General features: G+C 61.1%; 55 protein-coding genes (2 of these 55 running past the window's edge). 23 read left to right on the top strand and 32 right to left on the bottom strand.

What is annotated here, in order from left to right; all coding sequences use genetic code 11:
- The 5 genes from BM229_RS16440 to BM229_RS16420 all read right to left on the bottom strand — a co-directional run.
- Positions 1 to 1247 carry the 5' portion of a TRAP transporter large permease gene (locus tag BM229_RS16440; RefSeq protein ID WP_093928732.1) on the bottom strand. Its footprint begins 145 nt before the window's first position, so only the first 1247 of its 1392 coding nucleotides appear in the window; the start codon lies at positions 1245 to 1247; the stop codon falls past the left edge of the window.
- The gene (locus BM229_RS16435; RefSeq protein ID WP_093928731.1) at positions 1247 to 1825 is read right to left on the bottom strand and encodes a TRAP transporter small permease subunit; all 579 of its coding nucleotides are present in this window, start codon (positions 1823 to 1825) and stop codon (positions 1247 to 1249) included. Before BM229_RS16435 ends, BM229_RS16440 begins: the two co-directional genes overlap by 1 nt.
- A gap of 130 nt (positions 1826 to 1955) precedes the next feature.
- A complete protein-coding gene (locus BM229_RS16430) occupies positions 1956 to 2876 on the bottom strand; it encodes an isoaspartyl peptidase/L-asparaginase family protein (RefSeq protein WP_093928730.1) in 921 nt (306 codons plus the stop codon).
- A gap of 10 nt (positions 2877 to 2886) precedes the next feature.
- Positions 2887 to 5271: a transketolase-like TK C-terminal-containing protein gene (locus BM229_RS16425; protein ID WP_093928729.1), complete on the bottom strand. Its 2385-nt coding sequence runs from the start codon at positions 5269 to 5271 to the stop codon at positions 2887 to 2889.
- A gap of 78 nt (positions 5272 to 5349) precedes the next feature.
- Complete coding sequence (locus BM229_RS16420) at positions 5350 to 6552, bottom strand: methionine gamma-lyase (protein ID WP_093928728.1); 1203 nt, start codon at positions 6550 to 6552, stop codon at positions 5350 to 5352.
- Positions 6553 to 6647: 95 nt separating this feature from the next.
- On the opposite strand from BM229_RS16420, the gene BM229_RS16415 reads away from it, so the two are divergent.
- The 3 genes from BM229_RS16415 (at position 6648) to BM229_RS16405 (ending at position 9460) form a co-directional block, all read left to right on the top strand.
- Positions 6648 to 7127 carry an Lrp/AsnC family transcriptional regulator gene (locus BM229_RS16415; protein WP_093928727.1) on the top strand — a complete coding sequence of 160 codons (480 nt, stop codon included), beginning with the start codon at positions 6648 to 6650 and terminating at the stop codon, positions 7125 to 7127.
- Between the two features lie 79 nt (positions 7128 to 7206).
- Entirely contained in the window at positions 7207 to 8289 is a 1083-nt protein-coding gene (locus tag BM229_RS16410; RefSeq protein ID WP_093928726.1) for a serine hydrolase domain-containing protein, read from the top strand.
- Between the two features lie 19 nt (positions 8290 to 8308).
- Positions 8309 to 9460, top strand: coding sequence for an aminotransferase (locus BM229_RS16405; RefSeq protein WP_093928725.1), 1152 nt, complete (start codon positions 8309 to 8311; stop codon positions 9458 to 9460).
- Here the strand turns inward: BM229_RS16405 and argE are convergent.
- Both argE and BM229_RS16395 read right to left on the bottom strand, forming a co-directional pair.
- A complete protein-coding gene (argE, locus tag BM229_RS16400; protein WP_093928724.1) occupies positions 9434 to 10585 on the bottom strand; it encodes an acetylornithine deacetylase in 1152 nt (383 codons plus the stop codon). The genes BM229_RS16405 and argE overlap by 27 nt on opposite strands.
- A complete protein-coding gene (locus BM229_RS16395) occupies positions 10582 to 11202 on the bottom strand; it encodes a helix-turn-helix transcriptional regulator (protein WP_093928723.1) in 621 nt (206 codons plus the stop codon). Before BM229_RS16395 ends, argE begins: the two co-directional genes overlap by 4 nt.
- A 99-nt stretch (positions 11203 to 11301) precedes the next feature.
- On the opposite strand from BM229_RS16395, the gene BM229_RS16390 reads away from it, so the two are divergent.
- Both BM229_RS16390 and BM229_RS16385 read left to right on the top strand, forming a co-directional pair.
- Positions 11302 to 12261, top strand: coding sequence for a Rossmann-fold NAD(P)-binding domain-containing protein (locus BM229_RS16390; protein WP_167360282.1), 960 nt, complete (start codon positions 11302 to 11304; stop codon positions 12259 to 12261).
- A gap of 16 nt (positions 12262 to 12277) precedes the next feature.
- Positions 12278 to 13240, top strand: coding sequence for a pyridoxal-phosphate dependent enzyme (locus BM229_RS16385; RefSeq protein ID WP_093928721.1), 963 nt, complete (start codon positions 12278 to 12280; stop codon positions 13238 to 13240).
- Positions 13241 to 13285: 45 nt separating this feature from the next.
- Here the strand turns inward: BM229_RS16385 and BM229_RS16380 are convergent, their stop codons facing one another.
- A complete protein-coding gene (locus tag BM229_RS16380) occupies positions 13286 to 14626 on the bottom strand; it encodes a DUF2793 domain-containing protein (RefSeq protein ID WP_093928720.1) in 1341 nt (446 codons plus the stop codon).
- Between the two features lie 244 nt (positions 14627 to 14870).
- On the opposite strand from BM229_RS16380, the gene BM229_RS16370 reads away from it, so the two are divergent.
- Entirely contained in the window at positions 14871 to 16046 is a 1176-nt protein-coding gene (locus BM229_RS16370; protein ID WP_093928839.1) for a nucleotide sugar dehydrogenase, read from the top strand.
- Positions 16047 to 16138: 92 nt separating this feature from the next.
- On the opposite strand, the gene ureG is transcribed toward BM229_RS16370, so the two are convergent.
- The 10 genes from ureG to BM229_RS16320 form a co-directional block, all read right to left on the bottom strand.
- On the bottom strand, positions 16139 to 16783 hold the full coding sequence (gene ureG, locus BM229_RS16365; RefSeq protein ID WP_093928718.1) for an urease accessory protein UreG: 645 nt from the start codon (positions 16781 to 16783) through the stop codon (positions 16139 to 16141).
- Positions 16780 to 17445 carry an urease accessory protein UreF gene (locus BM229_RS16360; RefSeq protein ID WP_244152247.1) on the bottom strand — a complete coding sequence of 222 codons (666 nt, stop codon included), beginning with the start codon at positions 17443 to 17445 and terminating at the stop codon, positions 16780 to 16782. The genes ureG and BM229_RS16360 overlap by 4 nt, the downstream gene beginning before the upstream one ends.
- Complete coding sequence (gene ureE, locus BM229_RS16355; RefSeq protein ID WP_093928717.1) at positions 17420 to 17914, bottom strand: urease accessory protein UreE; 495 nt, start codon at positions 17912 to 17914, stop codon at positions 17420 to 17422. Before ureE ends, BM229_RS16360 begins: the two co-directional genes overlap by 26 nt.
- Before the next feature lie 9 nt (positions 17915 to 17923).
- Positions 17924 to 19660, bottom strand: a complete 1737-nt coding sequence (gene ureC / locus BM229_RS16350; RefSeq protein WP_093928716.1) for an urease subunit alpha — start codon at positions 19658 to 19660, stop codon at positions 17924 to 17926.
- Positions 19660 to 19965: an urease subunit beta gene (locus tag BM229_RS16345; protein WP_093928715.1), complete on the bottom strand. Its 306-nt coding sequence runs from the start codon at positions 19963 to 19965 to the stop codon at positions 19660 to 19662. Before BM229_RS16345 ends, ureC begins: the two co-directional genes overlap by 1 nt.
- Positions 19962 to 20159, bottom strand: a complete 198-nt coding sequence (locus BM229_RS16340; protein ID WP_093928714.1) for a hypothetical protein — start codon at positions 20157 to 20159, stop codon at positions 19962 to 19964. The genes BM229_RS16345 and BM229_RS16340 overlap by 4 nt, the downstream gene beginning before the upstream one ends.
- A gap of 9 nt (positions 20160 to 20168) precedes the next feature.
- A complete protein-coding gene (locus BM229_RS16335; protein ID WP_093928713.1) occupies positions 20169 to 20471 on the bottom strand; it encodes an urease subunit gamma in 303 nt (100 codons plus the stop codon).
- Position 20472: 1 nt separating this feature from the next.
- Complete coding sequence (locus BM229_RS16330; RefSeq protein WP_093928837.1) at positions 20473 to 21243, bottom strand: urease accessory protein UreD; 771 nt, start codon at positions 21241 to 21243, stop codon at positions 20473 to 20475.
- Positions 21244 to 21534: 291 nt separating this feature from the next.
- Positions 21535 to 22515 (bottom strand): zinc-binding dehydrogenase, encoded by a 981-nt coding sequence (locus tag BM229_RS16325; RefSeq protein ID WP_093928712.1) that lies wholly within the window; start codon positions 22513 to 22515, stop codon positions 21535 to 21537.
- An 11-nt stretch (positions 22516 to 22526) separates the two neighbouring features.
- Positions 22527 to 23138 carry a TetR/AcrR family transcriptional regulator gene (locus BM229_RS16320; RefSeq protein WP_093928711.1) on the bottom strand — a complete coding sequence of 204 codons (612 nt, stop codon included), beginning with the start codon at positions 23136 to 23138 and terminating at the stop codon, positions 22527 to 22529.
- 168 nt (positions 23139 to 23306) lie between these two features.
- On the opposite strand from BM229_RS16320, the gene BM229_RS16315 reads away from it, so the two are divergent.
- A complete protein-coding gene (locus tag BM229_RS16315; protein ID WP_093928710.1) occupies positions 23307 to 24053 on the top strand; it encodes an SDR family oxidoreductase in 747 nt (248 codons plus the stop codon).
- A 4-nt stretch (positions 24054 to 24057) separates the two neighbouring features.
- On the opposite strand, the gene BM229_RS16310 is transcribed toward BM229_RS16315, so the two are convergent.
- The 4 genes from BM229_RS16310 to BM229_RS16295 all read right to left on the bottom strand — a co-directional run bounded on the left by BM229_RS16310 (position 24058) and on the right by BM229_RS16295 (position 30225).
- Positions 24058 to 25506 carry an FAD-binding oxidoreductase gene (locus BM229_RS16310; protein WP_093928709.1) on the bottom strand — a complete coding sequence of 483 codons (1449 nt, stop codon included), beginning with the start codon at positions 25504 to 25506 and terminating at the stop codon, positions 24058 to 24060.
- Positions 25507 to 25518: 12 nt separating this feature from the next.
- The gene (locus BM229_RS16305) at positions 25519 to 27225 is read right to left on the bottom strand and encodes a thiamine pyrophosphate-binding protein (RefSeq protein WP_093928708.1); all 1707 of its coding nucleotides are present in this window, start codon (positions 27223 to 27225) and stop codon (positions 25519 to 25521) included.
- Between the two features lie 31 nt (positions 27226 to 27256).
- Positions 27257 to 29131, bottom strand: coding sequence for a TRAP transporter permease (locus tag BM229_RS16300; protein WP_093928707.1), 1875 nt, complete (start codon positions 29129 to 29131; stop codon positions 27257 to 27259).
- A gap of 134 nt (positions 29132 to 29265) precedes the next feature.
- Positions 29266 to 30225 carry a TAXI family TRAP transporter solute-binding subunit gene (locus BM229_RS16295; protein WP_244152246.1) on the bottom strand — a complete coding sequence of 320 codons (960 nt, stop codon included), beginning with the start codon at positions 30223 to 30225 and terminating at the stop codon, positions 29266 to 29268.
- A 254-nt stretch (positions 30226 to 30479) separates the two neighbouring features.
- On the opposite strand from BM229_RS16295, the gene BM229_RS16290 reads away from it, so the two are divergent.
- The 5 genes from BM229_RS16290 to BM229_RS16270 are packed head-to-tail and all read left to right on the top strand — an operon-like array spanning position 30480 to position 33765.
- Positions 30480 to 31235 (top strand): FadR/GntR family transcriptional regulator, encoded by a 756-nt coding sequence (locus tag BM229_RS16290; protein WP_093928706.1) that lies wholly within the window; start codon positions 30480 to 30482, stop codon positions 31233 to 31235.
- Positions 31232 to 32017 carry an ATP-dependent sacrificial sulfur transferase LarE gene (larE, locus tag BM229_RS16285; protein ID WP_093928705.1) on the top strand — a complete coding sequence of 262 codons (786 nt, stop codon included), beginning with the start codon at positions 31232 to 31234 and terminating at the stop codon, positions 32015 to 32017. The genes BM229_RS16290 and larE overlap by 4 nt, the downstream gene beginning before the upstream one ends.
- Positions 32004 to 32705 carry a nickel pincer cofactor biosynthesis protein LarB gene (gene larB / locus BM229_RS16280; RefSeq protein ID WP_208604108.1) on the top strand — a complete coding sequence of 234 codons (702 nt, stop codon included), beginning with the start codon at positions 32004 to 32006 and terminating at the stop codon, positions 32703 to 32705. Before larE ends, larB begins: the two co-directional genes overlap by 14 nt.
- 3 nt (positions 32706 to 32708) lie before the next feature.
- Positions 32709 to 33425, top strand: coding sequence for a FadR/GntR family transcriptional regulator (locus BM229_RS16275; protein ID WP_093928704.1), 717 nt, complete (start codon positions 32709 to 32711; stop codon positions 33423 to 33425).
- Between the two features lie 25 nt (positions 33426 to 33450).
- The gene (locus tag BM229_RS16270; protein WP_093928703.1) at positions 33451 to 33765 is read left to right on the top strand and encodes an NIPSNAP family protein; all 315 of its coding nucleotides are present in this window, start codon (positions 33451 to 33453) and stop codon (positions 33763 to 33765) included.
- Between the two features lie 39 nt (positions 33766 to 33804).
- Here the strand turns inward: BM229_RS16270 and BM229_RS16265 are convergent, their stop codons facing one another.
- From BM229_RS16265 to BM229_RS16255, 3 genes are read right to left on the bottom strand one after another with little or no spacing between them, the layout of a single operon-like run.
- Complete coding sequence (locus BM229_RS16265; protein WP_093928702.1) at positions 33805 to 34767, bottom strand: 2-hydroxyacid dehydrogenase; 963 nt, start codon at positions 34765 to 34767, stop codon at positions 33805 to 33807.
- Positions 34764 to 36305, bottom strand: a complete 1542-nt coding sequence (locus tag BM229_RS16260; RefSeq protein ID WP_093928701.1) for an aldehyde dehydrogenase (NADP(+)) — start codon at positions 36303 to 36305, stop codon at positions 34764 to 34766. The genes BM229_RS16265 and BM229_RS16260 overlap by 4 nt, the downstream gene beginning before the upstream one ends.
- Before the next feature lie 2 nt (positions 36306 to 36307).
- The gene (locus BM229_RS16255) at positions 36308 to 37108 is read right to left on the bottom strand and encodes an HpcH/HpaI aldolase family protein (protein WP_093928700.1); all 801 of its coding nucleotides are present in this window, start codon (positions 37106 to 37108) and stop codon (positions 36308 to 36310) included.
- Between the two features lie 117 nt (positions 37109 to 37225).
- On the opposite strand from BM229_RS16255, the gene araD reads away from it, so the two are divergent.
- Genes araD through BM229_RS16240 form a run of 3 tightly spaced genes read left to right on the top strand, consistent with a single transcriptional unit; the run spans position 37226 to position 40599 of the window.
- Positions 37226 to 38968 carry an L-arabinonate dehydratase gene (gene araD, locus BM229_RS16250; protein WP_093928699.1) on the top strand — a complete coding sequence of 581 codons (1743 nt, stop codon included), beginning with the start codon at positions 37226 to 37228 and terminating at the stop codon, positions 38966 to 38968.
- Positions 38969 to 38980: 12 nt separating this feature from the next.
- Entirely contained in the window at positions 38981 to 39892 is a 912-nt protein-coding gene (locus BM229_RS16245; RefSeq protein ID WP_093928698.1) for a dihydrodipicolinate synthase family protein, read from the top strand.
- The gene (locus BM229_RS16240) at positions 39889 to 40599 is read left to right on the top strand and encodes a ribonuclease activity regulator RraA (RefSeq protein ID WP_093928697.1); all 711 of its coding nucleotides are present in this window, start codon (positions 39889 to 39891) and stop codon (positions 40597 to 40599) included. Before BM229_RS16245 ends, BM229_RS16240 begins: the two co-directional genes overlap by 4 nt.
- Position 40600: 1 nt before the next feature.
- Here the strand turns inward: BM229_RS16240 and BM229_RS16235 are convergent, their stop codons facing one another.
- Positions 40601 to 41377 carry a GntR family transcriptional regulator gene (locus tag BM229_RS16235; protein ID WP_093928696.1) on the bottom strand — a complete coding sequence of 259 codons (777 nt, stop codon included), beginning with the start codon at positions 41375 to 41377 and terminating at the stop codon, positions 40601 to 40603.
- A 90-nt stretch (positions 41378 to 41467) separates the two neighbouring features.
- Between BM229_RS16235 and BM229_RS16230 the strand changes: the two genes are divergently transcribed.
- The 4 genes from BM229_RS16230 (at position 41468) to BM229_RS16215 (ending at position 46521) form a co-directional block, all read left to right on the top strand.
- Positions 41468 to 43015: a UxaA family hydrolase gene (locus BM229_RS16230; RefSeq protein WP_244152245.1), complete on the top strand. Its 1548-nt coding sequence runs from the start codon at positions 41468 to 41470 to the stop codon at positions 43013 to 43015.
- Positions 43016 to 43039: 24 nt separating this feature from the next.
- On the top strand, positions 43040 to 44353 hold the full coding sequence (locus tag BM229_RS16225; RefSeq protein ID WP_244152243.1) for a nickel pincer cofactor-dependent isomerase, group 22: 1314 nt from the start codon (positions 43040 to 43042) through the stop codon (positions 44351 to 44353).
- Positions 44353 to 45534 (top strand): nickel pincer cofactor biosynthesis protein LarC, encoded by a 1182-nt coding sequence (larC, locus tag BM229_RS16220; protein ID WP_093928694.1) that lies wholly within the window; start codon positions 44353 to 44355, stop codon positions 45532 to 45534. The genes BM229_RS16225 and larC overlap by 1 nt, the downstream gene beginning before the upstream one ends.
- Before the next feature lie 78 nt (positions 45535 to 45612).
- Complete coding sequence (locus tag BM229_RS16215) at positions 45613 to 46521, top strand: LysR substrate-binding domain-containing protein (RefSeq protein WP_093928693.1); 909 nt, start codon at positions 45613 to 45615, stop codon at positions 46519 to 46521.
- On the opposite strand, the gene BM229_RS16210 is transcribed toward BM229_RS16215, so the two are convergent.
- Positions 46522 to 47256, bottom strand: coding sequence for an SDR family NAD(P)-dependent oxidoreductase (locus tag BM229_RS16210; protein ID WP_167360281.1), 735 nt, complete (start codon positions 47254 to 47256; stop codon positions 46522 to 46524).
- Positions 47257 to 47330: 74 nt separating this feature from the next.
- Here BM229_RS16210 and BM229_RS16205 point away from each other — a divergent pair, with 74 nt between their 5' ends.
- The 4 genes from BM229_RS16205 (at position 47331) to BM229_RS16190 (ending at position 50249) form a co-directional block, all read left to right on the top strand.
- The gene (locus tag BM229_RS16205) at positions 47331 to 48194 is read left to right on the top strand and encodes a 3-hydroxyacyl-CoA dehydrogenase NAD-binding domain-containing protein (protein WP_093928691.1); all 864 of its coding nucleotides are present in this window, start codon (positions 47331 to 47333) and stop codon (positions 48192 to 48194) included.
- Positions 48195 to 48221: 27 nt separating this feature from the next.
- Positions 48222 to 49049, top strand: coding sequence for a 3-oxoadipate:acetyl-CoA acetyltransferase (locus tag BM229_RS16200; protein ID WP_093928690.1), 828 nt, complete (start codon positions 48222 to 48224; stop codon positions 49047 to 49049).
- 38 nt (positions 49050 to 49087) lie between these two features.
- Positions 49088 to 49246, top strand: coding sequence for a peptidase M23 (locus BM229_RS16195; protein ID WP_093928689.1), 159 nt, complete (start codon positions 49088 to 49090; stop codon positions 49244 to 49246).
- 97 nt (positions 49247 to 49343) lie between these two features.
- Positions 49344 to 50249, top strand: coding sequence for a bestrophin family protein (locus tag BM229_RS16190; RefSeq protein ID WP_093928688.1), 906 nt, complete (start codon positions 49344 to 49346; stop codon positions 50247 to 50249).
- A gap of 6 nt (positions 50250 to 50255) precedes the next feature.
- Here the strand turns inward: BM229_RS16190 and BM229_RS16185 are convergent, their stop codons facing one another.
- From BM229_RS16185 to BM229_RS16165, 5 genes are all read right to left on the bottom strand, one after another.
- Positions 50256 to 50834 carry a DUF1190 domain-containing protein gene (locus tag BM229_RS16185; RefSeq protein ID WP_093928687.1) on the bottom strand — a complete coding sequence of 193 codons (579 nt, stop codon included), beginning with the start codon at positions 50832 to 50834 and terminating at the stop codon, positions 50256 to 50258.
- Between the two features lie 39 nt (positions 50835 to 50873).
- Complete coding sequence (locus BM229_RS16180) at positions 50874 to 52100, bottom strand: glutathionylspermidine synthase family protein (RefSeq protein ID WP_093928686.1); 1227 nt, start codon at positions 52098 to 52100, stop codon at positions 50874 to 50876.
- Between the two features lie 192 nt (positions 52101 to 52292).
- Positions 52293 to 55397: an ABC transporter transmembrane domain-containing protein gene (locus tag BM229_RS16175; RefSeq protein WP_093928685.1), complete on the bottom strand. Its 3105-nt coding sequence runs from the start codon at positions 55395 to 55397 to the stop codon at positions 52293 to 52295.
- A 105-nt stretch (positions 55398 to 55502) separates the two neighbouring features.
- The gene (locus BM229_RS16170) at positions 55503 to 56261 is read right to left on the bottom strand and encodes a polysaccharide deacetylase family protein (protein WP_093928684.1); all 759 of its coding nucleotides are present in this window, start codon (positions 56259 to 56261) and stop codon (positions 55503 to 55505) included.
- Positions 56258 to 56463, bottom strand: partial view of a glycosyltransferase family protein gene (locus BM229_RS16165; RefSeq protein WP_093928683.1) — the 3' end only. 931 nt of this gene lie beyond the right edge of the window; the window shows 206 of its 1137 coding nt (coding positions 932–1137); its start codon lies off the right edge, out of view; the stop codon is at positions 56258 to 56260. Before BM229_RS16165 ends, BM229_RS16170 begins: the two co-directional genes overlap by 4 nt.

Below are 56463 nucleotides of genomic sequence, written 5' to 3'. Positions count from 1 at the left end.
AGATAGAACAGCGCAAAGCCAAAGGGCGGCGTGAGGAAGGACGTTTGCAGGTTTACCCCGACCAATACACCAAGCCAGATCGGATCAATATCCAGCATCAAGAGCACAGGCGCGGTGATGGGGATCACGATGAAGATGATCTCGAATGTGTCAAGGATGAACCCAAGGAAGAACATGATAACCATGACCACCGCCACAGCTGCCAAGGGGCCGCCGGGCAGGTTGCTTAGGAATTCATGAACCAGATTGTCGCCGCCCATCATGCGGAACACGATGGAAAAGACCGACGCGCCCAGCAGGATGATAAAGACCATGCTGGTGATCGTTGCCGTTGCAATCATCGTCTCACGCAGGATGCGGAAGGACAGACGCCAGCGCAACGTAGCTAGAATCATCGCGCCGACTGCACCGACTGAAGCGGCCTCTGTCGGGGTGGCGATGCCACCGAGGATCGAGCCCAGCACAGCGAGGATCAGCAACAGCGGCGGTACCAATGCCACAAAGAAATCACGCAGCAATTCGCCCTTTTCATCGGCGGGTACAGGGGTTGCGGGGCAAGATTCAGGCGCGGTCACAGCTTTGAACAGCACATAGCCCAGGTAGAGCGACACCAACAAGATGCCCGGCAAAAGCGCCCCAGCAAAAAGGTCACCGACCGACACGGGCGAAGGCGCAAAGTTGCCCTTGGCCATCTGCACCTGAGAGTTGATGCCCGCCAGCATATCGCCCATGAAAATCAACACGGTCGACGGCGGAATGATCTGCCCCAATGTTCCGCTTGCACAGATTACCCCTGTCGCAAGCTTTGGATCATAGCCGGCCCGCAACATCGCAGGCAAAGAAATCAGCCCCATGGTCACAACCGTCGCGCCAACCACACCGGTCGACGCAGCAAGCATCGCGCCCACGATCACGACGGAAAAGCCAAGGCCCCCGCGCATATTGCCGAAAAGTTTGCCCATGGTCATCAGCAGTTGCTCGGCAATCTGGCTGCGTTCCAGCATCACCCCCATAAAGATAAACAGTGGCACGGCAACCAGCACTTCGTTGGTCATAAAGCCGATATAGCGGTTGGGCAGTGAGCCAAAGTTCGACGGATCGAACACACCAAAGCCGATGCCGACCAACCCAAAAAGCAGCGATACACCGGCAAGGGTAAAGGCCACCGGAAAGCCGAGCAGCAAAAAGCCGATCACGCCAAAGAACATAAGCGCGGCGAGCATCTCGCCAATCAAAATCGGATCCATCAAACGGCTCCCTGCGGGTGGTCTGCGGGGATTTGATCCCGGCTATATTGGATGGATTTGGGAACCAACTCGGCATTGCCGCTTAGCACCAGAACGGAGCGGATGATCCACGCGATGCCCTGAAGGGCAATCAGCGCGGCGAAACCGATGATGAACGCCTTAAGGATGTAGAGCCCCGGCATGCCGCCCACATTGGCCGAGGCCTCGTTATAGCCCCACGCCCGCTGCACGAATGGCATGGAATAGGCGTAGACGACCCAGCAAAAGGGCAGCAAAAACACCACCACGCCGATCAGATCAATCAGCGCACGGCGCGCCATTTTGGAGGGGCGGTAAAAGATATCGACACGCACATGGTCATCACGCAGCAGGGCAAAGCCCGCGACCGCAGTGAACATCGCACCATTCAGCCAGATATAGAGATCCTGCATCCAGACAAAGCTAATCGCAAAGACATATCGCTGCACGACGACAGCGAAACAAACAAGCACGATGCCGAGTGACAGCCACGCAAAGACATTGCCGATGATAATATTCACCGCACAGATAAGTTTGGCAATTCCTGCTAGAAAACGCACCCTTGTCCCCTCTCCCGTCAAGTTCGCTTGCACGTCAATCAAAGGGAGGGCGGAAAATGTCAAGATTTAGATGCTCTACGCGGCCCAAGCCTGCCAGCTGTGTTTGTGCGGCGACATGGGGGGCGACCCATCAATAGATACTAGTTTCAGGTGCTAACCCCTTGCGAACCATCCCGCGGTACATGCCCTGAGAATTGAAAGGCATCGCGATATTGCCTGCCGCGTCCACCGCGATGACCCCGCCCGAACCATCGTGATTGGCCAGATCCTGCATCACAACATGATTGGCGGCCGTGGCAAGGTCTTCGCCCGCGTGGCGCATCCGTGCGGCAATCTCTCCGGCTGCGTTCCAGCGGATGAAGATCTCGCCATGCCCCGTGCCAGAGACAGCGCAGGTCGCATTATCCGCAAAGGTGCCCGCCCCGATCATCGGCGTGTCACCCACGCGGCCCGGTGCATTGGCGGTCATCCCCCCGGTCGAGGTTGCCGCCGCGATATTGCCAGCTTCATCACGCGCCACCGCCCCGACGGTGCCATGCCGCCGCGCCGGATCGTCCGACACTTCACCCCGCGCGCGCAGCTCCAGCGTTTTTTGCAGCGCATCCCAACGGGATTGAGTAAAGAAATAGTCGTGATCGCCAAAGGGAAGCTCTGCTTGCCGGGCGATTTCTAATGCGTTGGGGCCAATCAGCGTAACATGTTCCGTCCGCTCCATCACCGCGTGGGCCAGCCGGATGGGGTTCTTTGGGCCAAACACGCCAGCCACCGAACCTGCACGTCGGTCGCGCCCGTCCATCACGGCGGCGTCCATCTCCTGTTTGCCCTCAGAGGTATAGACCGCGCCGCGCCCGGCGTTGAACAGCGGCTCATCCTCCAACGCGCAGACCGAGGCGACAACCGCGTCCATAGCGCTGCCACCATCGCGCAGCACGGCTTCCCCAGCTTCTACCGCGCGGGCCAGTCCGGCGTGATAGGCGGCCTCTTTTTCTGGGGTCATATTCTGTTTCAAAAGGGCTCCGGCACCGCCGTGAATGGCTAGGGAGTAAGTCATTTGCGCCCTTTCACCCTGCCACCCGGTGCAGCATTTGGCGGCCCGGAGTCAGCCCCTGCACCTTCTCAACAATCGACCGCGCGTCGATGCCGAAGTGTTGGTAGAGGTCCGCGATGGTCCCGGTCTGTCCGAAATGCTCGACCCCAAGCGGTACCGTCTGATGTCCGACGACCGAGCCGAGCCACGACAGCGTTGCCGGGTGGCCATCAATCACCGTCACCATTTTGCAACCGCGCGGCAGATCGGCCAGCAGGCTTTCAATGTGGCTTTCCGCTTCTGCATTGCCCCGCGCCCGGGCGCGTTGCGCCGCCGTCCATCCGGCGTTGAGACGATCCGCGGAGGTGACTGCCAGCACGCCCACATCGCGCCTGCCTTCAGCGATCATCCCCGCCGCCTTGATCGCTTCGGGCGCTACGGCCCCCTGATAGGCGATCACCACGTCGCAGTTCGGCCCCGGCTTGCGCAGCCAATAGGCCCCGTCGATGGCGCCTTGGCGGAAGTCCTCGTCGACCCGTTTGCCGGGCTGTTCGATGGGATTGGTGGTGAGCCGCAGATAGACCGAACCGCCGGTCTCATCGCGCAGCCACGTGCGCTCATCCGGGTCGCCTTCGCCATCCTTTTGCAGATAATCGAAGGCCCATTGCATGATCACCGCAAGCTCATCGGCAAAGGCAGGCTCGAAGCTCGCCAACCCGTCTTGGCTCATGCCAATAAGCGGCGTGCCGATGGATTGATGCGCGCCGCCTTCGGGAGCGAGCGTCACGCCCGATGGCGTGCCGACAATCATAAAGCGCGCATCTTGATAGCAGGCATAGTTCAGCGCATCCAAGCCGCGGGCGACGAAGGGGTCGTAAACCGTGCCAATGGGAATGACCCGCTTGCCGAAAAGCGAATGCGAGAGGCCTGCAGCGCCCAGCAAGAGGAAGAGGTTCATCTCGGCGATGCCCAGCTCGATATGCTGGCCCTTGGGCGTAAACTCCCATTTCGCGGTGGAGGGGATTTTCTCGTTAATAAATGTGTCGGCTTGTTCCTCGCGGGCGAAGAGCTTGCGCCGGTTAACCCAAGGCCCAAGGTTCGTCGTGCCGGTCACATCCGGCGACATGGTGACGATCCGCTCGGCCAGATCGCTGTCGCCCTTGGAGAGATCGTCGAGGATCTTACCGAAGGCCATCTGAGTGGAGATCTCTCGGTCACTGGAGAGTTCAATCTGCGGCACCGTCAGGGTTGCGTCTTCGTAGCGGCGGCGGCCCTTTGCGAAGAAGGGCACTTGGTCGAGCGCGGCCTGCAAGGCGTCAGGGTCCGCGACGGTGGCGAATTTCTCCCACTCTTCGCCCTCGGCCACGCCCATATGCTGCTGCCACTCGGCCATCTGGCTTTTGTTCATTAGCCCGCCGTGGTTGTCTTTGTGCCCCGCAATCGGCGTGCCCCAACCTTTGATTGTATAGGCAAGGAAACAGATCGGGCGGTCGTGGTCGATGGCGGCAAAGGTCTCGGCCATGGTCTGCACGCAGTTGCCGCCGAGGTTCTCCATCAGATCGGCCAGTTCGTCATCACTGCGCGCCTCGATCAACGCGGTCACATCGCCCTGATTGCCAAGCGCGTCCATCAGCCGCTGCCGCCAGACCGCACCGCCCATGAAGGTCAGTGCCGAGTAGAGTTGATTGGGGCAGTTGTCGATCCAGTCGCGCAGTTTGTCGCCGCCCGGCTCATCAAACGCGGCGCGTTGCAGGGCGCCGTATTTCACCTTGACCACATCCCAACCGAAGGCGTCGAAAATCTGCTCGATGCGTTTGAACAGCCCTTCGCGCACCACCCCGTCGAGCGACTGACGGTTGTAGTCGATGATCCACCATGTATTGCGCAGGTCGTTCTTCCAGCCTTCTTGCAAAGCTTCGTAGATGTTGCCTTCGTCGAGTTCGGCGTCGCCCACCAGCGCGACCATCCGGCCGAGGGTAACGTCCTCGCCCCATGCCTTCGCGGTGATGTAGTCCTGCACCAGTGAGGCAAAGGAGGTCACGGCGACCCCAAGACCCACGGACCCGGTTGAGAAATCCACATCGTCGATATCCTTGGTCCGGCTGGGATAGCTCTGCACGCCATGGAACCCGCGAAAATTCTCCATCTTCTCACGGGTCTGGTTGCCCATGAGATACTGCATCGCATGAAAGATTGGCGAGGCATGGGGTTTGACCGCAACCCGATCCTCAGGCCGCAGGGCGCTGAAATAAAGCGCCGTCATGATCGACACCATTGAGGCCGAAGACGCCTGATGCCCGCCCACTTTAATCCCGTCCACCTTGGGCCGGATGTGATTGGCGTTGTGGATCATCCAATGCGACAGCCACAGCAGACGTTGTTCGATGGTCTTGAGCTGGGCAGGGGCGAGAGCGGTCATGGCAGGTCTTTCATTCTGAGGATCCCTCGGGCGGTGCCCTCTTCGACACCGCCCGCGACTGGTCCGGTCCGTGCCGGATCAGGCCGCTTGCATGTTATGCGCGCCAAGCGCGGCGTAAAGGTCATCAATGATGTCATCGGCGCTTTCGAGCCCGACCGACAGGCGCACGAGGCCCTCCGCGATGCCATGTTCGGCGCGTTCCTCTTGCGAATAGGTCGAATGGGTCATGCTTGCGGGATGCTGGATTAGGCTCTCCGCGTCGCCGAGGCTCACGGCGCGTTGAATGAGGTTCAGCCGGTTCATAAAGGCGATGCCGCCCGGTTTGCCGCCCTTCACCTCAAAGGGGATCATGCCGCCGAAATTGCCCATCTGTCGCCGCGCAAGATCGGCCTGCGGGAAGCTCTGCAACCCCGGATAGGCGACATGCAGCACCGCGGGATGCGCTTCCAGCGCCTCGGCCACTTTGCGCGCGGTGGCGCAATGGCGCTCCATCCGCAGCTCCAGCGTCTTGATCCCGCGCAGTAGCAGCATGGCGGTCAGGGGCGACATTACGGCACCTGTCATGTCTTTCAGACCCACAAGCCGCACCTGTGTCATGTCCTCCAAACTGCCGACAACGAGACCCGCAACCACATCACCGTGACCGGAGAGGAACTTCGTCGCCGAATGGACGACGATATCCGCGCCATGCTCGATGGGGCGGGTGAGGACCGGCGTGGCATAGGTGTTGTCGACCACCACCTTGGCCCCGGCGCGATGCGCGATGGCCGAGATGGCAGAAATGTCGACCAGACGGTTGTTCGGGTTCGCGGGGGTCTCGAAATAGACGATCTTGGTTTGCGCACTGATCGCCGCTTCGAGGTTCGCAGGCTCGGTCATATCGACCAATGTCACCTTCACCCCAAAGCGCGGCAACCCGTGGGTCATAAAGGCAAAGGTGCAGCCGTAGAGCGTCTTGTCGATGATGATCTCATCCCCCGCCTCAAGGAAAGACCACAGCGTCGAGGTGATCGCCCCCATGCCAGATGCCGTGGCGAGACCGGCTTCGGCCCCTTCAAGGTTGGCAATGCGCTTTTCCAGATGGTCGAGCGTGGGGTTTGAGATGCGGGTGTAGAAATGCCCCTCGCGCTCGCCCGCGAACATGTCGCCGCCTGCCTCAGCCGTCTCGAAGGTGAAAGTCGAGCTCATGTATATCGGCGGGTTCAGCGCACCCTGCTCGCTTTGTGCGTCATAGCCGTGGTGAATGGCGCGTGTGGCAAAGGATTTCTGCGAATTGGTCATGGAGTGCCCCTCAAAGTTGTTGGGGGCATTATCGGATGGTCGCTTTGGCATTAGGTTGCTATTATATCCCTAAAAAGCAGGAGAATTGGCATATTATGCCCCATATACCCCAATTGGACGCCACCGACCGCAAAATCATCCGCGCCCTTCAACGTAATGGGCGGATGACCAACCTCGACCTCGCACAGGAGGTAAACCTTTCGCCATCGCCTTGTTTGCGCCGCCTGCGGGCGTTGGAAAAGAACGGCGCGATTCGGGGTTATAGTGTGGAGGTCGACGCCAAGGCTTACGGCCTACCGGTCACAGTGATGGTGCGCGTCACGCTGGATGGCCATGACGAAGAAACGGTGCAGCGCTTCGAGAGCCAGATCAAAGCGATCCCAGAGGTCTTGGAATGTTTCGTGATGAGCGGGCTATCGGATTATCTGCTGCGCGTCGTGGTGGGCGATCTGGAGGATTACGAACGCTTCGTGCGCACGCGGCTGCATCCAATCGGTGGGATTGGGTCGATCGACACCAGCTTTGTCTATGGCGTGGTAAAGCGGAGCCAAGTTTACCCTGACATCACCGGGTAAACCCTTACATGAAATAGACTTTGCGGTTTACAATTGCCGCCCCCTTGGGAAGAGTTCGCCCAAACCCAAGGAGAGCAGAATGACATTCGCCGCCACCCCCGCTTTGCAAGCTGCCGTCGATCACGCCTTGGCCCATGAGACCGCGTGGCCGCGCGAGATGTACTACCCCGATGGCGCCTATGTCGGCAACCGCGAGTGGGATGAAAGCGGCCCGTGGACCGAGATCGTGGGTCCGGTGAAGCCCCGCGGTGGCCCGGCGGGTGTGATCCTGCACCGGGGGCAGCGCGTGGCCGACTGGGGCGATACGACGCGCACCGACATGACCTTTTCCATCGCCAAGAGTTACCTCTCGGTGCTGGCGGGGCTGGCGGTGAAGGACGGGTTGATTGCGGACCTCGACGCCCCCGTGGGCGACAGCGTGCCGGGGCCGCATTTTTCGGGCGATCACAACGGGCGCATCACGTGGCGGCATATGTTGCAGATGAACAGCGAATGGCGCGGTGAGATTTTTGGCAAAGACGATCAGGTGGATCACTATCGCCAGATTGGCGTTGGCGCGGACAACAGCCGCAAGGGGCAGTTGCGCGAGGTCAGCGCGCCAGGGAGCCATTACGAATACAACGATGTGCGGGTGAACGCGCTGGCCTATGCGCTGCTGTGCCGATTTGGTCGCCCCTTGCCAGAAGTGCTGCGCGAACGGATCATGGACCCGATTGGCGCTTCCGCCGATTGGCGGTGGGAAGGCTATTCGACCTCTTGGGTCGAGGTCGACGGCACGCGCGTTCAGTCGGTCACCGGTGGCGGACACTGGGGCGGTGGGCTTTTCATCGGGGCCGAGGATCATGCGAAATTCGGTCAGTTCATCTGTCAGAATGGCCAGTGGGACGGCGTGCAAATCTTACCTGAAGACTGGATGCGGCAGTCGCTGACGCCCACGCCGACCCTCGACAAGTACGGTTTCCTGTGGTGGTTGAACCGGGGGCAGGACGCCAACTCGGCACTGCCCGAGACCGCCTTTAGCGCACAGGGTGCGGGCGGCCATATGATCTGGATCGCACCGGAGCAGGAGATTGTGGCCGTGATGCGCTGGCTCGCCCCACCGCAGGCGCCCAAGTTTCTGGAACTGCTGATGGCGGCGTTAACCGGCCCGGCCCGCAGCTGATAATCAAGAGGATTGCACCATGGATATCAAAACCTTCGGCGTTGAAATGTGGATGAACGAATTCGAGAACCACTGCCGCTATAACCTTGCCGAAACCTGCGTGGATTCGATCACTCTAGGCGATTTGATCGACATGGCTGGGGTCGACAACAGCGTCTTAGGCGAACTGCGCGAGATGCGGATGGGATACGGCGCGATTGAGGGGTCCGACCGGCTGCGCGACGCGGTGGCGGGGCTGTACGAGGGTCAGTCCCGTGACAATGTGCTGACGACCCACGGCACCATTGGCGCGAATTCACTGGTACATCAGACGCTTGTTAGCCGTGGTGACCACGTCATCGCCATCGTGCCGACCTATCAGCAGCATTACTCCATCCCAGAAAGCATCGGCGCCGATGTTGAGCTGCTGCACCTGCGCGAAGAGAACGGCTTTCTGCCCGATCTCAACGCATTGCGCGCCATGATGCGCCCCGATACGCGGATGATCGCAACAAATAACCCCAACAACCCCACCGGCGCTTTGATGGACCGCGAGATGCTGACCCAAATCGCGGAGATTGCGCGCGGCAGCGATGCTTGGGTGCTCTGCGATGAGGTCTACCGCGGGACCGATCAGGCGGGCGACGGCTATACCGCGTCGATCTGCGATCTCTACGACAAGGGCATCAGCACGGCGGGCATGTCCAAAGCCTATTCACTTGCCGGGCTGCGCGTCGGTTGGGTCGCAGGCCCGCGCGATTTGCTAGAACGGATTATGATCCACCGCGACTATAACACCATTTCTGTCGGTCGGATTGATGAGTATTTCTCGGCCCTCGCGCTGGAGAACCGTGGGAAAATCCTTGAGCGTGCTCATCGCATCACCCGTGAGAACCTCGCGATCCTGTCTGACTGGGTTGAGGGCGAGCCGCTGATTTCTTGGGTGAGGCCGAAGTCCGGCACCACGGCGCTGGTAAAGTATGACCTGCCGCTCCCCTCGCGCGATTTCTGCACCCGGTTGCTGGAGGAGGAGGGGGTGCTTTTCACCCCCGGCAGCGCGATGGACATGGAGGGCTGGTTGCGCATCGGCTATGCCAATCCCACGGCGGATCTACGCGCTGGATTGGAACGCGTCTCGGCCTTCCTTGCGCGGCAGGGCGTCAACTCAGCGGAGACTGTCGATCAGCTTTGACAGGAAATCGGCCCCGCGGCGCAGCTCATCGGCGGTGATATATTCATCCGCTTGATGGGCCTGTGTGATGCTGCCCGGTCCGCAGACCACAGTGGCATAGCCCGCACTTTGAAAATGCCCGGCCTCAGTCTGATAGGCGACGAGGGTGTCGGAGTTGTCGCCGGTCAGCCGCCGTGCCAGTTCCTCGGCCGCATTGCCGGGTTCGGGGGCCAGTGCCGGGGCGATGTCGATATCGCTCAGCGTTACGCTGGCCTCAGGGTGGCGGGCCTGCATCGCAACTTCGACCTTGGCAGCCTCGGCCCGGTAGGCAGCGACCCAATCGTCGGCGGTCTGGGGCGGCACATAGCGGATGTCGCTCTCAAAGACGCAGGCGTCGGGCACGGTATTCAATGCCGTTCCGCCGTGCAGAGTGCCCACCTGTAGCGTTGTAAAGGCAGGGTCGAAGCCACTCGGCCCCGCGCTTGCGGCCTCTTGTTCCATTTGCCGCTCATGCCAGTCGATCAGCGGCAGCGCATGGGCGATGGCCGAGACCCCGCGCCCGGGGTTCGAGCTATGCGCCGCCAGCCCGCGCAGGGTTGTTTTAATCCCAATCCCACCCTTATGGCCGGTCACCACTTTCATCTGCGTTGGCTCGCCAACGATCACGCTTTCGGCGCGCGGGTAATGCTGTGCCAGCGCGTCTATCAAGGGCAGGGTGCCAAGGCAGCCGGGTTCCTCATCATAGGAAAACGCCAATTGGATGGGGCGGGCCAACGGCTGCGCCAGCATTTGCGGCACGGCAGCCAGAACCAATGCTAAAAACCCTTTCATGTCACAGGAACCGCGTCCGTAATAACGCCCGTCCTCTAGCGTAAGTGTCCAAGGATCGTGCTGCCAAGATTGCCCGTCGGTCGGCACAACATCGGTATGGCCTGACAGAATGACCGCGCCTTCGACCTGCGGCCCGATATGGGCGATTAGCCCTTCTTTCTCACCCGTCTCGTCGGAAAAGACATGATGCTCGACGCCCAGCTCAGTCAGGTAATCCGAGATGAAAGCAACTAGCGCGCGGTTAGAGCGATGCGAAGCAGTGGGGAAGCCGACCAGTTTTTCCAGCAGGTTGAGAGCCTTTGATATATCGCTCATTCTGCATCCCCCTCATTGCGGGCCTTTAGGTCGTTATAGATCGTCGCGCGGCTGACCCCGACCATGCGTGCCACATAGGCGGCGGCATGGCGTTCGGCCAACGCACCAGAGGCGGACAGCTCACCAATCAACACGCGGCGGTCATCGCGCCCGAGTGCATCAATCCTCAGTCCTCGGTCACGGCACCATGCGCTGGCATAGCTGTTGAGCCTGTCGTGCCAATCATTGCGCAGCAGCGCCTGTGGCTCAACGTTCCCCAAAGGCGCGGGGCCAAGCGCTTCTGCCACTCGGCGCAATGCCAGCAGATCGGCCTGATCGTGATTGATGCAAATCACATAGGCCGCCGTACCATCCGCCCGTCGTTGCAGGATGCTGATCGACCGTAAGGTGGATCCGTCCCAGTTCACCTTTTCATAGGGGCCGATCACCGGGGCTTCGCCAAGCTCGATCTCATGCATGTTCGACGGATCACCGATGCTGCGCTGTGACAGGGGATTGGCAATATGGGCAATACGTTCTGCAGTTAGATCATGAACCACCACTTCGACGCGCGCGCCAAAAAGAAAGGCAATGGCCTCTGCGGTGGCGCAAGCATTGTCAAAGGTCGGGTCGGTCATCTGCGGGGGATTCCGTTGATTGACAGTAAATTTGAAATTAGATAATTCGATCTAGAAATCGGGTCAACCGATATTGGGGGTAATCCAAGGGAGCCGTGCGTGATCGATCTGAACAAAAGCCAAATTCAAGAACACTTCGATCTGTCTACGGCGGCGCAGGCGATAGAAGCGGCGTATATCGCCTCTGCAGAGGGCCGCGTTCAGGCCCCACCTGTGACCTATCTGGGCTTTGATGATGCCAATGGCGATTGCCATGTAAAAACGGGCCATGTGCTGGGCACCGGGGGCTTCGTCATCAAGGTCGCCACTGGATTCTATGACAATCCGTCAAAGGGACTGCCCAGTTCGAACGGGCTGAACCTGATGTTCTCGGCCACCACCGGTGCGCCGCTTGCGATATTGCGCGATGAAGGGTGGCTGACCGATATGCGCACTGGGTTGGGTGGCGCGCTGGCCAGCCGGGCGCTTGGCGTTGACGGGTTTGACCGTGTGCTGATTGTCGGCACCGGGCTGCAATGTCGCTTTCAGGCGCGCTGTTTACAGGCGCTCTTGCCAGAGCGGAAGTTGAGCTTTGCCATCTGGGGCCGCGACGCAGACAAGGTGCAGACGGCCTGTGATGAACTTCAAGCCGACGGGCTAATCGCGACTGCTGCCGCCGATCTGGAAACCGCAGCCCGCGCGGCGCAGGTCATTATCACCACCACACCTGCGAAAACCCCGCTGATCGCGCGCAATTGGATCGCGCCGGGTACGCATATCACTGCTGTTGGGGCAGACAGCCCCGGCAAGCAGGAATTGGCGACTGATCTGGTGACGGCCGCTGATCTGCTAGTTTGTGACCTTGCTGCGCAGTCGCTGCATCACGGTGAATTCGCCACAGCCGAAACGGCGGGCGGAATTTCAGGCGATGTGGTGGCTCTCGGCGCCGTCCTTTCCGGTGCGCATCCCGGCAGGGCCAATGAGGCGCAGATCACCATTGCCGATCTTACCGGCCTCGCAGTTCAAGATGCTGCCATTTCGCTCGCGGTGCTTCAATCTGCACATGCCGATCTCACCTAAACCGATGGAAACTGCTATGTCCCCTGTCTCTGAACTCGTTGTTCAATCCGCCGCCCGGTCTTGCGTGGTTCACCGTAAGATCGCTGGCGCGATCTACCGCACGCCTGTGATTGTTTCGCGCCTGCCGATGGAAGGGGACACGCGGCTTCTCTACAAGACCGAGAATTTCCAGCACACCGGATCGTTCAAACTGCGCGGTGCCAGTGCAAAGCTGACGACTGTGCCGCTTGACCGTCCAGTCATTACCGCATCCTCTGGCAACCACGGCATCGCCTGTTCGCTTGCCGCACAGACCACGGGGCATGAATTGATCGTCGTGCTGCCTGAAACCGTCGTCGCCAAGAAACGCAAAACCATCGAAGGTTTCGGCACCAAGGTTGTGATCCATGGCGCCGATGCTTCGTTGTCGGAACTGCACGCACAGCAGTTGGCCGAGGCCGAGGGATATACCTATATCTCGCCCTATAACGACGCCGAGGTGATCGCAGGCCAAGGCACCGCCGCGCTGGAACTGCTCGACCAGGTTGAGGGGGTAGACAATGTCTTCATCTCAATGGGCGGCGGCGGTCTGATCTCGGGCATGGGGTCGGTGATCAAGGAATTCTCGCCTCAGACCCGCGTCATCGGTGTCAGCGCCACAAACAGTTGCGCCTTGGCCGCCTCGATCAAAGCGGGCAAGATTGTCGAGACCGAGCATCTTGATACATTGGCTGACGGCGTGGCGGGCGGGGTCGACGCAGACTCGCTTACCCTGCCGATGGCCAGCGAGGTGATTGACGAGATCGTGCACTGCGACGAAGAGCAAATCGCCGCCGCGCTGAAGCTGTTGGCGTGGGAAGAAAATATGCTCGTTGAAGGTGCAGCCGCTTTGGCGCTGGCGGCCTACTTGGGTGACTCGCAGAAATACGCGGGCCAAACCTCTGTCGTGCTGCTTTGCGGTGGTAACTATGAGGTCGAGCAATTGCGCGGGATAATCTAAATGCCTTCCGGCCCGCTGTGCTAATGGCGGGCCGGGGTAAGGGGATCATCGCGTTGGCGTGTCAAACCGAAGGTCAACCCAACGGCCTTTGGGGATGTCACAGGGCTGACCTGCGGCCCAGCCGTCTTGCCAAATCACCTTGCTGGTCTCGACATGCAGCGCGCCCAGTTTCGCGTCATAGTCACAATCGACATAGACCAAGCGATTGCCATTCGCGTCCTGCGGTACTTCGACCTGCCAGCCTTTTGAGGCGAGAGGCGGAACACCTGTCAGGGCATATTGCCCAACCGCCAGCCGCTCGAACGTTGCGTTCAAAGGCACCGCGGGCTCTTCGGAGGTATCACTGAACAGCCGCAGGATCGGACTCGCTTCTTTGATGAAACCATTGGCATCGACAGTCGTGTTGGCCCCCGACCACAGACCCTGCCAAGCCCCCCAAACACCATTCGCCCGCACCCGAAAGGCCAGCCCGGGCGTGTCGATCCCGATCGCGATTTGCCACAGGTAAGCGTTCTGCCCGCCCAAGGTGCTATTGCCGCAATGCAGGCCAAAGACCCCGTCTAAAGTGGGAAAGGGATTATCGCCCAGAGGTGCCTGCACATGGCCGCCGCCATAGCCCGAATAATTGCCGGAAAGCTGGTGCGCATCGAGGTCGGTCACAAGTGGCCCGGCATCCGCCCCAATGCCGAAATCACCTACCCGGATCAAGCGGCCCACTGTCGCGTCGTCCACAGTTTGGGTCAGCGCCATGCCCGACGCCATGCCCGTACCTGCGTCAAAGGCAAGCGCGGTGGACCAAACACTGCCATCCGCGCTGACCTTAATGGAAAAATCATCTGCCCCCGCCGTGCCCATCTCGGCCCGGCCCAACCAATCCGTTTGGAATAACAAGCTCGCCGTATCGCCTGTGCTGGCTTTGTTCAGCTTTAGTTGATGCCCCGCCCCCTCGTGATTGAGCAATGTCGCGTTAGAAGAGACCGTCAAGCGATTGGCGCTGTCGTAGCTTGTGTTGACCCCCACACCGGGCAGGGCCGTCAGATCGGGCAAGGCAACATCCGACCAACCTCCCACATTGCGGCGGCGTAACGTGCCGGTGGATTTGTCCAGCGCCTGCCAGCCCTCTTGCGGTTCTATGAATTGCCAGCTCCCCTCCGTCCAAGCGGCCAGTTCACCAGCATGGCCCGCCCAAGCGTCGGTGGGCGCGCCGCCAAGCGCATGAATCTCCCCCGCCTGCGGCAGGGCCGGCGGTGTGTTGGCATCAAAGCTCTCCACCGCAAGCTGCACCAAGAGGTCAAGCCGGTGCAGCGCCTCATTGTGGGTTACATGTTTCTGCGCCTGTGCTGGCATCAAATAGGGAAGGGACAAGCGTTCAGAAGCGTCGGGCATCGGGGTTCTCCGCGTTGTGGGTTGCAATGAATTTGCGAAGGAAGCCTTGCCAGCCTGACAACAGAGCGTACGCAAGCAGGGCAACAACGCGGCCTGTGGCGTCGCGCAGTGCGGTAAGACGGTAGCGTTTCAGTCGTCTCAGAACTGGGTTAAAGAGCGCTAACGTCTTGCCAGCCAGCGCCTTTTCAAAGGTGAGGGCGCAGTTTAACATCACAGCCACGGCACACAGGAAAGGCCCATGCATATGACTATGACCAAGATCGCCGTGGTCGGTATCGGCTATGTGGGGCTGTCAAACGCCGTACTTCTAGCGCAGCATAATGACGTGACGGCTGTCGACTTGAACCCCGACCGGGTGGCGCAGGTGAACGCCCGGCGTGCGCCTATCGTCGACCCTGAGATTGAGCGGTATCTGGCGGAAAAGCCGCTTAATCTGCATGCTACAACGCAGGCGGCCGACGCTTTTCGAGACGCCGAGTTTGTGCTCATTGCAACGCCGACAAACTATGATCCGCGCACAAACGTTTTTGACACCTCCAGCGTGGAGGCGGTTGTGCGGGACGTATTGGCCGTTACAAAGACGGCCACAATTGTCATTAAATCCACGATCCCCGTCGGCTATACGGCAGGTTTGGCGGCCTCCTTTGAAACGGATCAACTGATCTTTAGCCCTGAGTTTCTGCGCGAAGGTCGGGCGCTTTACGACAATTTGCACCCCTCACGCATTGTCGTGGGCGAAGACAGCCCCCGGGCCCGGCGATTTGCGCAGCTACTGGCAGAAGGGGCGATTGACGACGAAATTCCGATGCTCTTTACCGGTCCGTCAGAGGCTGAAGCGGTGAAACTCTTCGCCAATACCTTCCTCGCCATGCGGGTTGCATATTTCAACGAGATGGACAGCTACGCACTAACCAATGGGCTCGACACACGGCAAATCATTGATGGTGTCTGCCTCGATCCGCGCATTGGAGAACATTATAACAACCCCTCGTTTGGCTATGGCGGCTATTGTTTGCCAAAGGATTCCAAGCAGTTGCTCGCCAACTATTCTGATGTCCCACAAAATTTGATTAACGCGATTGTAGAGGCCAACCGCACCCGCAAGGATTTCATCTCGGAGCAAATCCTGGCCCTCGCGCCGCAGCGGGTGGGTATTTACCGACTGGTGATGAAGGCTGGCTCCGACAATTTTCGTCAAAGTTCTGTCCAGGGCATTATGAAGCGGCTTAAGGCCAAGGGGATCGAAGTGATCGTATACGAGCCCGTGTTGCAGGAGGATAGTTTCTTCGGTTCTGAGGTGATGCAGGATCTCGACCGCTTCAAGGCGCGTGCAGATGTGATCGTTGCAAATCGCAATCATCCCGACCTCGCCGATGTTCCTGAGAAGGTCTTCACCCGCGATCTGTTCGGTGCAGATTAAAGTGAGCCACCAATCACCTAAGTGAAAATGCGCGACGAGGTTAATCGACAGTAAATCTGGTTGGACCCTCCCCAAGGGCCCGGAAACCAGACCTAATCAGTCGCCGAAGGCGCCATCGGTGCAAGGTCCAATCCGCCAATCCGTGCCAGATGCCCCAGCAATTCGTCTGTGCCCTCGCCTGACTTCAGCGCGCAAAAGACGGTTGGCAGACTTAGACGCATGCGTGCACTGTCATGTTTCATAACGTCGAGGGACGCGCCCACATGCGGTGCGAGGTCAGTCTTGTTGATGACTAGGATGTCAGATTTTGTAATGGCCGGTCCGCCCTTGCGGGGGATTTCTTCGCCCGCTGCGACATCAATGACATAGAGGGTCACATCGGCAAGCTCAGGGCTGAAAGTGGCCGAGAGATTATCGCCTCCGCTTTCGATCAAGACCACTTCGACATCCGGGTGGCGCGCGACCATCTCTGCAACGGCGGCAAGGTTAATCGAAGCATCTTCTCGGATCGCCGTATGCGGACAGCCGCCGGTCTCGACCCCGATGATCCGGTCTTGGGGCAACACCTGCATCCGCATCAGCGCTTCGGCGTCTTCTTGGGTGTATATATCATTGGTGATGACGCCCACCGAAAGCCTGTCTCGTAGGGCGCGGCACAACGCGGCTGTCAGTGTGGTTTTACCCGCGCCCACAGGGCCGCCGATGCCGACACGCAAAGGGCCATTGTTGCGTTTCATGTGCGGAAAATCCTCGAATACTGGGTTTCGTGTTTCATGGCGGCGATGTCACTTAGAAAGGCGGTGGAAGAGAGATCGTCGAGCGTGCTTCGATGCGCCTTGTTGGCGAGTTCAAGACAAGACGGAGCAATGTTGCGAATGACGATCTGGCCCTCGGTCTGCCCCAAGGGGATAAGCCGCATGCCCGCGGTGGCGAGGTTGGCCGCAAATGCGTGCAGGAACATCTCAAGCGTCTGGCGCAGTGGAAGCTGCTGCAGACGGGCGGCCCGGCCAACGGCCACCGGGTAGCAAAGCGGGGGGATCTCGATCTGCCAGATTGCAGCGCTCGCACGGGCGAAAGCCTCGCCTTGCAACACGGTCTCTTTCAGCCGTTCCGCCGAGGATGCAAAAGCACGGGCCTGCGCATCAATTTGGGTCGGGTCTTCGGCGTGATAGGCGGCGTTCAGATAGATCGCATCAGCCAGTCCTGTGCCGTACTGCAACACGGTCTTCAGCCACTCCGTAAGGCTACTTTGGTCATCCACCGCCCCATTCTGCACGGCCCATTCCAGCCCGTGACTATAGGCGAAAGCCCCCACAGGATAGGAGGGGGAAAGCATCTGCACCAACGTCAGAAGCTGTTCAGCCTGTAGGGCTTCAGGCATCTGCGTGGTCGTGATCATGGGAGGCGTGATGAGAGTGGCTATGGTCATGCCCATGGGTGCGCCCATGGCCATAGGCCCCGCCTTCGGGGCGGAAGGGGGCGGTGATCTCGCGTGTTGCTGCGCCGATTTGAGCAAGCATCTTGGCAATCACATGATCGCGTTGGATGACCAGACGATCGGCTTCGATCTGGCAGGGGGTGTGGCGGTTGCCAATATGCCACGCAATGCGCGGCAGGTCGGGGCCAGTCACTTCAAGTAGGTCTTCGTCGGCGGCCACAACGTGAACCATCTGCCCATCAGCCAAGACAAATGCATCACCATGATCAAGCGAGGTCGTCTGCGCCAGATCGACGAGAAACGGCAGCCCCCCCCTACTCGTCAGAACCTTCCGGCGCAGAAACCGTCCGTCATACGTAAGTGCTACGCTGTCAGCGGCATCAGACCAATCGCCGTTGCGGCGGATGTCTTGGCAAAGGATTGGGGTCATCTGGGTCTTTCAGAACAGGAAGTAACGTTGTGCCATCGGCAGAATAGAGGCGGGCTCGCAGGTCAGCAATTCGCCGTCGGCACGGACTTCATAAGTTTCGGGGTTCACTTCTACCTTGGGGAGCGCATCGTTCAGTTTCAGGTCGCGCTTGCCGATGTCGCGGGTGTTGCGCACGGCGATGGTTTGCTTCGCAAGGCCAAGCTGTTTGCCGATGCCCGCAGCCTCTGCAGCTTCGCTGACGAAAACCACGGCAGAATTCTCTACAGCGCGGCCATACGCGCCAAACATGGGCCGCGAATATACCGGCTGTGGCGTGGGGATGGACGCGTTCGGATCGCCCATCTGCGCACAGACAATACTGCCGCCCAATAGAACCATTTCAGGCTTCACCCCGAAAAAGGCGGGGTTCCACAGCACCAGATCGGCGCGCTTGCCCTCTTCGATGCTGCCGATATGGGTTGAGACACCATGCGCGATGGCCGGGTTGATCGTGTATTTCGCGATGTAGCGGCGGACGCGGAAGTTGTCATTCTCGCCCGTCTCCTCGGCCAGCCGCCCGCGCTGCTTTTTCATCTTGTCGGCGGTCTGCCATGTGCGGATCAAGACTTCTCCGACCCGGCCCATGGCCTGACTGTCGCTGGCGATGATGGAAAACGCGCCCATGTCATGCAGGATATCTTCGGCGGCGATGGTCTCGCGCCGGATCCGGCTTTCGGCAAAAGCGACATCTTCGGGGATGGTTTTATCAAGGTGGTGGCACACCATGAGCATGTCGAGATGCTCTTCCAGCGTGTTCACGGTAAAGGGCCGCGTGGGGTTGGTTGAGGAGGGCAGTACATGCTCTTCGCCGCAGATCTTGATGATATCCGGCGCATGGCCGCCGCCTGCGCCTTCGGTGTGGAAAGCGTGGATCGTGCGGCCTTTCATGGCTGCGACTGTGTGTTCGACAAAGCCGCTTTCGTTCAGCGTATCGGTGTGGATCATCACCTGCACATCCATCGCATCGGCGACGCTCAGGCAGCAGTCAATCGCGGCGGGGGTGGTGCCCCAATCCTCATGCAGTTTCAGCGCACAAGCGCCCGCGTTGATTTGTTCTTCAAGGGCGGCGGGCTGGCTGGCATTGCCCTTGCCCGCGAAAGCGAGGTTCATCGGAAAGGCGTCGGCAGATTGCATCATGCGCCCGATATGCCAGCCGCCGGGTGTGCAGGTGGTGGCCAGCGTTCCATGCGCAGGGCCGGTGCCGCCGCCGAGCATGGTGGTCAGCCCTGAATGCAGCGCGTCTTCGATCTGTTGCGGGCAGATAAAGTGGATGTGGCTGTCAAACCCACCTGCGGTCAGAATGCGCCCCTCTCCCGCGATCACTTCGGTTCCCGGTCCGATGATGATGTTCACGCCCGGCTGGGTGTCGGGGTTGCCTCCCTTGCCGATCTTGGCGATGCGCCCGTCTTTCAGCCCCACATCGGCTTTGTAGATGCCGGTATGGTCGACGATCAGCGCATTGGTGATGACCGTATCAACGGCCCCGCCTGCGCGGGTCACCTGCGACTGGCCCATGCCGTCGCGGATCACCTTGCCGCCGCCGAATTTGACCTCTTCGCCATAGGCGGGAGCGCTTTGGCCGCTGCGTTCGGTGGTCAGGTCGCGCTCAACTTCGATGATGAGGTCCGTGTCGGCCAGTCGCACCCGGTCGCCCACCGTGGGGCCGAACATGGCAGCGTAGTCACCGCGTTTGATCTGTGCTGGCATCAGAGGTCTCCCATGACCGCGCTGTTGAAGCCAAAGATACGCCGAGCACCGCTGAAGGGGATAAGCGACACCTTGCGGCGCTGGCCGGGCTCAAAACGCACGGCGGAGCCTGCGGCGATATCAAGCCTCAAGCCCCGTGCGGCGGCGCGGTTGAAATCAAGCGCGGGGTTGCTCTCGGCGAAATGGTAGTGGCTGCCAACTTGCACCGGGCGGTCGCCGGTGTTCGCGACCATCAGGGTAATCGCCTCGCGGTCAGCGTTAAGGGTCAGCATACCCGCTGCAGGAAAAACCTCGCCCGGTATCATGCTTTGGCCGTTTTCAAGCGTCGAGAGAAGGCAATTAAACCCGACAAAACAAAGGCCAGACCGGCGACGGCATACATGCTCGGCGATGTTTCCGCCTCGGCCCCGTGGCTGTGCGGCAGGGGGGCAGAATGGGCAAAGGCCGCCATAGCGCAGGACATCAACGGGAGGGCGAGAAGGGGGGCGAAACGGGGCATGATATGTCCTTATCTAATGGGGTTGTGAACGGTGACGAGCTTGGTCCCGTCGGGGAATGTCGCCTCAACCTGCACTTCCGGGATCATCTCAGACACCCCTTCCATACAGTCTTCGCGGGTGATCACATGGGCGCCGGCCTGCATCATATCGGCCACGCTGCGCCCATCGCGCGCGCCTTCGACCACTGCGTCGGTGATTAAGGCGATTGCTTCGGGGTGGTTCAGCTTGACCCCCCGCGCTAGGCGCTTGCGCGCCACTTCGGCGGCCATTGAGATCAGCAATTTGTCTTTTTCTCTCGGGGTCAGTTGCACGTCAGGTCATCCATGATCTGGGAAGGGTGTCACCGCTAAGGTCGCGCAGGATGGGCACGAGCGATTGGCGGAGGTCGAAGCTGTCGTGGGCAAGGATACGCGCGATCAGCAAGTCAGGGCCGATCAGGCTGGCCCCGGCGCTTTCGGGCAGCGCGGCACGCAGCCGTGCCAGCCGCGCTTCGGCATCGGGGGCGACATAGATCAACGTGGCCAAAGCACCTGCGCCCGCTGCGATATGCGCTGCGGCAAGATGCTTGGTCACGTCGCCATGCAAGGTCATCGCATCAAGGAATAGCGGCTGGCCCGCGCGGGTGATCTCAATCCGGTCCCGGAAATTGGCGTCGTGCAGGGCTTCGCCCATGGCGGCGCGGCCAAAGACCAGCGGTTCGACCAGCAGCAGAGAGGCATCATGGGCAAGGTCGACACAGAGGCTTCGCCGCAGCGCGCAGCCGTCGTAAAGAATTGTCTCTTGAGGCAGCCAATGCAGTGTTCCACCGGGTTCTACAGTGACACTATTGCGGACGCTGGCCACCTGACCCGGCTGCGCGCGATAGGCGCGTTCGGCCGCTTGGGTCGTGAGGCTGAGCATTGCATTCTTTTCGGCGTATGCATTGAGGGCAAAGACATCGCCCCCCGTGATCCCGCCTGCGGAATTGATGACGATTGCTTGCAATGCCTCTCCGTCAGGGCGTGGAAAGAGCAGTTTCATCGCGCCGGATTGACGGAGATCGCTAAGCGTAGATCGGCCCCGCGAGGCTTTGGCCGAAACCATCGCCGCGCCAATGGCGCGCGGTTGCACGGGTGCAGCGCATGGCGTGTTTATGGTGGCTTCAACGAGGATAGGAGTGGCTCCGCCCGCAGGAATTCTGGTCACTTTTTAATCAACACAGAGACGGGAGAGAGTCACCGTTTGGGCAGTTTCTGAGCGCCTGACCGGCGAATTTGCCTAACTAAACGGCAAAATATTCCTGAGGCGAACTATTTTTAAGCACTTCGAAATTTAAAGCCGAACGAGGGGCGGCGGCCCCAATCCGCAGGGCCGCCGCCAAGAGTCAGATGCCAATTATGGGCGCAACATAACCTTGCCACCACGGCCAGTGGTTAGCGCTGCATTCATTGCTTCGGTTACCTCTGCCAACGGGTAGATGCCGCCAGTGTCGAGCGGAAGCTGGCCCTTGGCCGCCAGTTGCACCAGCTCACCGATCAGACGCACACGAGTTTCAGGTGGCATATCGCCGCTAACGCGCGAGCCCCAGAAGCCTTTGACGGTGATGTGTTTCATAATCAGTTCGCCCGAAGACATGGTGAGGGGCTGGCCGGTCGCCGTACCGAAGACGATCAATTCACCATCTTTGCCCAGAAGCTCGACAAGTTGGCCGCCCAATTCGCCGCCGACCGAGTCGATGGCCGAAACCGCGCCCTCTTTGCCGATCAGCTCGCGCGCTTTGCTTTGCCAATCCGCATCATCGGTGGAGAGAACGTTTTCCGCGCCCGTCTCGCGCAGTTCCTCGGCGGCGCCTTCGCGGCGAACGAGGTTCAGCAGGTTGACGCCGCGTGCCTTGGCCAGACCGACCATGATCTTGCCGACCGCGCCATTGGCGGCGGTTTGGATCAGCCAATCGCCTTCGCCGACCTTGAGGGTTTCCAACAGGGACAGGGCGCTGAAGGGCATAGCGATCAACTGCGCACCGGCCTCGTCCGAGATCGCCTCGGGCAGGGGCAGCAGGCCCGCGGCGGGGGCGGTGAAATACTCGGCCCATGCGCCGTGGAACCCGGCCGCGGTGACCCGCTTGCCGATCAGTGCTTCGTCAACGCCTTCGCCCACAGCCTCGACGATGCCAAGCGCTTCGGAGCCGCCGATGGCGCCGGGCAGTTCGGGCTTGTAGCCATAGTTGCCGCGCACGGTCCAAAGGTCGTGGTTGTGGATGGGCGACAGCACCATGCGCAGCAGCGCCTCACCCGCAGCAGGCGCGGGCTTGTCGGTTTCGCGGGTGGTCAGAACCTCGGCGGGCTCGCCGAAGGTGTCGTGGATGGCAGCGAACATGCTGTTTCCTTTCAGGTTGGGAATTGGTCCCCGGTGGGGGAGAGTTGAGCAGAGGTTTCAGCGCGCGCCATGCGCAGCGGCGCATCGCTGCGTGCCAGTTTGGCCAGCACCGCAGCGCCGAGCCATTTGGCATAAAGCATGCGGGCGGTGGTCTCAGGCGCTTCGAGCGCACGAACGGTCCCATCCTCTGCGCCTTGACGCAGCAGTTGGGCAATCCGGGCGACCAGCGCATCGACACCCTTATCCAGCGTTTCGCGCATCGTCTCCGACAGGTCGGCGACCTCGGATCCGAGTTTCACCACCAAACAAGCGCTGGCGATCCCCGGGGCGCTGGATTGGCTGAGCCATGCATCCCAGAAACTGTCGAGCTTGTCGCCCGCCGTTCCCGGGGCTGCAATCAGCGCATCGACACGGGCGAGATAGGCCTCGACGTAGTCGGCCAACATCGCGGTGCCAAAAGCCTCTTTCGACGCGAAGTAGTAGTAGAACGAGCCCTTGGGCACGCCGCTTTCGCTCAGAATGCGCGACAGGCCAACGCCAGAGAACCCGTGCCGCAGCACGAGGCTACGTCCGCTGTCTAAAATGCGTTGCCGCGTCTGATCTGATTTCTTTGCCTCTGTCATGAGGGGCATCTATGAAATAATAGACCGGTCGTCTAGTGTGCTCACGCGAATGTGAGGCGCGGTCTGATAAAGATTGGGCAATGGTGAAAAATCCTATCCCCGCGTAGTCTTATATATTAGGTTTTCCTCAAGGGCCCGAAGGGCAAAAGAAAGGAATGGGATAGTAGGATGGATCAAAAGATTGCTCTGATAACAGGGGCCGGAAGCGGGGTGGGCCTTGCCTGTGCGCAGCGTTTGGCGAAGGACGGTTTCACTCTCGTTCTGACGGGGCGGCGGCAGGATAAGATAGATGCGGCCTGCGCGACGCTCGATGGGCAGGGGCATATCGCCGTGGCTGCCGATGTGGGCGTCGAGGCGGAGGTCGACGCGCTTTTCGACCGGGTAGAGACGACCTTTGGCCGGCTGGACTTGCTGTTCAACAATGCCGGGCGCAATGGTCCGGCGGTTGAGGTGGACGGCTTGAGCGTCGCGGAGTGGAACGACATCGTCGCGACCAATCTGACCGGCTCTTTCCTCTGCGCCCGCGCGGCCTTCGCCTTGATGAAACGCCAAAGCCCGAAAGGCGGGCGGATCATCAACAACGGCTCGATCAGCGCCCATGTGCCGCGCCCCCTCTCGGTGCCCTATACGGCGACGAAACATGCGATCACCGGGTTGACCCGTGCGCTGTCGCTCGACGGGCGGGCGCATGACATCGCCTGCGGACAGATCGACATCGGCAATGCGGCGAGCGAGATGACCGAGCGGATGGCGGATGGCATCCTGCAGCCCAACGGCACCCGCATGTCAGAGCCGCGCATGGATGTGAACGACGTGGCCGAAACGCTGTCATACATGGCGAAGCTGTCGCTCGACTCCAACGCCATGTTCGTCACCGTGATGGCCACCAAAATGCCCTTCGCGGGGCGCGGTTAAGCTGTCAAAGCACCTTGCCAGGGTTCATCAAATGGCCCGGGTCGAGGGCGGCTTTGATCTGCTCCATCAACTCCAGCGCGACCGGGTCCTTGTAGCGGCGCAGCTCGGCCCGTTTGAAGGTGCCAATGCCATGCTCGGCTGAGAATGAGCCGCCCATCTGGTGCACGATATCATGCACGATCCGGTTGAAGGCACCGTATTCGGCAAGGAACGTCGCATCCGCCATATCCACCGGACGCGACAGGTTGAAATGCAGGTTGCCGTCGCCAAAATGGCCAAAGGGGCAGGGCCGCAGGCCGGGCATGTGGTCCATGCAGGCTTGGGTCGCCTCGCGGATGAAATCCGCCACGCGGGACACCGGGACGGAAACGTCATGTTTGATCGACGCGCCTTCGGGTTTCTGCGCCTCTGACAGGTTCTCTCGCAGCGCCCAAAGCGCGTCTTTTTGCGCTTCCGATGCACCGATCACGGCGTCGATGATCTCTTCTGCCTCGAAAGCCGCTTCCAATGCGGCTTCCAGCCGGGCGTCGAAGTCTGTCTGCCCGCCATTGCCGGTGAGTTCGATCAGGCAATAGGCGGGATGCGCCTCGGCCATTGGATCGCTACAGCCGGGCGCGTGGTCGATCACCATTTGCAGGCCCAGCCGGTCGATATACTCGAATGTCGAAAGCGTGTCGGCGGTCTGGCCGCGCATCCGCGCATAAAGCGCCAGCGCGGGCTCGGGACCGGTGCAGGCCACCAGCGCGGTGGCACGGGCGGTGGGTTTGGGAAAGAGCTTGATCACCGCCGCCGTGATGATGCCAAGCGTGCCTTCGGCGCCGATAAAGAGGTGTTTGAGGTCAAAGCCAGTGTTGTTTTTCCGCAGGCCGTTCAGATCATTCAGCACCCGGCCATCGGGCAACACTGCTTCGATCCCGAGCACCAGATCGCGGGTATTGCCATAGCGCAGCACCGCCGTCCCGCCCGCGTTGGTCGAAAGGTTGCCGCCGATCTGGCAGGAGCCTTCGGAGGCAAGCGAGAGCGGGAAGAGCGCGTCGACCTCATCCGCCGCCGCTTGGATATTGGCGAGGATGCAGCCCGCCTCAACCGTCATCGTTGCATTGGTCGGATCGACCGCGCGGATACGGTTCAGCCGTCCAGTCGTGAGGATGATACCGCCGTCCGGCACGCCGCCCCCCGCAAGGCCGGTGTTGCCGCCCTGCGGTGTGACCGGCACCTTGGCTGTATGGCACAGGCGCATGCAGGCGGCGACCTCCTCGGTGGAGCCGGGGCGGATGAGGGCCAGCGCCGTGCCGCGCCGGAGCCCGCGATCTTCGATCAGCCGCGCGTCGAAATCCTTGGCGTCGGTCACGACATGGGCGGCGCCGATGGCTTGGCACAGATCGTCGAGCAGGGCGCTATGGTCTTGCCCGTCGGTTTCGGGCGCGCGGCGCGGCGCGGTGAGAGTGGTCATCTGGGTCATCCTTTAGCGCTGGTCGGCGTCGACTTTATTCTGGGCCGCCGCGCGCAGCTTGCTGATCGTGGTGCGGGTCGAGATCTGCTCAGGGTCGGTCACCAATTCGATCAGCGCCGGGCGGCCACTTTCGCGGGCGCGGGTGAAGGCGGCGGCGAAATCTTCCGTCTTGGTCACCCGTTCAGCGTAAGCGCCCAGCCCCTCGGCCATCTTGACGAAATCTTGGTTCTGCAGCGTAGTGCCCGAGATCCGTTCGGGGTGGTCGCGTTCTTGGTGCATGCGGATGGTGCCGTAGATACCGTTGTTGAACAGCAGAACAATGGGCCGCCCGCCATATTGCGCGGCGGTGGCCAATTCATTGCCGCTCATCATAAAGCCACCATCGCCGACGAAGGAGAGCGTCAGACGCTCCGGCTCCGCGATCGAGGCTGCGACAGCGGCGGGCACGGAATAGCCCATCGCGCCACAGGTCGAGCCGACGATCCGGCCTGGGCGGCCAAAGCGCAGGAACCGCTGCGCCCAGCCGGTGTGGTTGCCCGCGTCGAGCGTGACCACCACGTCGTCGGGCAGCTCATCGCGCAGTTGCGCAAGGGCCACCCCCATGTCGAGGTCCCATTCCCCGCCATTGGGCGCTTCGGTGTCCGTCAGATAATCGGCGTGAAGTTTCTCGCACCAATCGTTCCATGTGTCTGCTCGGCCTAGATCGACACCGTCCAAGGCGGCAGCGACTGAAACGGGTGCTGCGGCAATGCCCAGATCTGGCGAATAGACTCTCCCGATCTCATCCGCGTCGGGATAAAGATGCACCAGCCGCGTGTCGGGGTTGGGCGATTGCATGGTGGTGTAGGTCTTGGTCGTCATCTCCCCCAAACGCGCGCCGATCACCACGAGCAGATCCGCGTCGCGTTGATGCGCGTAGAGGCTGGGCGCGGTGGAGGTGCCGAAATCGCCTGCATAGACAGGCGAGAGGTTGTTCACGATGTCTTGCCGCCGGAAGGACGTGGTGACGGGGATCTTGTTGGCCTCGGCAAAGCGCGTGATGGCCGCGGCACTCTCATCCGACCAGCCAGAGCCGCCGAGCAGCAGCAGGGGCCGTTCGGCCTGCGCGATCTCGGTCTTGAGCATGTCGAGGCTATCGGGCGACAGTCCCGCATGGGTGGCCGTATAGGGCCGGGCATCGGCCACGGAAACCACCTCGGTCAGCATGTCCTCGGGCAGGGAGATCACCACCGGGCCGGGGCGGCCCGAGGTTGCCACGCGAAAGGCGCGGGCCATATATTCCGGCACCCGCGCCGGGTCGTCGATCTGCGTGGCCCATTTCGCGATGGGGCCGAACATGGCGCGGTAGTCGACTTCTTGAAACGCTTCGCGGTCGGTGGTGTCGCGGGCGATCTGGCCCACGAGCAGGATCATCGGCGTGCTGTCTTGTTGCGCGATATGCACGCCGATCGCCGCGTGGCAGGCTCCGGGGCCGCGGGTGACCATGCAGATGCCGGGGGTGCCGGTCAGCTTGCCATAGGTCTCGGCCATATTGGCGGCCCCGGCTTCGTGCCGCGCGTTGATGAGGGTGAAGCGGTCCTGCACGTCATGCAGCGCATCCAGCACCTCAAGGTAGCTTTCGCCGGGCACGCAATAGCCGGTGTCTGCACCGTGGATCAGCAGTTGATCCACAAGGACCTGTCCGCCGGTCCGCGCCTTGAGGGAAGTTTTTTGCAGCATGGAGAAGGCTCCGTTTCGTTCGATCTAAAATTTAAGTATTTGTGGCCGCTTGGTTTTTCGGGCTGGGGTTCCTGGCCTTTTGGAAGGCCAGGATAACGCCCGCGATGACCAACCCCGACGCGGTGAGCCGCAGATCGGGGTAGATCAGCAGCAGCGACGCCCCGAACAGCACCACCGACAGCACATTAGACAGTCTGCCAAAGTAGTAGCGCTGCAAGGCGGCGGCCAGCAGGATGACGCCAATGGTGGCTTGCAACAGGACCAGCGTGATCTGCGTGACCGAACCCTGCATTAGGATCGCCGGTTCATAGACGAACATGAAGGGCACGATAAAGCCGGTGGCACCGAGTTTCACCGCAGCCCAACTGGCCTCGACAATCTTGGCATGCGACAGGGTGTTGGCCGCATAGACCGCCATGGCGACGGGGGGTGTGATGGCCGACAGGATGGCGAAGTAGAACACAAAGAGGTGCGCCGCTTCGACCTGAACGCCCAGTTTCACCAGCGCCGGAACCAGCAGGGCGACCTGCACGATATAGGCGGGTGTTGTCGGCATCCCCATACCAAGGATGATGCCCGCAATCATCGACAGGAACAGCGCGATGACCAGCGTGTCTTGGGCCGCTTCGATCACAAAGTTCGAGAAGGTCAGGCCAAGGCCGGTGATGTCGATCACGCCGACCACAATGCCCGCACAGGCACAGGCCGCGGCAATCGCCAGCACGTTACGCGCGCCGCCCTCAAGCGCTTCGAGGATGTTGTCGACGGTGACGTAATGCCGGGTCGTCTTGCGCAGGGCCGCAACCGGCACAACCGAGATGATCCCGCAAAGCGCTGCATAGGGCGCTGAGTAGCCCATCATCAGCACACCCACGATAATCGCCAGCGGCAAGAACAGGTGGCCACGCTCAAGAAGTACGGTTTTCAGCGGCACTTGATCCTCTTTCGGGACCGAGCCGATGCCCTTGCGCTTGGCTTCAAAATGGACCGCCGCGAAGAGCGCGACATAGAACAGAACCGCGGGTGCCAGCGCATATTTCGCGACCGTCAGGTAGCCTACGCCGAGGTATTCGGCCATGACAAAGGCCGCAGCCCCCATAACGGGCGGCATGATCTGACCGCCTGTCGAGGCCACGGCCTCAACCGCGCCCGCGAAGGCGGGTTTGAACCCCATGCGTTTCATGAGCGGGATAGAGAAGGTGCCGGTCGTCATCACGTTTGCCACGGCAGAGCCGGAAACAGAGCCGAAGAGGCCGGAGGTCACACAGGCCACTTTGGCCGGGCCGCCCACCTGGCGCCCAGTAAGTGCTACGGCGAAGTCCATGAAGAGTTGGCCGACGCCCATCCGTTCGACCAATGAGCCAAAGAGGATAAAGAGCACCATATAGGTTGCCGAAACCGCGATCGGGATGCCGAAGATGCCTTCGGGTGTCATGAACAACTGCTCAAGGATCACCGACGGTAGGGTGGAGGTGAAAGCCAGACCGTAGCCGAGAAACAGCAGGGCGGTGATGGGCAGCATCGGCCCGAGCATCCGGCGCGTGGCCTCAAGCAGCAGAACCACAAGTGTGATCCCCACCACGATATCCATCGGCATCAGCGGATCGACGTAGAGAAACCGCTGCGTGATGTAATTAAGGTTGAACGAAGGATAGAGCGCAGCACCCGCCGCGATAAGCCCGATGACCACATCATACCAACTGGGCACATCATTTCGCAGACCCTTGCGGTTCACCGTCAAGAAAATCAGCAGAAGCGCCAGAGCGACGTGTACGCCGCGCATAATATAGGGGTTAGGCGGGCCAACGAAGGCGACGTAGAGATGCCAGGCAGCCATGCCGATCAGGATCAGCCTTGCTATACGGGTAATCAGGGGCATCTTGTCCAGAAGGATCGACAGTTGCATGGGGGTTCTCGCGTCTAGAGTGGAAGGCGGCCTTCTTGCGTCAGCGCGCGGAACGCGTGGGGCGCAGGGACCTTATGTATGTGGGCCGGGCGAAGCGCCTGGCTCCGGCCGACCCGTTTCGTGTCGGAAGGGAATTACATCCCCGAGACACCGCGCTCTGCGTAGAACTCTTTCGCGGCGGGGTGGAAGGGCACGCCGATGTCGGTGGCCATTTCCTCAACTGTCAGGTTTGCCATTGACTTGCTGATTGCGGCAAAGCTGTCGTTGTTGTCGGCAATTGCGCCAAGCACGGATTTGATGATTTCACCGTCATAGTCACAGGGCGCGACCATATGGGTGTCATAGCTGATCGCGTGCACGGTCTCATCAAAACCGGGGTAAGCGCCCGCTTTGACTTCACGACGTTGGAAGGCAGCGTTTTGGTCTTTGAAGTAGGCGAAGGTTTCTTCATCCACGTCGATCAGGCGGATTTTGCGCGAGGATGCCAGATCCATAACCGAGCCGGTTGGCAGGGACGAGCCCAGTGTGAAAAAGTCGGCCTGACCATCTTTCATCTGCGAAGCGGAGTCGGAATAGGAGGTGTTCGCCACGCTGTCGAGGTCATCAAAAGTCATATCGGCGGTCGACAGCAACTCACGCGTCAGGAACTCGCCGGTGTTGCCAAGCTGCTGTGTGGTCAGGCGCTTGCCCTTCATATCAGCGACAGTCTTGATGCCGGAATCTTCGAGCGCGACGATCTGGAAATACTGCGGATACAGAATACCAAGGTTGCAGACATTGGTCGTCGCCTTGCGGAAAGGCTCTTTGCCCGAAAGGCTGTCCACGGTCGAGATCGAGTTCGCGAAAGCGATGCCAAAGCGGCCCGCGTCCACGCCAACAACGTTCGATACGCCCGCGCCCGGCGTGACGGTAATGTCCATGCCGGGGTTCTCACGCTCAACAATCGCCTTGATCGCGCCGCCCACAGGATACCAAGAACCGCCCTGCTGACCGGTCGCCATGACAAAGCTCTGCGCATGTGCCGCAACGCCTGCGACAGCAAAAAGGATGGTGGCCGCCGTAGTGCGACGCATCGATTTGAAGATTGGTGACATAGAAACTCCTCCCGAGTTTTAACTGTGTATCGGCAGTAACTGGATGGGTTCCGGGCTCCCCCCTGACACCCTCTTGCCGTAGGTCCGCAGACTGAGGGGGAATCGTCAGCCTGTCAATTAAAAATACAAATTTAGGGGGATTTCCTCTTACTTGTAATGTTGTATTCTGCTTGTAATACCTTAAACGGCTCTATCTCCTCGTTATTGACAGCTTGTCATACAGGTGCTCCAATCGGCGAAAGGAAGGTGCAAACATGACTGGAAATCTTCAGGCGACTGCGCCCCTCGTTGATGGAGCCACGCTGAGCGATCAGGTGACCGAAGTCCTGCGCCACAACGTCGTCAATGGCGTGTGGAGTGTGGGGGATGTATTGCCCTCCGAAACCGCATTGGCGAGTGATTTTGACGTCAGTCGCACGGTGATCCGTGAGGCGGTTTCGCGCCTGAAGGCGGAGGGCATGCTGTCGAGCCGTCAGGGGCGTGGGGCTTTCGTGGCTAGCGACCGGCCCCGGCAGGGTTTCGCAATTCCTGAGCGCGATATGGAAAGCCAGCGCAAACTGGAGCAGATCCTAGAATTGCGCATGGGGCTTGAGATCGAAGCTGCCGCCATCGCGGCCGCCCGCGCCACGCCCGAAGCACGCGAAGAAATACAGCGCGCCGCCGCCGCCTATGATCAAAGCAACAAGATTGGCGGCCCGGCGGTCGCGGCGGGGGTCAGTGCTGACCTTGGTTTTCACCGCGCGGTCTGCGAAGCGACCGAGAACAGCTATTACCTCAGCCTTTTCAACTACCTCGTCGCCAGCCTGCGCGAGACGATGCTGGCTGGGCGTTTGCAGGCATTGAAACGCGGGGGCGAAAGCCGGGATGCGATACAGGAACACTTTGACATTGCGGCCTCCATCGCTCAGGGGGATGCTGAACGGGCGCGCCAACGGATGCGCGACCACCTTCAAATGTCGAGCGGGCGTCTCTTGGCGCAGCTCAAGACCGAGGACGGGCTGGCGGAGTGACCATTCCTGCCGCCCTCCATGCCGCCCTCGCGCGACCCGCATCGCTGACCATCGCATTGAGCGGGGGGATCGACAGCCTGACCCTCTCTGCCGCCGCAGCCAATGTGCGGGGGGCAAAGGGGGTTACGCTTTGCCACGCAGTTTCGGCCGCGGTCCCCTCGGCGGCGACAGCGCGGGTGAAAGACTTTGCAGCCGCTTGGGGGCTGTCGCTGAAACTGGTGGAGGCGGGCGAATTCGCCGATCCGTCTTACCGCGCCAACCCGGTGAACCGCTGCTATTTTTGCAAGTCGAACCTCTATGGCACTCTGGCGCGCATGGGGCCGTTGGTGGCGGCGGGCACCAATACCGACGATCTGTCAGACTACCGCCCCGGTTTACAGGCGGCGGCAGAGCATGGCGTGCTGCACCCGTTCGTCGATGCGCGGATGTCAAAAGCCGATGTGCGCGCCTTGGCCCGCGCGCTCGGGCTGGGGGATCTGGCGGAACTGCCCGCGGCCCCCTGTTTGGCCAGCCGGATCGAGACCGGCCTGCGGGTAGAACTTGTGGACTTGGCGGTGATCGACCGGGTCGAAACCTTGCTGCGCGCAATGTTGGGCAATATCACCCTGCGCTGCCGCCTCCTGCGCGGGGGCTGGGTGGTGGAGCTTGATCCGCGTGTTTATGAAGACCTTTCCGCGCAAAAGCGCAGGTCTATCATAGCGCAGGTCCGGCGGGCCACGGATGACGGGCGCGCGGTAGATCTGCGGGCCTATTCAAGAGGAAGTGCATTTGTCCATCAATGAGAAAGGCCCCGACGGGCATCCAGACGTGACCTTTGACCGAGGCCGCGGCGGGCGTATCGGCATCGAAGAGGCCGTGCTTTGCGAGCATAAAGCGGTGGCGCAGATTGCTGCGATCATCGGCGATGCGGCAGCGGAGGACCGTAGGCTTTTGCTGACCCGCCTGACGGCAGAACAGTTTGACGGCTTGCCTGCAGAGCTGGTCCAATCGGTCGATTACTGCACCGCGTCACGCACGGCCATTTTGGGAGAGATCGGGCCTTTGGCCCGCGATCCCCGCATCGCCCTCGTCAGCGCGGGCACGTCTGACTACGCGCCTATGGCCGAAGCGCGGCGCACGCTGGCCTATGGCGGGATGGACGCGACCGAAGTGTCGGATGTAGGCGTGGCCGGGCTGTGGCGGCTGCTCGCGCGGGAAGAAATGCTGCGTGAAATGGATGTCGTGATTGTCTTTGCCGGGATGGACGCGGCCCTGCCGTCGGTCGTCGCCGGGCTTGTGCCGGGGGTGGTGATTGGTGTGCCGACCTCCGTGGGCTATGGTGTGGCCCGCGGCGGGAGGGTCGCGCTCGATTCGATACTCGCCAGCTGTGCGCCGGGGGTGACGGTGGTGAACATCGACAACGGCTATGGGGCTGCGACTTCGGCCTTGCGGCTGGCCAATATGATGCGCCGCGCCGCGGCGGGAGGGTAGCCGGTGACAACACCGAAACTGAAGATCAAGAAACGGCAGACCTTGGCCGACCAGCTTTACGGGCAGGTGCTTGAACAGATCGTGTCGAACAAACTCGCCCAAGGCGAAAAGCTGCCGTCGGAAAACCAGATCGCCACGGCCTTCGGCGTGTCCCGCCCCGTGGTGCGTGAGGCGCTGCGTAAGTTGCAAGAGGACGGGCTGGTCGAGGCACGGCGCGGCGTGGGCACTTTCGTGCGGCGGCGGCCTTCGGAAAAGCTGATCGAATACGCCACGGCGGGATCCGTCGCCGGGCTGATGCGCGCGGTGGAGGCGCGGATCACAATTGAAAAGGCCACCGCCCACATGGCCGCGCAGCGTGCCAGCCCCAAGGATATCGCCCGGATTGAGGCAGCCTTGCAGGCGCTGGAGGCATCCATGCAGGCGCGCGATCCGTCTTTTGACGCCGATTACCAATTCCACCGCGCCATCGCGGCGGCGTCAGGCAATGAGGTTTTCGTGCAAATGCTCGACTGCGCCCGCGGATCGATCGAACAGGGGATCGATGTGGCACAAAAGCTGACGCGCCAAGGCTCCCAAGCCCGGATCGACGTGGTGATCAGCGAGCACCGGCAAATCCTCGAAGCGATCCGCGCGGGCGACAGCGAAGTCGCGGGCGTGTCGATGGCCTATCACCTTTTGCAGGCGCGGGCCCGGATCACCGACCACGCCGGTATCGCATGACCCAAGCAAGCAGAAAGACCACCCCATGATCTACGACCACCGCACCTATTGCTGCCGCCCCGGCACGATCAAAAAGCACCTCGCGCTCTATGCTGAGTTCGGATTTCCCGCGCAGAGACGCATCCTTGGGGAGCCTGTGATCTATGCGCAGGTCGAGACGGGGGATGTGAATTCCTTCGTGCATATCTGGAGCTATAAAGATGCCGCCGATCGTGCTGCGCGCCGAGCGCAGATGGCGGCAGATCCTGAGTGGCAGGCCTATCTCAAGAAAAGCGCCGAGGCGGGGTATTTGGTGAGTCAGACCAATAAGATCCTGATGCCCGTGCCGCTCGAAGTTTAAGCAGCGCCCCGGCTTGAGTGGTCAGGCCGGGGGCAGCCTTCAGGTCACGAGGCAGCTTTCGTCGATCCCGCGCCCTTCGTGGAAAGCGCGGATGTTGCTGGTCCAATGGCCAACCATGCGTTTGAGGTTATCCTCGCTGTGGCCGCCGATATGCGGCAGGGGCAGGACGTTATCGAGGCGTAGAAGAGGGTTGTCCGGCTCAACGGGTTCTTCGGTGAAGACATCCAAGGCAGCCCCGGCGATACGTTTGTGGGTCAGCGTGTCGATTAGGGCCGCTTCGTCGATCAGCCCGCCGCGCCCGGTGTTCACCAAAAGTGCATCCGATTTCATCCGCGCCAGTTCCTCCGCGCCGATGGTGTGGTGCGACGCCTCCGTCAGCGGCATGTGCAGGCTGACGATATCGCAGGTCTCAAGAATTTCGTCGCGCTCGGCATAGCGCGCGCTGGTGCTCTCGGCCTGCCCCGAACGACGGTAATAGAGCACCTCGCAGTCAAAGCCGGTCAACCGCTTCGCCACGAGTTGCCCGATGGCACCAAAGCCGATCAGCCCGACCTTTTGACTGCTAAGGTCCCGCGCGCCGGGGACGATCTCCGGCACGATCCACTTGCCCGCGCGGGTGTTGTTGTAATGCAGCGGGATGCGGCGCAGGGCGGCGATCATCATGCCGATGGTCAGGTCCGCGATGGTGGGGGCGTTAACGCCGGGGCTGCGTGCCACGGTCACGCCCATTTCCTTGGCCAGATCAACCGGGATCTTGTCATACCCGGTGCCCCATTGATGGACGAGGCGCACGCTATCCGCGCCCCGCAGCACCGGCGCCGGAAGGCCGCGCCCGCGCGGAACGATATAGGCTGCGCCCTTCACCGTCTGGGCGAAATCCTCTTCGGAATAGGACGCCGCAAAGCGTAGGTCGAGCCCTTCGGCATAGCCGCGCACTTTGTTCTGCAGATCCTCCGGCATCGCGTCGAGCACGGCGACGGGGCCGATCAGATCTCCGCTCATGCCGATGCCCCGCGCAGGTCTTCGGGCAGCAAGGCATCGGGCAGGTTCTGGTAGGAGACCGGTCGCAGGAAGCGGCGGATCGCCATGGTGCCGACGGAGGTCGCGCCAAAGTTGGTGGAGGCCGGGTAGGGGCCGCCATGCACCATGGCGTCACACACCTCGACCCCCGTGGGGAAACCGTTCACCAGCACCCGGCCCGCCTTGCGTTCAAGGATCGGCATCAGCGCCTTGGCGGCTTCGGTGTCGCCGTCGTCCATCTGGATTGTCGCAGTCAATTGACCCTCAAAACCCTTGGCCAGTTCTTGCATCTCATCGCCCGAGGACACCCGCAGCACCAGACCCAAGGGGCCGAAAACCTCTTCCCCAAGGGCGTGGTCTTGCAGGTAGGTCTCGGCGTCGGTTTCAAAGAGGTTCGGCTGGGCACTGCGGCCTTCGCTGTCATTGCTCACCAGCGCGCGCACGGCGTTGCGGCCGGTGAAACGTTCCTTGCCATCGCGGTAGGCTTTGGCGATGCCGTCGGTCAGCATAACCTGCGGGCCGACCTGTTCCAGCGCCTCTTTCGCGGCCGCGACGAATGCGTCACCTTCGGCCCCCTTGGCCACGACCGCGATGCCGGGATTGGTGCAGAACTGCCCCGCGCCCATGGTCAGAGACCCGGCCCATCCTGCGCCGATTTCCGCGCCGCGGTTTCGGGTGGCCTCGGCCAGAACGAACATCGGGTTGACCGAGCCCAACTCGCCGAAAAACGGGATCGGTTCGGGGCGTTGCGCGCAGAGATCGAACAGTGCGCGGCCCCCACCGAGGGAGCCGGTGAAGCCGACGGCTTTGATCAGCGGATGCTGCACCAGCGTCTGGCCCACCTCACGGCTGTTGGCATGGATGAGGGAAAAGACACCGGGGTGGACGCTGCATTTCTGGATCGCGGCGTGGATCGCTTCGGCCACGATCTCTCCGGTGCCGGGATGAGCGGAGTGGCCTTTCACAACGACCGGGCAGCCCGCCGCCAGTGCCGCGGCCGTGTCGCCGCCCGCGGTGGAGAAGGCCAGCGGGAAGTTCGACGCGCCGAATACCGCAACCGGGCCGATGGGGCGTTGGATCATGCGGATGTCGGGGCGGGGCATCGGCTGGCGGTCTGGCAGGGCATCGTCAGCCCGACGGTCCAGATGCGCGCCTTTGCGAATGTGTTCAGCAAAGAGGCGGAGTTGCCCGGTGGTCCGACCCCGTTCGCCCTGAAGGCGGGCGGTGGGGAGGCCGGATTCCCGTGCGCCGACTTCTGTGATGATCTCGGCGCGGGCCTCCATCTCATCTGCGATGGCATCAAGGAAATTGGCGCGGCTCTCGCGGCTGGAATAGGCGTAGGACCAAAAGGCGTCTTCGGCGGCTTCACAGGCTTGGTTTACATGGGCGGGGGTGCCGCTTTGGAATTGGTCGCTTTCGCCGTTGGCGGGGGAATTGGCGAAGGTTTCCCCGCCGTCGACCCATTCGCCTGCGATCAAGTGCTTGCCGTGGGGGTGAAATGTCTTGCTGTCAGCGCTCATGATCAATCCTTGTCGGTTTGCTGTGTCAAAGTGGAGGAGGGCTGCGCCATGGTTTCGACCAGCGCATCCATCTGCCGCGTGAGCAGCCAGGCGTCGCCCGCGATGGCGACGAATTCGATACCGTTGTCAAAGTAGCGGCGCGCCAGATCGGCGCCGTAACCAAGGATGCCCGCAGGCAGCCCGGCGGCGTGAATGGCATCGACCGCTTCGCGGATCTTGTCTTGGACATCGGGGTGCATCGGGTTGCCGGTGTGGCCCATCGCCGAGGACAGATCGCCCGGCCCGATAAAGATCGCGTCCACGCCAGGCACAGCGGCGATGGCGGGAATTTGGTCGACCGCTTCGGGGGTTTCGACCTGCACGATGACGCATTGTGCGTCTGTGTATGTGGTCAGGTAATCCGTTTGCCGCGCGTAGTTATTAGCGCGGATCGTGGCCGAGATACCGCGCAGCCCTTCGGGGGGGTAGCGGGTCCAAGCCACGGCGCGGCGGGCGTCTTCGGCGCTTTGGATCATCGGGAACATCAGGTTTTTCACACCGATATCCAGCAGCCGTTTGGTCATGGTCTGGTCGGATGAGGGCATCCGCACCACCATCTGCGCATCGGGTGCCGCACTCGTAGCGGCGCGCAGATGATCGGTGATCTGGCTTAGGTCATTCGGCGCATGTTCCATGTCCAGCAACAACCAATCGATCCCACTGCCTGCGGCAATCTCCGTCACCGTGGGCGAGCAGAGCGAGAGCCAAAACCCCGACAGACGACTGCCGGGCCGAAGCGTTTGTTTCAGTGTTTTTCCCGACATTTTCGCAACGCGCCCCTCAAATGGTATCGACAATTGGGGTGATACGGTAATATATCAGTTGGAGCAAGATGTGTTTTCCACCCGTTTTGCGATGATGTTTTAGCTGGCGAGGATTCCATGACCGAGACCAAGAAAACCGCCGATCAGCTGCGCAGCGCGCGCTGGTTTGCCCCCGACGATCTGCGCAGCTTTGGCCATCGGTCGCGTATGATGCAGATGGGTCTGGGCCCCGAAGATTGGGAAGGCCGCCCGGTGATCGGTATCCTGAACACTTGGTCCGAGATGAACCCCTGCCACCTTCATTTCCGCGACCGTGCGGAGGATGTGAAAAAGGGAATCGCGCAGGCCGGGGGGCTGGGGTTAGAGATTCCGACGATTTCTATCGACGAGAGTTTCACCAAGCCGACCTCGATGCTCTACCGCAATATGATCGCGATGGAGACCGAAGAGACGATCCGCTCGCACCCGCTTGACGGTGTGGTGCTGATGGGTGGCTGTGACAAATCCACGCCGGGGCTGACCATGGGCGCGATCAGCGCAGGCGTGCCGTTCATCTTCTTGCCCGCCGGCCCGATGCTGCGCGGCAATTATGCGGGCCGGGCGCTTGGCTCTGGTTCGGATGCGTGGAAGTTCTGGGATGAGCGCCGCGCGGGCACGATCTCGGCCGAGGAATGGGTCGGCGTCGAAGGCGGCATCGCCCGGTCTTATGGGCATTGCATGACCATGGGCACGGCTTCGACCATGACCGCGATTGCGGAGGCGATGGGGCTGACGCTGCCGGGGGCGACCTCGATCCCCGCTGCGGATGCGGGGCACAAACGGATGAGCGCCTCTTGCGGGCGGCGCATTGTCGATATGGTTTGGGAGGACCTGACGCCGGACAAGATCATCACCCCCGCCGCCGTGCAAAACGCGGCCACGGTGGCGATGGCGACGGGCTGTTCGACCAATGCGGTGGTGCATCTCTTGGCCATGGCGCGCCGCGCCGGGGTGGCGCTGGAGTTGAGCGACCTTGATGCTCTGGGCCGCACTACGCCGCTCATCGCCAATATCCGCCCCTTGGGCAGCAGCGAATATCTGATGGAGGATTTTTATTTCGCAGGCGGGCTGCGGGCGCTGATGGATCAACTGGGCGACAAGCTCGACCGCTCAGCCATCACCTGCACCGGCAAACCCTTGGAGGAAGGGATTGCGGGCGCGCCTGTCTATAATGACGACGTGATCCGGCCCCTGTCGAACCCGGTCTATAAGGAAGGCTCGCTGGCCGTACTCAAGGGCAACCTTTGCCCCAATGGCGCGGTGATCAAACCGGCGGCCTGCGATCCGAAGTTCCACCGCCACGAAGGCCCGGCGCTGGTCTTTGACAGCTACCCTGAGATGAAGGCCGCGATTGATGACGAAAACCTCGATGTGACGCCCGACCATGTGCTGGTGCTGCGCAACGCGGGCCCGCAGGGCGGGCCGGGGATGCCGGAATGGGGCATGTTGCCGATGCCCAAGGCGCTGCTGAAACAGGGCCACCGCGACATGCTGCGGATCTCGGACGCGCGGATGTCGGGCACCTCTTACGGCGCTTGCATCCTGCATGTCGCGCCGGAGTCTTTCGTGGGTGGGCCGCTGGCGCTGCTGAAGACGGGCGACATCGTGCGCATGGACCTTGAGGCGCGGACCCTCGACATGCTGGTGGATGAGGATGAACTCGCCGCCCGCCGCGCCGCGTGGCAAGCGCCCAAGCCGCGGTTCGAGCGGGGTTGGGGCTATATGTTCCAGCGCCATGTGGGGCAGGCCGATCAGGGCTGCGACTTTGACTACCTCACCGCGGCCTTTGGCCAAGCGGCGGGTGAGCCGGATATTTTCTGAGAGGGGCTGGCAATGACACATGATCTATCGAAAGCGCTTACCGGCATTTCGGGCATTCTGGTGACGCCCTACGACGATACTGGAGAGATTGCGCCGCGCAAACTGGCCCCGATTATCGACCGCGCGCTTGCCGCTGGTGTGCATATCCCGGTTGTGAACGGCAACACTGGCGAATATTACGCGCTGACCAATGATGAAGCCTGCACCATGGTGCGCGCGGTGGCGCAGATGGTCGACGGGCGCGCGCCGCTGCTTGCGGGTGTCGGGCGCGGCATTCGCGATGCCTGCGCGCTGGCCAAGGCAAGCGCCGAGGCAGGGGCGGATGCGCTGATGATCCACCAACCGCCCGATCCCTTCGTCTCCCCCCGTGGCACGGTCGACTATGTGCGCGCGGTGCGCGATGCGTCGGGCGGGCTGCCGGTGATGCTGTACCTGCGCAATGATGCGATGGGGCCCGAGGGCATTGCGCGGCTGTGCGAAGTCGAAGGGGTGAAGGGCGTCAAATGGGCCACGCCGAACCCCTTGAACCTTGCCCGCGCGATTGAGGCGGCGCCAGATGATATCGTCTGGGTCGGCGGGCTGGCCGAGGTCTGGGCACCGCCGCTCTATGCGGTGGGGGCGCGGGGCTTCACCTCGGGGCTCATTAACGTCTGGCCCGAGCGGTCGGTCGCCATTCACGCGGCACTCGACGCGGGCGACTACGCCGAGGCGAACCGCCTCATCGCGGGCATGCGCGCCTTTGAGGACATCCGCGCGGAAGAGCATAACGGCACCAATGTCACCGGTGTCAAAGCCGCACTCATGGCCATCGGACTGGATTGCGGCCCCACGCGCCCGCCCTCCGCATGGCCGCTGACGGAGCAGCAGCAGGCGTTGCTGGATCAATTCGTGAAAGACAATCAACTGAAGGGAGAGGCGGCATGAGCCCCGAACTACGCGAGAAACTCAAGGCGGTCTCGGTCGCGACATTGGCGACGGCGCTGTACAAGCGCGGGCTGCGCAATCAGGTGGTGCAGGGGGTCGGCCCGGTCGCGGCAAAGGGGCATAATATGGTCGGCCCGGCGTTCACGCTGCGCTATATGCCCGCCCGTGAGGATCGCAATCAGCTGGTCGAGTTCCGCAATCCCGAACACCCGCAGCGCGTCGCGATTGAGACCTGCCCCGAGGGCCATGTGCTGGTGATGGACAGCCGCAAAGATGCGCGTGCCGCCAGTGCCGGGGATATCCTCATCACCCGGCTGATGATGCGCGGCGCGGCGGGGGTGGTGACAGATGGCGGGCTGCGTGATGCCGCGACCATCGGCGCGCTTGAGATGCCCGCCTACCACGCACGGCCCTCAAGCCCCACGAACCTGACCCTGCATGAGGCGATTGAGATCAACTGCCCCGTCGGCTGCGGCGATGCGCCGGTCTTTCCCGGCGATATCGTGGTGGGCGACGACGACTGCGTGATCATCATCCCTGCCGATATCGCCGAAGAGGTCGCGGATGAGGCGGTAGAGATGACGGCCTATGAGGATTTCGTCGTGGAACAAGTTAAAGGCGGCGCGGGGATCATCGGGCTTTATCCGGGCACCAAGCAAGAGAACCTCGATAAATTCGCGGAATGGCGCAAGGCCAACAACCGCTGAATCAGGGCTTTTCCGGGGTGAAATACTCCGGAAAAGCCGCCCGCTTCTCGGTCATGCGGTCGACGGTGCGTTGCAGGTGTTGGCGCAGCGCCTCCATCGCGGCAGGGGCATCGCCCGCTTCGATCCCATAAAGGATCCGGCTGTGGCCGCCGATCACGTCCTTGTTGTTCAGGATGCGCCCCGCCTCATCGATGTCATCCAGATGCAGGCGGCGCAGGCGTTCCAGATGGCCTGCGTGGCTGCGCATGATGCGCTGGCTTTGCACATGGCCCGCCGCCACAAAGAGGGTCTGGTGAAACACCTCGTCCAACTCCTGAAAGGTCGGCACATCGCCGGGCTGGTCCGAGATGCTGCTTTGCAAGGCGACGATGCTGCGCAGTCGGGTCAGGGCTTCGGGCGCGATTTCGGCGGCCAAACGGCGCACGACTTCGGTCTCAAGCGCGATGCGCATGAACTGCGCCTCGCGGATGGCCGACATGTCGATTGGCGTCACCAAAGTGCGCGATTGCGGGTAGATCTTGACCAGTCCCTCCTTGGCGAGCTGCTGCAGTGCATCGCGTAGCGGCGTCAGGCTCACCCCATGGGTTTCGGCCAATTCGGCACGCAAAAGCGGCGTGCCGGGCGGCAGGTCGAGCCTTACGATCTGATCGCGCAGCGTGGCGTAAACCCCGCGCCCGGTTGGCCCACCCTCGAACAGACCCAGATCGGCCCCGCCGCCCAAAATGCTTTTGGCGAGGGTCTGCGCGCTCTGCGCGGCGGGTTTGTTCGATGAGGTCATGTGGGCTCTTCCATAGCTATTAAATCTAATATATCAGTTAATGACATCTTACCGAAGTGGTTTTTTTCGACACCCTGGGGGGAGCATCCGATGGACAGCCAGACCATGCAAGAGGACAGACGCGCAAAGGTGATGCTGCTGTCACCCACCGATAACGTGGTCGTGGCGACCTCGGCGGTGCCCCAAGGCGCGGTATTGCCGCAAGACGGGCTGCGTGCCAACCACGATACGCCCCAAGGGCACAAGATCGCGGTCCGCCCGATCCAGCAGGGCGCGCCGATCCTGAAATTCGACACGGTGATCGGCTACGCGGCAGAGGATATCGCCGCAGGCGACTGGCTGCACAGCCATAACATCAAATTCGATGCGGTGGACAAAGACTATGCCTTTGCCCGCGACTATACCCCGACCGACCTGCTGCCCCCCGAAGAGCGCACGCAGTTCATGGGCATCCGCCGCGCGAATGGCCGCGTTGGCACGCGCAACTACATCGGACTTTTCGTCACCGTGAATTGCTCGGCTACCGTGGCGCGCAAGATTGCCAATTACTTCGACGAAGAGCGGATGGAGGCATGGGAGAATGTTGATGGGGTGATCCCCTTCATCCACGAATCCGGTTGCGGAATGGAGCTCACGGGCGAGCCGATGGACCTGCTGCGCCGCACGCTCTCGGGCTATATCCGCCACCCCAATCTGGCCGGGGCCGTTGTCTTATCGCTGGGCTGTGAGCGCAACAATCTGGCGCAGTTCTTTGAGGAGGAAGGGCTGGCCGAGGGCAAGATGCTGCGCACGATCACCATGCAGCATGTCGGCGGCACGGCCCGCGCGATTGCCGAGGGTAAGGATGCGGTGCGCGAAATGCTGGATCAGGCCAATGCCGTGCAGCGTGAGCCCTGTTCGGCGGAACATATCACCATCGGGATGCAATGCGGCGGGTCGGACGGGCTCTCGGGTCTGTCGGCCAACCCCGGCCTTGGGGCGGCGGCGGATATCCTCGTGCGCAACGGCGGCACGGCGATCCTGTCAGAAACGCCGGAGATTTTCGGCGTCGAACACCTGCTGACCCGCCGCGCCTGCAGTGAAGAGGTGGGGCGCAAACTGGTCGAACGCATGGATTGGTGGCTGGACTATACGAAAGGCCGCGACACGCAGATCAACGGCGTCGTCAGCCCCGGCAATCAGGCAGGCGGTCTGGCGAATGTGTTGGAAAAATCACTCGGCGGAGCCAAGAAAAGTGGCAGCACGGGACTGATGGAGGTCTACCGCTATGCCGAACCCGTGACGCAAAAGGGGCTGGTCTTCATGGATACGCCCGGCTTCGATCCCGTCTCGGCCACCGGGCAGATCGCGGGGGGTGCGAACCTGATCTGCTTTACCACCGGGCGCGGGTCTTGCTTTGGCTCCTACCCCTCGCCGACGATCAAACTCGCCTCCAACACGCCGATGTTTACCAAGATGCGGGACGATATGGACATCAACTGCGGCACGGTCATCGACGGCGAGCAGAGCCTAGAGGAATTGGGTCAAGCGATCTTCGAGCGTATCCTCGCCATTGCCTCGGGCGAGCCGAGCAAATCCGAAGCGCTTGGCGTGGGCGAAGAGGAATTCGCGCCTTGGCCGATTGGGGTCACGGGGTAACAGATGTCGAAGGGGAGAGCGCAAATGAAACCGAACTATGTAAAGCTGGTCGAGGATACGCCGCTGCCGCGAATGGCGCTCTGCCGTCAGACCTTTGCCGCGACCCGCATCGACGACCCGCGCGCCGCCGTGGCAGAGGAGATGCAGGCCGATTGCGCGGGCAAGATCAAGCCGGGCATGTCCATCGCGATCACCGCAGGCAGCCGGGGGCTGGCGAACCTGCCGGAACTGCTGGCAGCCATCGTGGCCGAGGTCCGCGCGCGCGGGGCGCATCCCTTCGTCGTGCCCGCCATGGGCAGCCACGGGGGCGCCACGGCAGAGGGGCAAACCGCGCTGTTGGCGAAACTGGGCGTGACCGAAGAGAGCCTCGGTTGCGAAATCCGCTCGTCGATGGAAACCGATGAGATCGGCGTGCTCGACAATGGCATGTCGGTGCGGATGGACCGCCACGCCAATGCCGCCGATGGGATCATCCTGTTCAACCGGATCAAACCGCATACTTCCTTCCGCGCGCCGAACGAAAGCGGGCTGGCCAAGATGCTCTCGATCGGTTTGGGCAAGCAATCGGGGGCCGAGACCTGCCATTCGCGCGGCATTGATAACGTCGGCATCTTTGTCGCCAAAATGGCGCGGATGAAGTTGGAGCGTTGCAAGGTGCTGTTCGGCATCGGCACGATCGAGAATGCCTATGACGAACTCTCGCAGGTGGTCGCCCTTGACAGCGATGGGATGCTGGAGGCCGAAGCGCCCTATCTGCAAGAGGCGATGCGCAACATGCCCCGCCTGCCGCTGGGGCCGCTGGATGCGCCCTCGGCCTCGGGCGATCTGGACGTGCTGGTGGTGGATGAGATCGGCAAGGAGTTCTCCGGCACCGGGATGGACCCCAATATCACCCATCGGTTTTCGAGCGAGAAGATGCAGGTCCATCTGCATATCTCCCGGCTGGTGGCGCTTGGCCTGTCGCCGCGCAGCAACGGCAACGGCAATGGTGCGGCGCGGGCGGATGTGATCACGCAGCGGTTGGAGCAGGATTTTGACCGCGAGGCGGTCTATGCCAATGCGATCACCTCGCAGGTGTTGAAACAGTCGAAGATCCCCATGGTCATGCCCTGCGACCGCACCGCGATCCAGACGGCGGTCAAAACCTGCGGGGCCGAGGATATCACCAAGGTCCGGCTGCTGCGGATCCCGAATACGCTGAAGCTTGAGTATCTCTATGCCTCCGAGGCGATGCTGCCGGAACTGCGCGACCGTCCAGGGCTTGAGGTGGTGGGTGACCTGCAAGAGATGCAGTTCGACGACGGCCTGCTGCGCAACCCTTGGCCGGAGGGGCATTGATGCGGGGGCAGGGGCTTCACCTACACCTCGACCCTGTTGGCGGGGCGGCGGGGGATATGTTCATCGCGGCGATGCTGCATGCTTTCCCCGAACTGGCCGAACGCGCACTGGCCGATGTCGCCGCCGTGCTTCCGGCCGAGGTGGGCCATGCGGAACTGAGCGAACATGTCGCCTCGGGTATCACATCGCGGGGGTTCGAGCTGGTGTTAACTGCGCCTGATGCGGGCAGCCGGCACGGGGCCGAGACGACTTACCGCGCGATGCGCGAACTTTTGGAAAACGCGCCGCTGTCCGAGGGCACGGCGCAGGCCGCCTGTGCCATCCTCCACCGGATCGCCGAGGCCGAAGCGCAGGTGCATGACATCCCCATCGACCGAGTGCATTTCCACGAGATCGCGGATTGGGACGCGCTGATGGATGTGACCGCAGCAGGCAGCATCTGTGCTGCGCTGTCGGGGGCAACTGTCTCGCTCGCGGCGTTGCCTTTGGGCGGAGGGCTGGTCGAGACGGCGCATGGTAAATTGCCGGTGCCCGCGCCCGCCACGGCGCTGATCTTACAAGGCTACGACTGGCATGACGACGGCGTGCCGGGCGAGCGGGTGACGCCCACAGGCGCCGCGATCCTTGCCCATCTTACCGGCGGCAGCCCCATCGCCAGCCGTCCACCGGGGCGGCTGCGCTGCACCGGGTCGGGCGCGGGAATGCGGGTGATGAAGGGGCTGCCGAATATCCTGCGGGTCAGCGTTTTCGACACCGCCTCGGAGGGCATCGCGCAGGACAGTCTGGTGCAATTCGCCTGCGATATCGACGATATGACGGGCGAGGAACTGGGCGCGGCGGTGGATCGGTTGCGCGCAATGGAGGGCGTGGTCGATCTGCTGATGCTGAACGGGCAGGGCAAGAAATCCCGCCCGGTGACGCGCCTTGAGGTGTTGGTGCAGCCGCAGGCTGCCGACTGGGTCGCGGCGCGGGTGTTTGATCTGACCTCAACCCTCGGTCTGCGAAGGACACGGGTGGAGCGTTTGATCCTCCCGAGGGAGAGTGATGACAGCGGGCCGCTCCGCCGCAAGCGTGCGCAGCGGCCAAGTGGGCAGGTAACCACCAAGGTCGAAAGCGATGATCTGGCCGATGCCGAGACCCTGCACGACCGCCGCAGACGCGCCCGCGCCGCCGAAGGCTAGGTGCCGCCGCCCGGTGATCTAACTTGCTTATCACCGGGCCGCGTGTGAAAATCCTCTGATGCCAGTTCAGAGGACCGCATGGAAAAGCAACTCAGCGCAACGCTGCGCCAATATGAGGTCTTCGTCGCCATCGCCGAAACGCTGCATTTTGGCCAAGCGGCCGCCAATCTTGGCGTGGCGCAGCCCGCACTGACGCAGCAACTGAAACACCTTGAGACCGTCTTTGGCGGCGCGCTCCTGTTTGACCGCAACCGTAGGCGGGTCATGCTGACCGACTTCGGTCGCGCGCTTTTGCCCGAAGCGCGCGCGCTGTTGCAGCAGGCGCAGCGGGTCGAGGCCGTGGCGGAGGCAGCACGGACGGGCCAACGGGGGCGGATCGAATTGGCTTATGTCGGATCGGCTTCCTACGCGGGCATTCTGGGGCGGCTTCTGCGGGAGTTTCGCGCGGGGGCGGCGGATGTGGATTTGATCCTGCGCGAGTTGGACATGGACTTGCAGATTTCTGAGATTGTTGCAGGCCGGCTTGATGCGGGTTTCGTGCGCCTGCCGCTTTCTGGTGTGCCTGACACACTGCTGACCCGCACCGTGCATTCCGAGGATATCTTGCTGGCCATGCCGCCTGACCACCGTCTTGCCGAAGCGCCGTCAGTCACTATGGCATCGCTGCGCGAGGAAAGCTTTATTTTCAGCCACCTTGGCCCCGACATGGGCTTCGCCGCCTGTGCCTATCAACTCTGCGCTGATGCTGGTTTCGCGCCGCGCGTGGCGCATCGCGCACCGCAGTTCACGGCCATTGTTAACTTTGTCTCTGCGGGTCTTGGTGTGGCTTTTGTACCCGCTTCCGCTGCGCGGATGAAGGATGCAGGCGTTACCTTTTTGCCGATCAAAGATGCCACGGTGAACAGCCGGATTGGCTTGGCCTATCTCCAAGATCCGACCAACCCAGTTTTGCGCAGGCTTCTCGACGCAGTGGAACCGGAAAGCTAACTAGCCAACTGCCGTGCCACCACAAACAAAGACCGTCTGACCGGTGATAAAACTGCTGCGCGGATCGGCAAAGAAGGAAACTGCCTGCGCCACATCCTCCGGCGTGCCCATGCGGCCCATTGGCACCGCATCAACAATGGCACGGGTTTCGGGCGCGTCCTTTGGGTTGTTCTCCCAGAACGCGCTGGTGGCGATGGGGCCGGGGGCCACGCAGTTTACGGTGATCCCGTCGCGCGCCAGTTCCAGCGCCCATGTCCGCGCCATGGATTGGATCGCACCCTTGCTGGCGGAATAGAGAGTCCGGTCGATCTTGCCCTTGGTAACGCGGCTGGTGTTCATCACAATTCGCCCACCCCCAGCCGTACGCATTCCGGGCACCAAAAGCTTTGCTGCCAAGATGCTGGGCCGCAGGTTAAGATGCATGATCCGGTCGAAATCGCTGAGTTCTACCGCATCGAAAGGCGCGGGTTTTACGATACCGACGTTGTTGGTCAGACAGGTTACCGGGCCATTCTTGAGGACATGCTCCAGCGCGGCGGTGGTTGCCACAGGATCTGACAGATCAACGAGCTGCGCATCTGCGCGCAGGGTGGCATCCTCAGGCTCTTCGATATCAAGGACAAAGACCCGCCAACCGTCCTCTTGCAACCTGCGCGCGATTCCGAGGCCGATATTATGCGCGCCGCCTGTGACGACGGCATGGCGCGGAAGGGAGGATTGGGTCACGGAGCGCATCCTTTTTCAGATATGATATTTACTTATCACCACCATCTAGTGATAAGTAAACCGTGATATCCGGGAGGGGAGACATGGCCGAACGCATCATTATCGTAGGTGCTGGAACGATGGGCCAATCCATTGGCAGGCTCTTTGCCACCCACGGTTGGGAGGTTCACGCCGTCGACCCGACTGGGGCCGCGCGGGAGGCGTTTTTACGTGCGGTGTCCGGGGCGACGGCAAGTGCTGATCTGGACGGGGCAGGGCAGGCGGACGTTGCGTTGGAATGCGTGCCGGAGGAGCTTGCCCTGAAGCAGAAAGTGCTTGTCGCGCTGGAGGGCGCGGTGCCCAAGGATGCGCCCATCCTTTCCAACACTTCGGGGCTGACGCTTGAGGAAATGTCGGCGCAGATGGTCCATCCCGAACGCGCCGTAATCACGCATTTCTTTAACCCCGGCGATGTGGTCCCTGCGGTCGAAGTTGTCGCGGCAAAAGATGCAGCCCAAGGGTTGTGCGACCGGGTGATGAGCCTGCTGCGCGCGTTGGAGCGCCGCCCGGTGCGCCTTGAACATGCGCCGCCGGGTTTTGTCGCCAACCGTATTCAACATGCGATTATGCGCGAATGTCTACACTTGGTAGACGAAGGTGTGGCCAGCCCCGCCGAGATTGATGAGATTGTACAATGGTCGGTCGGGGTGCGCATGGCGCTTTCTGGGCCATTTCGACAGCGCGATCTGAATGGATTGGGCACGCACCTCAGCATCGCTGAGTACCTTTATCCCGATCTTTGCGACCGCCATGATCCATCACCCACCCTCGCCGGTCTCGTCGCGCAGGGACATCTGGGCAAACGCGGCGGCAAAGGCTTTTATGATTGGCCTACAAATGCGGGCGACGGGGACACCGATGAGGCACTTCAGCGTGTCATCGCTTTGGCGCGCGACAGCGCTGGTTAAGTACATTCCAGATAATCGAGGACAATCATGACCGATAAACCAGCAATCATCTGCGTGGCCATCACCGGGTCGCTTCCCACCAAGGCCGACAACCCGGCGGTGCCTATCGACATCACCGAACAGATCGAAAGCACCCAAGCGGCGTTCGAGGCGGGGGCGACGATTTGCCATGCCCATGTGCGCACCGCCGATGGCACCCCCACCGCAGACCCCGACCGTTTCGCGCGGCTGCAAGAGGGGCTGCGCAAACATTGCCCGGGCATGATCGTGCAATTCTCGACCGGGGGGCGGTCTGGCGCGGGCAAGAACCGGGGCGGGATGCTGCCGCTGCGGCCCGATATGGCCTCGCTTTCTGTCGGATCGAACAACTTTCCCAACCGCGTTTACGAGAACCCGCCAAAGCTTGTTGACTGGTTGGCGGCGGAAATGAAAACCTATAATATCCTGCCCGAGATCGAGGTTTTTGATCTGAGCCATATTCTACAGGCCAAGGCGATGTCTGACGCAGGCGCGATCCCGGCGCGGCCCTATATTCAGTTCGTCATGGGGGTGAAAAACGCCATGCCAGCGGATCGCGAGGTTTTTGATTTCTACATTCAGACAGTCAAGCGCCTTTTCGGCGATATCCCGTGGTGCGCTGCAGGGATCGGGCGGCATCAGGCGGAGCTGAACGCATGGTGTGCAGCAGCAGGTGGGCATTTGCGCACCGGGTTGGAGGATAATATCCGTATGGATAGAGACACGCTCGCGCCATCGAATGCGGCGCTTGTCACCCGCGCGGCAGAGATCTGCGCCGAGGCTGGTCGCCCTGTCGCCACACCGCAGCAGGCGCGCGAGATTTTGGGGCTTGGTTAAACCCTCTTTAGAATTGCCTACCGTACAAGGATACTGAAATGAAAAAATTGATATCAGCCTTCGCCCTTCTTGCCAGCCCGCTTGCGGCGCATGAGGGCGCGCATGTGCATCCGCATGGCAACGATCCGTTTTGGGCTGTGGCATTGCTGTCGCTGGCAATCGTGATCCTTGCGGCAGCGGTGATGCGGCGCAAATAGACCGCAGAGGGGTCAGGCCATCCCGCTGTTGCATTTTTCCTTTTCAGGGCAGAAGTTGCAGCCGACATGAACCGCTGCACTGCAAAAGGATCGCCCAATGATTGTCAGGGATCATCCAAGCGCGCTGAAGCTGTTCTTTGTCCTACAGGGTTCAATCGTGCCGAATATCATCGGGCGGATCATCGGCGTGGCAGTGCTGACCGCCGTGGTTCTGCTGGTGGATCAACATCTCATTGAACTGCCCCATGTCTCCATCGCGGCGATGGGGATTTTCGGCGTTGCGCTGTCGCTCTTCTTGGGCTTTCGCAACAATGCCGCCTATGACCGTTGGTGGGAGGCACGCAAGCTTTGGGGGGCGATGATCGCCGATCTGCGGACCTTGGGGCGCGATCTTTCAATCTTTGTAGGGCGGGGAGAGGACCGGGCCGAGATCCTATCGCTTGGCGTGGGATTTGCACATTTGCACCGGGGATTCCTGCGCGGTGCCGATGTGCAAGCGGAGATCACCGGCTGGGTTGGCGACGACCAAGCCAAAGCAATGTTGGACCAGACCAATCCCGCCGATGCTGCCCTGCGCGCCATGGCAGAACGGATCAGCCAGCTTGCAGCGCAGGGTGGGGTGAGTGGTTTTGGGCAGATGAGGCTCTCAGAAACGCTGGCCGCCCTTGCCGCCGCGCAGGCCGGGTGTGAACGTATTCTGACCACGCCTTTGCCCTTTGTCTATTCACTGATGGTGCGGCGCACGACTTACCTCTATTGCTGGCTGTTGCCCTTTGCGCTGATCGAGGCGACGAATTGGTTCGCGCCGATCTTTGCCGCGATTGTGGCCTATGTCTTTTTCGGCCTTCAGGCGGTCACCAACGAGTTGGAGCTGCCCTTTCGCAATGCGCATAACGGCCTGCCGCTTGATGCCATGTGCCGGATCATCGAAGTCTCTGCCGCAGAGGCGCTAGACCGCGCGCCGCCGCCCCTGATGACACCGAACGACCATGTGCTGACCTAGCGCCCTTCAGCCCCCAAAGCCGCGCGACCCGCCTGAGCGGCCAAATCCGCCCCGCGATGCGGCTGTGGCGCGGGTCATCGGGGTTTTGCCGATGGTGGTGCTGGGCCGGGTGAATTGCGAGGTGCTGAGCTTGGCCGCGCCGCGATTTGCCGAATAGGTGCTGGAGCGTGCGGCATTGGTGAAGCGGCCATCGGAGGTCTTGTAAAGCGGTTGCGCGGCGGACATGCCTGCGCGATTGCTCATCATATTGCCGATCAGATAGCCCGCCAGCAGGGGCATGAAGACCCCGCCTGAACCGCCTTGGGTCGCGGCTTCTTCAGAGCCACAAGCGCCTGCGCCATGCTGCTCTTCGCAGACCTCAAGACTGTCGTAGCGCGGTGCGGATTCCACATGGAGGGTTTGCGCCTCATCAAAGGCGGTTTCGCATTGTTGCTGGGTGTACATCCCGCCGCTTGAGGCATCGGCCAGACAGCTTTGCAGGTCAGGGAAGGCGGCCGCGTCGACCTTTTCCTCCTCACAGCCAGCAAGCGTGAAGGCGGCGGCGCCGACGATGGCGATGGAAACCCGTTTCGAGCGTTTGGTCATGGTGATTGTCTTTCTGCCAAGGGGCTGCGGAGCAATGGGTTATGCGAGAATGTAGTGCGGTTTGAAGCGGGACAAATCCTGCGTGATGCGGGAGTGGTCCTCGCGGATGCCGATGCCGGCGCAGGTCTCACCGACGATCCAAGACCCGATCACGGGGCGGAAACCGTCAAATTCAGGCAGGGGCGCATAGGCTTGGACAATGCGCGGATGGTCGGCGTAGTCGGTGTTTTTTGACTGTTCGATCACCTTACCCGATTGGTGGATCGTCACCGACGCCCCCTCGCGCGAGAGGATTGGCTTGCGCACATGCGCTTCCGCTAGATCGGCTGCCACGCGGTCAAAAGCCTCCGCGCAGCCGGGGGCGGCAGGGCCACGACCGGAAAGCGCCTCCGCCACATCTGCCTCAAAAAAGGCGGGCAGCAGATTGGGATGCCCCTCGAACATCTGCCACAGAACGGGCAAGAGGCCCTTATTCGACAGCAGCGCCTTCCACGCGGGTTCCAGAAACAGGCAGCCCGACCCTTGGATATGCGCGGCATAGTCATCGCGCAGCAGGTCTTCCCACGGGTAGAGCTTGAACAGCACGGCGATGCGGCGGTCTTGATCGTCAAGAAATTGACCATCATCGCTCAGCGCGATTTTGTCGAGGTCACAGTAATGCGCGCCCAAGCCCGCCTCGCGCGCGGCCCAGCCCATTGCTTCGACGGTGCCGTAGTCTTCGGGATTGTCTGCCACAGCGGTGAAATGCAGGTCGCTGTCCGGTTCGAAGACATCGGCAAAACGGGCGACCAATGCTTCGTGGATGCCGTTGAACTGATCCGTCCCTTCCGGCAAAACGCCTGCCTTCAACTGATCCTCAAGCCATTGCCATTGAAAGGCGGCGCTCTCGTAAAGCGAAGTCGGCGTGTCGGCGTTATATTCTAGCAGCTTGGCCGGGCGCGCGCCGTCATAGGCCAGATCAAAACGCCCGTAGATTTCTGGATCGCCCCGGCGCCAGCTTTCTGCCACGAGATCGCGATGCGCGTCGGGAATGGCCAGCCGCGTCATCAATTCCTCGCTGGCAATGATCTCGGCCACGGCCTCGCGACACATGGCGTGAAGCTCGGTCGAGGGGTCTTCGATGTCGTTTTCAACCTGCTCAAGCGACAGCGCATAGGCCGAACTTTCGTCCCAATACGGCTCGCCGTGCATATCGGCAAAGGTAAAGCCAACCTCCTCCGCATGGGCACGCCAATCGGGCCTTTCGGGCAATGTGATCTTTTGCAACGTTTTGCTCCCCCGGGTTTTGCGGTTGCTTTTACGCGGCTTTGAAGGCGGCAACCAGAGGGGGATCGTCGTAGTGAAGTGATAAGAGAAACAAGTGCCGCGACAGCTTGGCTCACAGGATTTCCATGCTCCAGCACATGGGCCTCACTTCATACTCTGCCAGCTTCCGCGCAGTAATCTACAAAACTAATTTTAACGCCGCTCCATCGTTCTCGCATTCAATTCCGCAAGGTCCACCCCTTGTTCGACCGCAAACACCCGCGTTTCGCGCAACCTCTCTGCCGCACCTGTCAGGTGGCTGGCAACGGAGCGCAGCAGGCTTGTGGCGACTGCGGTATCGTTTTCGATCACTGCCAGCAGCTCCTGCGCGCCAATCCGCAAAAATTTACTGTCTTCGAGAGCGACCAAATTCATCGTGCGGTCTTCGTTCATGATTACGGAAAGATCGCCGATCAGCCGTCCGGGCACGATTTCAGATAGCAGAACATTCGATGTCTCGCTTTCGGGCCAATACAATCCCGCCGAGCCTGACACGCAGAGATAGGCGGCGTCTGCTTTTTGCTCTGCGCTGAAGATTACCTGCCCTGTCTTTGGTTCATACCACTGCGCGCTGAAGGCCAGAAGACGTTGCTGCTTGCGGTCTAATCCTTGGAAAAGCTCAGCTTGGGCGACAGCGCGTAGCTTGCGGTTCAAATCCTTACGCGCGTCTTCGTCCAATCTCTCGTCATCACGGGCCACACCGTCTATGCGGCCATCCTCAATCTCAACGAAAAGGTCATAGTATTCCGGATTGGAGAACTTCTTTTCTATGAAGATTTTGGTCGCATCGGGCAGTAGCTCACTGATCCGTTCCCGCATTCGGGACCGCATGTCGCTGTCATGATTGGCCATGGCGTTTTGCAGGATCAGAATGTCAGGCTTCTTGATCCCTGCACGGCTGAACGAGATGCGCTCGCGGAACACGGAGGGGATGTTGTCGCCGCCTGGGGTGGTCGGTAGATCGAAGATGCTTTGGGCGACCAGCCCTCTTAGCCCATGTTCATCAAGCACCGCGACAACAATGTCCTCAACCTGCTTTTCCCGGGCACCGGCCAAGCTTGAGATTCTTCCGAAAATTGCATTGCCCAAGACCGACATCACGGGGATGTATTTCTTCGGATCGATTTTTTCGAATAGCCCATCAAGTTCAGCGACCATTTGCGCGGCGCTTTCCCTGCGGATATCAAGAATTCGTTCCCGCAAAGCATCGCGGAATGTGGGGCCGATCTGCTCTGCGGAAAACGCGAAAGGCACCGTAAGCATGAGGGAAAAATCTTCTGGTGGCAGCCCAGCGTCGCCGACTTCTCGTCGCTTTTTCGCGATCTCACCCAGACGGAGGTACAGTTCATCCGACAGATTAAGCCGTCGGAACAGCGGGTGGTTCATATCCTCTGTTCCAAAGGTCGCGGTAAGCCCTTCGATAACCCCAGCCGAAATCTGAGCCAGTTCATTGACAAGACCATGGTCGCGCAAAATCTGGATGAATTTTTCCTCTTGTGCCAACGATTCCTGAGGGAGCATGCGGGTCGGCAGTGCATAAAGAAGGTTGGTGCCTAGCGGCGAAACCGGGCTGAACTTGGCCGGGTCAAAGGCGTCTACGACATCGTTAAGCCCCGCCTCAGCCAGCCGTTTGGCGATCTTTGGGCGAAGCCGAACAATCGCATTTGTCAATTCCCACTGGGTGTTGGGGTCCACGCAAGAGCTTAGGGCGCGCCGCACCATGAAATCGTCGATGCCCATGGCCTCGACCAAGTGAAACCACCAGTCGCGGATTTCATTTGAGGAGGTCAGACCCGCAAGGCCGGGCTCTATCCAATCCATGCCGAACGGGTCAGTACTGTTGCCTGTAAGGGCGGCTTCTGCTTGCCACAGAGCGATGTCATCCAGAAAGGGTTCAACGGCGACGGGCTTGTTTTTGAAAGGCATCAACAGGTTTTCGCCGATCGTCCCCTGAAAGATATAGGGGGTCGAACTGGCATAACCGATCTTGTTGGCAATAGTGGCCTGATGCAGCTCATTCAGCGCGTGCCCGGCGATACGTACCTCACCACGAGAGGGGATAACCTCACGCGTCAGAACATCGGCGAGCGCCAATGCGGCGGTTTCATTCTTGGCTTTGATGGCAATGCGCGCGCCTTTGGGCAGGACGAGGTTGATGTCTTCGAGAACCGGGAAGCCGTTGTCATTCAGCACAGTCACATTGCGCAGTTCAATATCGCCATTCAGATCCGGTAAGGTGTCGGGCGTGCCTTCGAACAATGCTTCGTCGACAATCGTATCTTGGGCGAATTTTTCGGTAACGACTTCCCAACGCAATGACATATCTTGCGCTTGGTTGTAGTAGGTAAGCAGCTCTTTCCACGGCGACGACAGGTCTTTGTAGGCCGCCAATGCCGCGACAAGCGCGCCAACGGTGATTTCCCCGCTGATCGCGAGGTATCCCCCGACAGAATAGAAGAAAAATGGCGTCAGCTGATTGATGAAGTTGTTCAGGAACTTCATGAAAAACTTCTTTTTGTACAGCTCTAGGCGGATGCTGAACAAGAAGCCAAGCCGGTTGGAAAACAGTGACATCCTGTGGCGCGCGCCACCATTTCTGCGAATGTCGCTGACACCTGCTGCCGTCTCACCGATCTCGGCGGCCAGTTTGCGCACTTCTTGAATCCGGTCTTTGTTGAGCAAGCTGACTTGACGCTGCAATCTTGGAATGATCCAGGCTTGCAATGGTATGAGAGCGATGGACACCAGCCCGAACCAAAAGCTTTGGGCGAAGAGGAACACCAGAATCGTAAGCATCTGCCCGAACTGAAATACGGGTTGCGAGAGCATATCGCCCATCAAGCCACCCATCGGCTCGGCTTCTGATGTTACCATGGACACCAGTTCGCCCTGGCTGGTCGAGCGGAAAAATGGGCGCGGAAACTTTAGCATGCGCGATAAAAGCTGAAACCTGAACCGCCGCAGTAACCGTTCAGATAGGACACCTTTCATCGTGTTGAGCCGCATTTTCAGCAGCCCGTTCGCCAGCACAGACAGAAGAAACCCGACACAGAGAACCAAGAGAAATTCCACTTGGGTCAGGGTGATCCCAAGGATATCGATATCCGCGCCAGTGCCGCCAATCGCATCGTTGATGATACGCTTGGGCAGCTCTAGCGAGATATAAAGCAACGGAAACGTCAGCACCGTGATGGCCAGCAACACAAACTGGTTTCGTTTGGAGTTTTTCCAGATGAACTGAAAGAGGCTCTTATCCATCAAGGCCATCCGTTATTCGAGTGTCAGAGGTATATAGCGATTTTTCCGGCTTAGGGGCAGAGCTGTTTAGCCGAGCGTGCGGGAAGAGGCGTTAGTCATGAAAATCTAAGGCAGGTCAATAGGCTGTCGTAGAAAGTCACAAGGTTTTGCGCCGCCTTCCAGCAGCTCGGTCAGGAAGCCGCGCGAGAAATCCCAGATCGCTTTGTCATGAACCAGATGGTGACTGAGAAACCCCAATGGTTCAGTGTCATCCGCCCGCCCCGCGCGCCGGTCTTGCAAGAGCACGACCGCTTTTGCGATAACCTCGTCCGGTGCAACCAGCCCCCCGCCTGCACGCCAAGCGATCGGGTCAACATGCGTGTTGATCTGGACCAGCCCCGCTACCCGTCGGGCGCGGCGGGACGTGAAGGTCGAAAGCGCCACATAGCCTTGCGCGGCGAGGCCCGCTGTCAATTCCGCGCTAATCCGGTTCCACGGGGGTACGAACATCGCCAACATATCGGGGCCGAAAAGCTGCCGCATGCGGGCCAAACCGGCTTGGGTTTTGGTGCTTGCATCTGGGTGCGGGTGGCCAAACTCAGCCTTCTTAGCCCCCTCTGGCGCAAGATTTTCATGCGCCCAACCATGGACGACGGGGATCATGGAGTGCCTGTCTTTTGCGATCTCAGCCAACGCGGGCGTGGCTGTCTTGGGGATCACGGCAATATGTACGGGTAGGCCAATTTCTTCGCTGATCCCCAACAGCCTGTGCAAGGCAGGGGTGGGGGCCGTTGCATCATCGTCCCGCCACCAGATTGGCAGGCGCAATCCATCCGCGCGATAGCGGGCCAGTTCTGTTCGCAGAGGGGACCAGTCAACCGTCACGCTGTCTGTGTCCGCAACATCGCAACGCGCCGAACAGTCTCAGCCGCCCCATCGAAACCGGTCCTGACCCCTGCGCGTTCGGGCAAAGGCGCAAGACGGCTTAGTGCGTCCAGCAAGCTGTCGGGCGTCAGGTCGGCACTGGGCAGAACCTCAATACCCGGCAATTGAGCCAGCGCGTTTGCCCGGATTGTCTGCTCAACCT

Source organism: Sulfitobacter dubius (genome assembly GCF_900113435.1).
In the GTDB taxonomy this organism is placed as follows: Bacteria; Pseudomonadota; Alphaproteobacteria; order Rhodobacterales; family Rhodobacteraceae; genus Sulfitobacter; species Sulfitobacter dubius.
This window is presented reverse-complemented; position numbering and strand designations above follow the sequence as displayed.

Coding starts and splice junctions, on each gene's coding strand:
- BM229_RS16430 (WP_093928730.1), bottom strand. CDS start 2,876: ATGACTTACTCCCTAGCCATTCACGGCGGTGCCGGAGCCCTTTTGAAA.
- BM229_RS16425 (WP_093928729.1), bottom strand. CDS start 5,271: ATGACCGCTCTCGCCCCTGCCCAGCTCAAGACCATCGAACAACGTCTG.
- BM229_RS16420 (WP_093928728.1), bottom strand. CDS start 6,552: ATGACCAATTCGCAGAAATCCTTTGCCACACGCGCCATTCACCACGGC.
- BM229_RS16415 (WP_093928727.1), top strand. CDS start 6,648: ATGCCCCATATACCCCAATTGGACGCCACCGACCGCAAAATCATCCGC.
- BM229_RS16410 (WP_093928726.1), top strand. CDS start 7,207: ATGACATTCGCCGCCACCCCCGCTTTGCAAGCTGCCGTCGATCACGCC.
- BM229_RS16405 (WP_093928725.1), top strand. CDS start 8,309: ATGGATATCAAAACCTTCGGCGTTGAAATGTGGATGAACGAATTCGAG.
- argE (WP_093928724.1), bottom strand. CDS start 10,585: ATGAGCGATATATCAAAGGCTCTCAACCTGCTGGAAAAACTGGTCGGC.
- BM229_RS16395 (WP_093928723.1), bottom strand. CDS start 11,202: ATGACCGACCCGACCTTTGACAATGCTTGCGCCACCGCAGAGGCCATT.
- BM229_RS16385 (WP_093928721.1), top strand. CDS start 12,278: ATGTCCCCTGTCTCTGAACTCGTTGTTCAATCCGCCGCCCGGTCTTGC.
- BM229_RS16380 (WP_093928720.1), bottom strand. CDS start 14,626: ATGCCCGACGCTTCTGAACGCTTGTCCCTTCCCTATTTGATGCCAGCA.
- BM229_RS16370 (WP_093928839.1), top strand. CDS start 14,871: ATGACTATGACCAAGATCGCCGTGGTCGGTATCGGCTATGTGGGGCTG.
- ureG (WP_093928718.1), bottom strand. CDS start 16,783: ATGAAACGCAACAATGGCCCTTTGCGTGTCGGCATCGGCGGCCCTGTG.
- BM229_RS16360 (WP_244152247.1), bottom strand. CDS start 17,445: ATGATCACGACCACGCAGATGCCTGAAGCCCTACAGGCTGAACAGCTT.
- ureE (WP_093928717.1), bottom strand. CDS start 17,914: ATGACCCCAATCCTTTGCCAAGACATCCGCCGCAACGGCGATTGGTCT.
- ureC (WP_093928716.1), bottom strand. CDS start 19,660: ATGCCAGCACAGATCAAACGCGGTGACTACGCTGCCATGTTCGGCCCC.
- BM229_RS16345 (WP_093928715.1), bottom strand. CDS start 19,965: ATGATACCGGGCGAGGTTTTTCCTGCAGCGGGTATGCTGACCCTTAAC.
- BM229_RS16340 (WP_093928714.1), bottom strand. CDS start 20,159: ATGCCCCGTTTCGCCCCCCTTCTCGCCCTCCCGTTGATGTCCTGCGCT.
- BM229_RS16330 (WP_093928837.1), bottom strand. CDS start 21,243: ATGGTTTCGGCCAAAGCCTCGCGGGGCCGATCTACGCTTAGCGATCTC.
- BM229_RS16325 (WP_093928712.1), bottom strand. CDS start 22,515: ATGTTCGCTGCCATCCACGACACCTTCGGCGAGCCCGCCGAGGTTCTG.
- BM229_RS16320 (WP_093928711.1), bottom strand. CDS start 23,138: ATGACAGAGGCAAAGAAATCAGATCAGACGCGGCAACGCATTTTAGAC.
- BM229_RS16315 (WP_093928710.1), top strand. CDS start 23,307: ATGGATCAAAAGATTGCTCTGATAACAGGGGCCGGAAGCGGGGTGGGC.
- BM229_RS16310 (WP_093928709.1), bottom strand. CDS start 25,506: ATGACCACTCTCACCGCGCCGCGCCGCGCGCCCGAAACCGACGGGCAA.
- BM229_RS16305 (WP_093928708.1), bottom strand. CDS start 27,225: ATGCTGCAAAAAACTTCCCTCAAGGCGCGGACCGGCGGACAGGTCCTT.
- BM229_RS16300 (WP_093928707.1), bottom strand. CDS start 29,131: ATGCAACTGTCGATCCTTCTGGACAAGATGCCCCTGATTACCCGTATA.
- BM229_RS16295 (WP_244152246.1), bottom strand. CDS start 30,225: ATGTCACCAATCTTCAAATCGATGCGTCGCACTACGGCGGCCACCATC.
- BM229_RS16290 (WP_093928706.1), top strand. CDS start 30,480: ATGACTGGAAATCTTCAGGCGACTGCGCCCCTCGTTGATGGAGCCACG.
- BM229_RS16270 (WP_093928703.1), top strand. CDS start 33,451: ATGATCTACGACCACCGCACCTATTGCTGCCGCCCCGGCACGATCAAA.
- BM229_RS16265 (WP_093928702.1), bottom strand. CDS start 34,767: ATGAGCGGAGATCTGATCGGCCCCGTCGCCGTGCTCGACGCGATGCCG.
- BM229_RS16260 (WP_093928701.1), bottom strand. CDS start 36,305: ATGAGCGCTGACAGCAAGACATTTCACCCCCACGGCAAGCACTTGATC.
- BM229_RS16255 (WP_093928700.1), bottom strand. CDS start 37,108: ATGTCGGGAAAAACACTGAAACAAACGCTTCGGCCCGGCAGTCGTCTG.
- araD (WP_093928699.1), top strand. CDS start 37,226: ATGACCGAGACCAAGAAAACCGCCGATCAGCTGCGCAGCGCGCGCTGG.
- BM229_RS16245 (WP_093928698.1), top strand. CDS start 38,981: ATGACACATGATCTATCGAAAGCGCTTACCGGCATTTCGGGCATTCTG.
- BM229_RS16240 (WP_093928697.1), top strand. CDS start 39,889: ATGAGCCCCGAACTACGCGAGAAACTCAAGGCGGTCTCGGTCGCGACA.
- BM229_RS16235 (WP_093928696.1), bottom strand. CDS start 41,377: ATGACCTCATCGAACAAACCCGCCGCGCAGAGCGCGCAGACCCTCGCC.
- BM229_RS16230 (WP_244152245.1), top strand. CDS start 41,468: ATGGACAGCCAGACCATGCAAGAGGACAGACGCGCAAAGGTGATGCTG.
- BM229_RS16225 (WP_244152243.1), top strand. CDS start 43,040: ATGAAACCGAACTATGTAAAGCTGGTCGAGGATACGCCGCTGCCGCGA.
- larC (WP_093928694.1), top strand. CDS start 44,353: ATGCGGGGGCAGGGGCTTCACCTACACCTCGACCCTGTTGGCGGGGCG.
- BM229_RS16215 (WP_093928693.1), top strand. CDS start 45,613: ATGGAAAAGCAACTCAGCGCAACGCTGCGCCAATATGAGGTCTTCGTC.
- BM229_RS16210 (WP_167360281.1), bottom strand. CDS start 47,256: ATGCGCTCCGTGACCCAATCCTCCCTTCCGCGCCATGCCGTCGTCACA.
- BM229_RS16205 (WP_093928691.1), top strand. CDS start 47,331: ATGGCCGAACGCATCATTATCGTAGGTGCTGGAACGATGGGCCAATCC.
- BM229_RS16200 (WP_093928690.1), top strand. CDS start 48,222: ATGACCGATAAACCAGCAATCATCTGCGTGGCCATCACCGGGTCGCTT.
- BM229_RS16195 (WP_093928689.1), top strand. CDS start 49,088: ATGAAAAAATTGATATCAGCCTTCGCCCTTCTTGCCAGCCCGCTTGCG.
- BM229_RS16190 (WP_093928688.1), top strand. CDS start 49,344: ATGATTGTCAGGGATCATCCAAGCGCGCTGAAGCTGTTCTTTGTCCTA.
- BM229_RS16185 (WP_093928687.1), bottom strand. CDS start 50,834: ATGACCAAACGCTCGAAACGGGTTTCCATCGCCATCGTCGGCGCCGCC.
- BM229_RS16175 (WP_093928685.1), bottom strand. CDS start 55,397: ATGGATAAGAGCCTCTTTCAGTTCATCTGGAAAAACTCCAAACGAAAC.